At 64.4% G+C, this 45,835-nt stretch carries 46 protein-coding genes; 25 read left to right on the top strand and 21 right to left on the bottom strand.

The window, feature by feature from the left end; translation table 11 throughout:
- Positions 1–96 precede the first annotated feature (96 nt).
- Positions 97–2,478, bottom strand: a complete 2,382-nt coding sequence (locus R4P47_RS23300; protein ID WP_317785908.1) for an HNH endonuclease — start codon at positions 2,476–2,478, stop codon at positions 97–99.
- Positions 2,479–2,639: 161 nt separating this feature from the next.
- On the opposite strand from R4P47_RS23300, the gene R4P47_RS23295 reads away from it, so the two are divergent.
- Entirely contained in the window at positions 2,640–2,909 is a 270-nt protein-coding gene (locus R4P47_RS23295; protein ID WP_317785907.1) for a hypothetical protein, read from the top strand.
- On the opposite strand, the gene R4P47_RS23290 is transcribed toward R4P47_RS23295, so the two are convergent.
- Positions 2,906–3,679 (bottom strand): IclR family transcriptional regulator, encoded by a 774-nt coding sequence (locus R4P47_RS23290; RefSeq protein WP_317785906.1) that lies wholly within the window; start codon positions 3,677–3,679, stop codon positions 2,906–2,908. The genes R4P47_RS23295 and R4P47_RS23290 overlap by 4 nt on opposite strands.
- Positions 3,680–3,822: 143 nt before the next feature.
- On the opposite strand from R4P47_RS23290, the gene R4P47_RS23285 reads away from it, so the two are divergent.
- Together R4P47_RS23285 and R4P47_RS23280 are read left to right on the top strand one after the other, a co-directional pair.
- Positions 3,823–4,584, top strand: a complete 762-nt coding sequence (locus R4P47_RS23285; RefSeq protein WP_317549748.1) for a CoA transferase subunit A — start codon at positions 3,823–3,825, stop codon at positions 4,582–4,584.
- Complete coding sequence (locus R4P47_RS23280; RefSeq protein WP_317785905.1) at positions 4,581–5,219, top strand: 3-oxoacid CoA-transferase subunit B; 639 nt, start codon at positions 4,581–4,583, stop codon at positions 5,217–5,219. Before R4P47_RS23285 ends, R4P47_RS23280 begins: the two co-directional genes overlap by 4 nt.
- Positions 5,220–5,275: 56 nt before the next feature.
- Here the strand turns inward: R4P47_RS23280 and R4P47_RS23275 are convergent, their stop codons facing one another.
- The gene (locus R4P47_RS23275; RefSeq protein ID WP_068054275.1) at positions 5,276–6,124 is read right to left on the bottom strand and encodes an aldo/keto reductase; all 849 of its coding nucleotides are present in this window, start codon (positions 6,122–6,124) and stop codon (positions 5,276–5,278) included.
- 54 nt (positions 6,125–6,178) lie between these two features.
- On the opposite strand from R4P47_RS23275, the gene R4P47_RS23270 reads away from it, so the two are divergent.
- From R4P47_RS23270 to R4P47_RS23250, 5 genes are all read left to right on the top strand, one after another.
- Positions 6,179–7,852, top strand: coding sequence for a phospholipase D family protein (locus R4P47_RS23270; protein WP_149406415.1), 1,674 nt, complete (start codon positions 6,179–6,181; stop codon positions 7,850–7,852).
- Positions 7,853–7,907: 55 nt separating this feature from the next.
- A complete protein-coding gene (locus R4P47_RS23265) occupies positions 7,908–8,861 on the top strand; it encodes a 1-phosphofructokinase family hexose kinase (RefSeq protein WP_094687668.1) in 954 nt (317 codons plus the stop codon).
- Entirely contained in the window at positions 8,858–9,607 is a 750-nt protein-coding gene (gene surE / locus R4P47_RS23260) for a 5'/3'-nucleotidase SurE (protein WP_317785904.1), read from the top strand. Before R4P47_RS23265 ends, surE begins: the two co-directional genes overlap by 4 nt.
- 87 nt (positions 9,608–9,694) lie before the next feature.
- Entirely contained in the window at positions 9,695–10,783 is a 1,089-nt protein-coding gene (locus R4P47_RS23255; protein ID WP_317785903.1) for a M4 family metallopeptidase, read from the top strand.
- Positions 10,784–10,793: 10 nt separating this feature from the next.
- The gene (locus R4P47_RS23250) at positions 10,794–11,075 is read left to right on the top strand and encodes a protealysin inhibitor emfourin (protein ID WP_082899002.1); all 282 of its coding nucleotides are present in this window, start codon (positions 10,794–10,796) and stop codon (positions 11,073–11,075) included.
- Positions 11,076–11,122: 47 nt separating this feature from the next.
- Here the strand turns inward: R4P47_RS23250 and R4P47_RS23245 are convergent, their stop codons facing one another.
- From R4P47_RS23245 to R4P47_RS23235, 3 genes are read right to left on the bottom strand one after another with little or no spacing between them, the layout of a single operon-like run.
- Positions 11,123–11,782: an NADPH-dependent F420 reductase gene (locus R4P47_RS23245; RefSeq protein ID WP_317549744.1), complete on the bottom strand. Its 660-nt coding sequence runs from the start codon at positions 11,780–11,782 to the stop codon at positions 11,123–11,125.
- 39 nt (positions 11,783–11,821) lie between these two features.
- A complete protein-coding gene (locus R4P47_RS23240) occupies positions 11,822–13,312 on the bottom strand; it encodes an NAD(P)/FAD-dependent oxidoreductase (protein WP_317549743.1) in 1,491 nt (496 codons plus the stop codon).
- Positions 13,313–13,338: 26 nt separating this feature from the next.
- Entirely contained in the window at positions 13,339–14,205 is an 867-nt protein-coding gene (locus R4P47_RS23235) for an SDR family oxidoreductase (protein WP_317785902.1), read from the bottom strand.
- A gap of 73 nt (positions 14,206–14,278) precedes the next feature.
- On the opposite strand from R4P47_RS23235, the gene R4P47_RS23230 reads away from it, so the two are divergent.
- A complete protein-coding gene (locus tag R4P47_RS23230) occupies positions 14,279–14,923 on the top strand; it encodes a TetR/AcrR family transcriptional regulator (RefSeq protein WP_317549742.1) in 645 nt (214 codons plus the stop codon).
- Positions 14,924–14,931: 8 nt separating this feature from the next.
- Here R4P47_RS23230 and R4P47_RS23225 read toward each other — a convergent pair whose 3' ends face one another.
- Entirely contained in the window at positions 14,932–15,933 is a 1,002-nt protein-coding gene (locus tag R4P47_RS23225) for an EamA family transporter (protein WP_149406407.1), read from the bottom strand.
- 39 nt (positions 15,934–15,972) lie between these two features.
- Between R4P47_RS23225 and R4P47_RS23220 the strand changes: the two genes are divergently transcribed.
- Entirely contained in the window at positions 15,973–16,506 is a 534-nt protein-coding gene (locus R4P47_RS23220; RefSeq protein ID WP_317785901.1) for a CGNR zinc finger domain-containing protein, read from the top strand.
- A gap of 83 nt (positions 16,507–16,589) precedes the next feature.
- Positions 16,590–16,901: a hypothetical protein gene (locus tag R4P47_RS23215; protein WP_068284000.1), complete on the top strand. Its 312-nt coding sequence runs from the start codon at positions 16,590–16,592 to the stop codon at positions 16,899–16,901.
- A 44-nt stretch (positions 16,902–16,945) separates the two neighbouring features.
- On the opposite strand, the gene R4P47_RS23210 is transcribed toward R4P47_RS23215, so the two are convergent.
- The 4 genes from R4P47_RS23210 to R4P47_RS23195 are packed head-to-tail and all read right to left on the bottom strand — an operon-like array spanning position 16,946 to position 22,428.
- Complete coding sequence (locus R4P47_RS23210; RefSeq protein ID WP_317785900.1) at positions 16,946–18,397, bottom strand: aldehyde dehydrogenase family protein; 1,452 nt, start codon at positions 18,395–18,397, stop codon at positions 16,946–16,948.
- A gap of 38 nt (positions 18,398–18,435) precedes the next feature.
- Positions 18,436–19,959, bottom strand: coding sequence for a carotenoid oxygenase family protein (locus R4P47_RS23205; RefSeq protein ID WP_317785899.1), 1,524 nt, complete (start codon positions 19,957–19,959; stop codon positions 18,436–18,438).
- A complete protein-coding gene (locus R4P47_RS23200) occupies positions 19,952–21,583 on the bottom strand; it encodes an FAD-dependent monooxygenase (protein WP_317785898.1) in 1,632 nt (543 codons plus the stop codon). The genes R4P47_RS23205 and R4P47_RS23200 overlap by 8 nt, the downstream gene beginning before the upstream one ends.
- Positions 21,584–21,642: 59 nt before the next feature.
- Entirely contained in the window at positions 21,643–22,428 is a 786-nt protein-coding gene (locus tag R4P47_RS23195) for an IclR family transcriptional regulator (RefSeq protein ID WP_094638652.1), read from the bottom strand.
- A 147-nt stretch (positions 22,429–22,575) separates the two neighbouring features.
- Between R4P47_RS23195 and R4P47_RS23190 the strand changes: the two genes are divergently transcribed.
- From R4P47_RS23190 to R4P47_RS23175, 4 genes are read left to right on the top strand one after another with little or no spacing between them, the layout of a single operon-like run.
- Positions 22,576–24,162 (top strand): MFS transporter, encoded by a 1,587-nt coding sequence (locus R4P47_RS23190; RefSeq protein WP_317785897.1) that lies wholly within the window; start codon positions 22,576–22,578, stop codon positions 24,160–24,162.
- 1 nt (position 24,163) lies between these two features.
- Positions 24,164–24,667, top strand: a complete 504-nt coding sequence (locus tag R4P47_RS23185) for a DUF3237 domain-containing protein (protein ID WP_317785896.1) — start codon at positions 24,164–24,166, stop codon at positions 24,665–24,667.
- Between the two features lies 1 nt (position 24,668).
- Positions 24,669–25,601, top strand: a complete 933-nt coding sequence (locus R4P47_RS23180; protein WP_317785895.1) for a VOC family protein — start codon at positions 24,669–24,671, stop codon at positions 25,599–25,601.
- Positions 25,602–25,604: 3 nt separating this feature from the next.
- Positions 25,605–26,432 carry a fumarylacetoacetate hydrolase family protein gene (locus R4P47_RS23175; RefSeq protein WP_317785894.1) on the top strand — a complete coding sequence of 276 codons (828 nt, stop codon included), beginning with the start codon at positions 25,605–25,607 and terminating at the stop codon, positions 26,430–26,432.
- Positions 26,433–26,453: 21 nt separating this feature from the next.
- On the opposite strand, the gene R4P47_RS23170 is transcribed toward R4P47_RS23175, so the two are convergent.
- The 3 genes from R4P47_RS23170 to R4P47_RS23160 form a co-directional block, all read right to left on the bottom strand.
- Positions 26,454–27,689 carry an AGE family epimerase/isomerase gene (locus tag R4P47_RS23170; protein ID WP_317785893.1) on the bottom strand — a complete coding sequence of 412 codons (1,236 nt, stop codon included), beginning with the start codon at positions 27,687–27,689 and terminating at the stop codon, positions 26,454–26,456.
- A 40-nt stretch (positions 27,690–27,729) separates the two neighbouring features.
- Positions 27,730–28,287, bottom strand: coding sequence for a dihydrofolate reductase family protein (locus tag R4P47_RS23165; protein ID WP_317785892.1), 558 nt, complete (start codon positions 28,285–28,287; stop codon positions 27,730–27,732).
- A 69-nt stretch (positions 28,288–28,356) separates the two neighbouring features.
- Positions 28,357–28,767, bottom strand: a complete 411-nt coding sequence (locus R4P47_RS23160) for a RidA family protein (protein WP_317785891.1) — start codon at positions 28,765–28,767, stop codon at positions 28,357–28,359.
- Between the two features lie 81 nt (positions 28,768–28,848).
- On the opposite strand from R4P47_RS23160, the gene R4P47_RS23155 reads away from it, so the two are divergent.
- The 3 genes from R4P47_RS23155 to R4P47_RS23145 all read left to right on the top strand — a co-directional run bounded on the left by R4P47_RS23155 (position 28,849) and on the right by R4P47_RS23145 (position 31,371).
- The gene (locus R4P47_RS23155) at positions 28,849–29,217 is read left to right on the top strand and encodes a winged helix-turn-helix transcriptional regulator (RefSeq protein WP_149406396.1); all 369 of its coding nucleotides are present in this window, start codon (positions 28,849–28,851) and stop codon (positions 29,215–29,217) included.
- Positions 29,218–29,278: 61 nt separating this feature from the next.
- Positions 29,279–30,310, top strand: coding sequence for a DUF2087 domain-containing protein (locus tag R4P47_RS23150; RefSeq protein ID WP_317785890.1), 1,032 nt, complete (start codon positions 29,279–29,281; stop codon positions 30,308–30,310).
- A 110-nt stretch (positions 30,311–30,420) separates the two neighbouring features.
- Positions 30,421–31,371, top strand: coding sequence for a manganese catalase family protein (locus tag R4P47_RS23145; RefSeq protein WP_149406394.1), 951 nt, complete (start codon positions 30,421–30,423; stop codon positions 31,369–31,371).
- Positions 31,372–31,423: 52 nt separating this feature from the next.
- On the opposite strand, the gene R4P47_RS23140 is transcribed toward R4P47_RS23145, so the two are convergent.
- Complete coding sequence (locus tag R4P47_RS23140; protein ID WP_317785889.1) at positions 31,424–32,515, bottom strand: spore photoproduct lyase family protein; 1,092 nt, start codon at positions 32,513–32,515, stop codon at positions 31,424–31,426.
- A 47-nt stretch (positions 32,516–32,562) separates the two neighbouring features.
- Positions 32,563–35,088 (bottom strand): putative bifunctional diguanylate cyclase/phosphodiesterase, encoded by a 2,526-nt coding sequence (locus R4P47_RS23135; RefSeq protein ID WP_317785888.1) that lies wholly within the window; start codon positions 35,086–35,088, stop codon positions 32,563–32,565.
- A 303-nt stretch (positions 35,089–35,391) separates the two neighbouring features.
- Between R4P47_RS23135 and R4P47_RS23130 the strand changes: the two genes are divergently transcribed.
- The 4 genes from R4P47_RS23130 to R4P47_RS23115 are packed head-to-tail and all read left to right on the top strand — an operon-like array spanning position 35,392 to position 39,407.
- Positions 35,392–36,489 carry a DNA alkylation repair protein gene (locus R4P47_RS23130; protein ID WP_317549725.1) on the top strand — a complete coding sequence of 366 codons (1,098 nt, stop codon included), beginning with the start codon at positions 35,392–35,394 and terminating at the stop codon, positions 36,487–36,489.
- Between the two features lie 22 nt (positions 36,490–36,511).
- Positions 36,512–37,639: a hypothetical protein gene (locus R4P47_RS23125; protein WP_317785887.1), complete on the top strand. Its 1,128-nt coding sequence runs from the start codon at positions 36,512–36,514 to the stop codon at positions 37,637–37,639.
- Positions 37,636–38,598, top strand: a complete 963-nt coding sequence (locus tag R4P47_RS23120; protein ID WP_317785886.1) for an ABC transporter ATP-binding protein — start codon at positions 37,636–37,638, stop codon at positions 38,596–38,598. The genes R4P47_RS23125 and R4P47_RS23120 overlap by 4 nt, the downstream gene beginning before the upstream one ends.
- Entirely contained in the window at positions 38,595–39,407 is an 813-nt protein-coding gene (locus R4P47_RS23115) for an ABC transporter permease (protein WP_317785885.1), read from the top strand. The genes R4P47_RS23120 and R4P47_RS23115 overlap by 4 nt, the downstream gene beginning before the upstream one ends.
- On the opposite strand, the gene R4P47_RS23110 is transcribed toward R4P47_RS23115, so the two are convergent.
- The 4 genes from R4P47_RS23110 to R4P47_RS23095 all read right to left on the bottom strand — a co-directional run bounded on the left by R4P47_RS23110 (position 39,397) and on the right by R4P47_RS23095 (position 41,872).
- Positions 39,397–40,206, bottom strand: a complete 810-nt coding sequence (locus R4P47_RS23110; RefSeq protein ID WP_317785884.1) for a lipase family alpha/beta hydrolase — start codon at positions 40,204–40,206, stop codon at positions 39,397–39,399. The genes R4P47_RS23115 and R4P47_RS23110 overlap by 11 nt on opposite strands.
- Positions 40,207–40,227: 21 nt before the next feature.
- Positions 40,228–41,271, bottom strand: coding sequence for a zinc-binding dehydrogenase (locus tag R4P47_RS23105; RefSeq protein WP_317785883.1), 1,044 nt, complete (start codon positions 41,269–41,271; stop codon positions 40,228–40,230).
- An 89-nt stretch (positions 41,272–41,360) separates the two neighbouring features.
- Positions 41,361–41,627 (bottom strand): Txe/YoeB family addiction module toxin, encoded by a 267-nt coding sequence (locus R4P47_RS23100; RefSeq protein ID WP_300519553.1) that lies wholly within the window; start codon positions 41,625–41,627, stop codon positions 41,361–41,363.
- On the bottom strand, positions 41,624–41,872 hold the full coding sequence (locus R4P47_RS23095) for a type II toxin-antitoxin system prevent-host-death family antitoxin (RefSeq protein WP_317785882.1): 249 nt from the start codon (positions 41,870–41,872) through the stop codon (positions 41,624–41,626). The genes R4P47_RS23100 and R4P47_RS23095 overlap by 4 nt, the downstream gene beginning before the upstream one ends.
- Positions 41,873–42,599: 727 nt before the next feature.
- On the opposite strand from R4P47_RS23095, the gene R4P47_RS23090 reads away from it, so the two are divergent.
- The 3 genes from R4P47_RS23090 (at position 42,600) to R4P47_RS23080 (ending at position 44,806) form a co-directional block, all read left to right on the top strand.
- Entirely contained in the window at positions 42,600–42,830 is a 231-nt protein-coding gene (locus R4P47_RS23090) for a hypothetical protein (protein WP_317785881.1), read from the top strand.
- A gap of 20 nt (positions 42,831–42,850) precedes the next feature.
- On the top strand, positions 42,851–43,126 hold the full coding sequence (locus R4P47_RS23085; protein WP_317785880.1) for a hypothetical protein: 276 nt from the start codon (positions 42,851–42,853) through the stop codon (positions 43,124–43,126).
- Positions 43,127–43,225: 99 nt separating this feature from the next.
- Positions 43,226–44,806 carry a DUF262 domain-containing protein gene (locus R4P47_RS23080; RefSeq protein WP_317785879.1) on the top strand — a complete coding sequence of 527 codons (1,581 nt, stop codon included), beginning with the start codon at positions 43,226–43,228 and terminating at the stop codon, positions 44,804–44,806.
- Positions 44,807–44,901: 95 nt separating this feature from the next.
- Here the strand turns inward: R4P47_RS23080 and R4P47_RS23075 are convergent, their stop codons facing one another.
- Positions 44,902–45,549: a hypothetical protein gene (locus tag R4P47_RS23075; RefSeq protein WP_317785878.1), complete on the bottom strand. Its 648-nt coding sequence runs from the start codon at positions 45,547–45,549 to the stop codon at positions 44,902–44,904.
- Between the last annotated feature and the right edge of the window lie 286 nt (positions 45,550–45,835).

Below are 45,835 nucleotides of genomic sequence, written 5' to 3'. Positions count from 1 at the left end.
CATCGTCGATCCTTCCCACCAAGCTGAGCTCGGCGTGTCGAACCAAGGACCGGATCAACCGTTATTCAGACAGTCCCCCGTGGAGAAATATCGAGGCTAGAACGGCGGTGCTGCCGTTTCGTCTGTCTCGGGCGGTTGATTGTCGGGTGGGTTGGGGTAGGCGATGTGGCCGGATCGTTTCGGTGTGGTGGGGATGTGTGGTCTGAGGTCGTTGCCGAGGATGGGTACGGCTGTTGCGTTGGTGGGCAGGGTGATTCGGGTGGTTTTCGATGTCGATGTCCAGAGGATCGCTCCACCGGGGAGCATGACGGCCTTCCAGTAGCCGGCGGTTTTGACGGAGTGGTGGTAGTCGCAGAGGCATTGAAGGTTGTTGACGGTGGTCCAGCCACCGCTGCGAGGGTTGGCGTGATCGAAGGCCACGACGTGGTCGAGTTGGCAGCGTGCTGCGGGTCGGTGGCAGCCGGGGAAGCGGCAGTGTTTGTCTCGCAGGCGGACGGCTGCTGTGGTGAGGGCATCGGGTCGGTAGATCAGGGCGCGGTCGGTGAGTGGATCGCGGGGTACCGATTTGCCGAGGGTGGGGTCGGCGGCGATGGCGGCTTCGAGCGCTGCGGCGAGGGAGGCGTTGCCGAGGTAGAGGCCTGAGGGTGTGCGGTTTGCGGGTGTGTGGCCTGCAGTGGGGGTCGGTCGGTTGTCCATCCGGATTGCCGAGCGTAGGTCGAGTGCTCTCATGTTGCGGGCGGGATGTCTGATGTCGTCCAGGTCGAGGGCAGAGCTGTGCCGTGTGCCCCGGCCGACGGGGGTGTGGGTGCAGAACAGGGCTGCAGCGGACGTCAACGATCCCAGGCGACGCTGGCGTGGATTGTCGCCGGCGGCAGCGGCAGTGGCAGCGGCAGCGGCAGCGGCAGTCGAGCCTGTTCCTGGTTCCGGGCCTTGGGCTGATGTCGCCCCGGATGTTGTGGATCCGGATGCCGTTGTGGAAGAACCTGATTCGGATTGTTTCGGAGCAGGATCAGGTGCCGGCGATATCGGGTCCGCAGGTGACTGCAACGCCGGTGCCGGGTCCGATGCAGGTCTCTCGGGGCCGGTTGCCGAGGTCGGCTGTGTTGGAGGGGCGTTCGCTGGTGCCGGGGCACTGGTTGCTGCGTGCTTGCGGACTGGGTCGGCGGTAGCTGCTGACGGGTCGGTCGCAGGTGCGGGTGTGGACTCGTTGTTCTCCTCGGCATCGCCGGTCTCGCCGGTCTCGCCGGTCTCCTCGGCATCGGCGACCTCAGCTGCGAGTGACTCAGGTGCCGCTGGTGCCGGTGCTGCGGGCTCCCGTGCCGGTGTCGAGGTATTTCGAGGTACAGGTACAGGTGCAGGTGCACGCGCGGCTGCCGGTGAACTGGCCGGGGTCGGTTCGGTCGAGGAATCTGTCGCCGACCTCGAGTCTGCGCCCGACTTGATTCCCGCATCAGCATCAGCATCAGCATCAGGGTCCGCGTCCGAGCGCGTGTCGTTGTCTTCGTCCTTCTCTGTTTCCGTTTCGGGTTCTGTTGCAGCCCCTGTCTTCTCGCTATCCGGGCGTCGTTCCCATTCCCCGGTCTCTGGGTTCTGCACTGCGAGTCCGAGTTTCTCGGCGAGGGTCACTGCTTCGGTGAGCAGGATCTGCCACTGACTGTTGCGTGCCAACTCTCGCGCGAGATCCGGGTCGATGGAACCGTGCCCGGCGAGGTAGGCGGGGTTGGCCAACAACCCGATGAGGGTGGCGATGTCGACGGTGATCATCGTGAGCGGAACCCGCCGATCCGGCAGCACTGCCTCGGTTTTGGGGCAGTCGGTGCGTTGGCACAGGCATGCCAGTCGGGGTTCGCCGTGCATGCGGGCCATGAATGCATCGCACAGGCGTTCTTTCTTCCCGCGCGGATCTTTCGGGCAGAGAGTATCGGCCATCTCTTCGAGGAGTTGCCATGCGGCGGCGGCTTCGGGGGCGGTCAGCTCGGCTCGGATGCGGGCGAGTTCGCCGGCGGGGCTGTAGGTGACGGTGCGGAATTTCTTCGCGAACTCCCGCAACGCTGCCGCTTCCTCGGGTGCGACGCGCAGCAGGATGTCCCAGATCGCCTGTTCGAGCGGGCCCGGGGACGACCTTCGCGCCGCTTCGACGATCTCGGCTTCGACGCGGGTGACGATGTCGTCGGAAAGGTTGTCGAGGATCCGGCATACCGTCCGCACGCGGGGAAGGTCTATCTCGCCTGCCTCGAAGGCTGCCCGCAGCAGCGGCATCCGCGTGTGCAGGGCAACGCCGACCGAGACATACGCTTCGGCGACGGTCGCCGAGCAGCCCAATGCCACGGCCATTTCGGTGCGCCCGTATCGGCTGTAGTGCTTGTGTTTGGTGTCGCGGGTGATCCAGTCGCAGTGCACGCGATAGCAGGCGGTGATCTTGCGGGCCGCCTGCCGATTCTCCTCACGCGCGGCAGCGGTCAACGCCTCCAATGACACGGTCGGTACTGCACCCAATTTTTTCACCCCCCGGTGAGCCGAAACAAGAACGCCTGTTCGAACAAGATGAACAATAACCCGACCCACCGACAAGAACGCTCGAGCCGAAAAAGCACCGGCTGACCTGCCGTTACCCGCGGAATCGTTCTACACTGCACTCCATGAGCGAGCCCGGTTCAAAGTCGGAACCAATCGAATTACGCCGGCGTGCGGCCGGCGGCGATCAAGATGCCATCGACCAATTGGTCGAACTCGCAGGCGAGCGCAACGACCTCGACGAACTCCGCTCTCTCGCCGGCACAGGTAGCAGCGATGCCGTCGACATCCTCGTCGAGCTCGCCGGTGAACGTGGCGACCGCGCCGAGCTGCAAAGATTGGCCGCCGCAGGCAGCCAAGACGCCGCGGACATTCTGGAGGAACTAGATAGCTAAGCGGGCCGCGCCCCCAGTTGCACGGTGAGGCGGTGTGCCGCGTCGAGCAGCATCTTGCCCAATTCCCGGCGTCGGTCGTCACGGAATCGCGTCTCGACGCCCGTCAGGCTCAGTGCCCACGCAGGACCTCCGGCGCGGTCGAACACAGCAGCACCGAGACCCCAGCTGCCTTCCACGAGCAACCCTGGATTGACGGCGAAACCTGTTGTCCGAGTGTGGCCTACGCGGTGCCGAATCGCTGTGGCGGAATGAGTCTCGCCCCACTCCGGCACCAGGTCGACGTCGCCGAGGTACTCGTCGACCTCCCGATCGGGCAGGTGCGCAAGAATGGCCAAACCGGCGGACGCCACCCCGAGCGGTAGCCGAATGCCCTCGTACAACACGTGCGAGCGCAACGGAAAGCTCCCTTCCACCCGAAGCAGGCACACGGTCTCCGCCCCGCGCCGGGCCGAGAGGAACGCGCTCTCTCCACTCTCGGTGGCCAACGCCTGCACTATCTTTCGAGCCTGGTCGGTGATGTCGTACCGCAATGCCGCCATCGATCCGAGCAGATAGATCTCCGGGCCCAGTGACCAGTTGCCGGTCGCGTCGCGGTCGACGAATCCTTGGTCGGCCAGCGACGCCAGTAGGCGATGTGCGGTCGGTCGCGCGATACCGGTCGCCCGCGCGAGCGCGGTGGTCGAGGCACCCGACGGCTCCTCGCTCCCCGCTGCGCGCAGCAACGAACAGATCTTGTCGATCACACTTGCGTTGGCATCCGGTGTCGTCACCCGGCCATCGTACGTCCACTCACCGGACGCCCAGTCCACATCCGTTCACCGAACGAGCAGATACCAGCATTCGCCTCACCGAAATACACAGCTCAGGTTGACTGACTACAACGTTTGCTCAACGAACACATCAGGAGCTGCAAGTGACTGGAAAGACCTACGCGTCCGCCGCCGACGCGGTTGCGGACATCGGCCGAGGAGCGACCCTCGCGGTCGGTGGCTTCGGACTGTGCGGCATCCCCGACGCACTCATCGAGGCCATCGCCAACACCGACGCCACCGAGCTCGAAGTATTCTCCAACAACTGCGGCGTCGACGGCTACGGACTCGGAATCCTGCTGGCCGCCGGACGAATCCGCCGCGTCACCGCCTCCTACGTCGGCGAGAACAAAGAGTTCGCCCGGCAGTACCTCGCCGGCGAACTCGAAGTGGAACTGACCCCGCAGGGAACACTCGCCGAGCGACTCCGCGCCGGAGGCACCGGAATTCCCGCATTCTTCACCCCCGCAGGAGTCGGCAGCCCCATCGCCGACGGCGGAATGCCCTGGCGCTACGACCCCGACGGCTCCATCTCGATCGCCTCCCCACCCAAAGAGACCCGAGTGTTCGGCGACAAACGGTACGTACTCGAAGAGTCGATCAACGCCGACTTCGCACTCGTGCACGCCGAAATCGGCGACACCGCAGGCAATCTCGTGTTCGACAAAACTGCGATGAACTTCAACCCACTCGCCGCGATGGCAGGAAAGATCACCATCGCCCAGGTCGAGAACCTCGTGGAGCCGGGCGAAATCGACCCGGCCCACGTACATCTGCCCGGCGTGTTCGTCCAACGCGTCGTACACACCGGCCCACAGGACAGGCGCATCGAAAAGCGCACCGTCAGTTCAGGAGTTCGAGCATGAACACAGGATGGACCCGCGATCAGATTGCCGAACGCGCCGCAGCGGAGATGGTCGACGGCGAATACGTCAACCTCGGCATCGGACTACCGACCTTGATCCCGGGATACCTGACCGACGCGGTCAAGGTCACCCTGCACTCGGAGAACGGCATCCTCGGCACCGGGCCCTACCCCACCGAGGACAACGTCGACGCCAACCTCATCAACGCAGGCAAGGAAACCGTCACCGTCAACCCCGGTGCCGCATACTTCGATTCGGCACTGAGCTTCGGCATGATCCGCGGCGGCCACATCGACACAGCCGTACTCGGCGGCATGCAGGTCTCACGCACCGGCGACCTCGCCAACTGGATGGTGCCCGGCAAGATGGTCAAAGGCATGGGCGGCGCGATGGACCTCGTGCACGGTGCCCGGCGCGTCATCGTCGTCATGGAACACACCGACCGCGACGGTAACCCGAAAATCCTCGACGCCTGCACCCTTCCACTGACCGGCCAAGGCGTCGTGAATCGCATCATCACCAACCTCGCCGTCATCGACGTCGTCGGCGACGGCACCCTCGAACTGGTCGAACTCGCACCGGGCGTGACCACCGAGCAGGTCACCGCGGCAACAGGATCGGCCCTGAAGCACTGATCGAACGACTGTGGGCTCGAACATCCGAAGATGTTCGAGCCCACAGGGTTACGTGATCAGTCGGGGATCATGTCGAAGGTGTCCGGATTCGGTCCGGTACGACCCTGCTCACCCTTGTCCAGAGCCGTGATGGCGTCCACATCGGCCGAGCTGAGCTCGAAGTCGAAGATGTCGAAGTTGGCCTTCACCCGCTCCGGCGTGACCGACTTCGGGAAGATGATGTTTCCGCGCTGGATGTGCCAGCGGAGCACCACCTGTGCGACGGATTTGCCTGCCGCGTCGGCGATTCGCTTCAATTCCGCGTCGTCGAGAACATTGCCCTGGGCGATCGGAGACCACGCCTCGGTGGGGATCGCATGCTCGCGGCCGTAGGCCCAGACGTCGTTGTTGACGAAGTACGGGTGCACCTCGATCTGGTTCACCGCGGGGACCGTCTCGGTCTCCTCCGCCAGGCGATCGAGGTGGGCGGGCTGAAAGTTGGAGACGCCGATGCTGCGTGCACGGCCGTCTGCGGCGAACTCCTCCAGCGTCTTCCAGGTGGAGACGAAGTCGCCGTCGTAGCGGGTGGGCAGCGGCCAGTGGATGAGGAAGAGATCCACGTGGTCGGTGCCGAGGTCACTGAGCGTCTTGTCGAACGCCTTGCGCGCGTCGTCGGGCTTGTGGAAGCCGTTGTTGAGTTTGCTGGTGACGAACACCGAGTCGCGGTCGATACCCGAGTTCCGAATACCTTCGCCGACCTGCTTCTCGTTGCCGTACATCTCGGCGGTGTCGATGTGGCGGTAGCCGATCTCGAGTGCCGTCTCGACGGCCTGCGCTGTCTTCTCGGGATCGATCTGGAACACGCCGAAGCCGAGCTGCGGGATCTGCTTGCCGTTTCTGAGCGTGACGTTGGGTACCTGAGTCATATCGCTCGGGTGCCCGCCCTCCCCGCGCTTCAAACCGGATGAAATGATGCCACCGTGATAGTGCAGCGCATCCGGCGCGTCGTCGACGGTGTCGCCGAGAGCCTCGGCAGATCCACCTCCGCCCTCATCGCACCGGAGCGACACTTCGATCCGGCGCACCCGTGGTTCCTCACTGCCGTCGAGCGCGGCAACGACGACACCCGGATCACCGACTGGACCGAGGGCAACCGCGTCGAGAACCTGGTGCACGGCAAGACCTATTTCGCGGCGCTGGCCCGAGCCCTCGACCGCACCGAGCGCGACGACCTGGTGCTGTTCACCGATTGGCGCGGAGATCCGGAACAGCTGCTCACAGACGACGGCGTGACCGTCGAGGACGCGCTCACGGGCGTCGCGCACCGCGGTGGCGTCGTGAAGGGCATGGTGTGGCGCTCGCACATGGAGACGCTCGGATTCACCGGCCCGAAGAATCGCAAGCTCGCCATGAAGCTCGAAGAGGCAGGCGGCGAGGTGATCCTCGACCAGCGCGTGCTGGTGACCGGAAGCCACCACCAGAAGTTCGTGGTCGTGCGGTACGGGAGGAAAGATCTGCCCGACATCGCGTTCGTGGGCGGCATCGACCTGGCCCGTGCTCGACGCGACGACGCCGATCATTTCGGCGATCCGGTCTCCCGACCCTTCCCTCCCGAGTACGGCGAGATCCCGGCCTGGCACGACGTGCAGGTCCAGTTGGAGGGACCCGCGGTGCGAGACGTCGAGGACGTCTTCCGCGAGCGCTGGGAGGATCCCGCAGCCCTGTCCCGCCTCCCCTGGCACGCCATCCCCGACATGCTGCGCGGAGTGACTCGGGAGCCGTCGGAACTGCCGCCTGCAGCTGCGCCGCCGGAACCGCAGGGCACGTGCTCGGTGCAGTTGTTGCGCACCTACCCGCGTCGACGCCCCGCCTACCCGTTCGCCACCAAGGGCGAGCGCAGCGCGGCACGGGCGTACGCCAAGGCACTCAACCGGGCAACCGAGCTGATCTACATCGAAGACCAGTACCTGTGGTCGGTGGATGTCGCACGCGTCTTCGCCGCGGCACTGCGCCGTAAGCCGAACCTGCGGTTGGTGGTGGTGGTTCCCAAGCACCTCGACGACGACAGTGCACTCACCATTCCCTCTGCGCTGCTGGGACACTCGGCTGCGTTGGAGGTCATCCGCGCGGCCGGAGGTGATCGCGTGTTGGTTCTCGACATCGAAAACGACCGCGGCATACCGGTATACGTGCATTCGAAGGTCTGCATCATCGACGACGTGTGGACCGCGGTGGGCTCGGACAACTTCAATCGTCGGTCCTGGACTCACGATTCGGAGCTGACGGCGGCGATCGTCGACGAAGAACGCGACGACCGCGAACCTCTCGACCCCGCCGGGTTGGGCGACGGTGCCCGAACCCACGCCCGCAACCTGCGCCTGGAACTGATCCGCGAACACCTCGGCCGCGCCGACGGCGACGACGCCGATCTGGTGGATCCGCAGCAGTTCTTCGACGCCATCTCGGCGAGTGCGACCGCGCTCGACGAGTGGCACCACAACCCGTCCTCGGGCCCGCGCCCTGCCGGCAGGCTTCGCCGACACGAGATTTCCGTGCCACCGGTGTGGCAACAGCGACTCGCCGCATTCGCCTATCGCCTGTTCGTCGATCCCGACGGCCGCCCGATCGGAATGCGTCTGCGTCGTCGCTTCTGAGGCTATCGCCGAGCACCAGCCGTTTCGGTCCTGACATATCGGGCATTCGCAGTCGATGCCTCCCTCCTCTGAATCCCTCAGTGCTCTCGTCTTCGCTCCGTCTCCGCTGTTGACGGTGACCCTCGACAAAGCTCCCAACGGCAACACCGAACTGCACGTGCACGCGGGTGGTCAGGGCCACTGGATCGCCCGGATGGCCACGGTGCTCGGTCTCGACGTCACACTGACGGGAGTGTTCGGCGGCGAGATCGGGGGCATTCTGCGCGACATCGTCGAGCGGGAGGGCATCTCCGTGGTCTCGGTCGACATCGGCCAGGAGAGCGGCTCGTACGTGCATGATCGCCGTAGCGGTGAGCGTGAAATCCTTGCCACGGTCGACCCGCCGCCCCTGGCCAGGCATGCGCTCGACGACCTGTTCAGCGCGGCACTCGCAGCCGGTGCCCGCAGCGACGTCGCCATCCTCGGCGGACCGCACGAAGACGACATCGTTCCACCCGAGGTGTACGAGCGGCTGTGCGCGGACCTCACCGCCCTGGGCAAGACGGTGGTGGCCGACCTGTCCGGGCCGACCATGATCGCTGCGCTCGCCGGCGGCCTCACGGTGCTCAAGGTCAGCCACGAGGACCTCATCGCCGACGGCCGGGCCGAGTCCGAGGACCCGGCGCACCTCATCGACTCGATGCGGAAGATGCACGACGACGGCGCGGAGATCGTCGTGATCTCGCGGGCCGGAGATCCGGCCCTGGCATTGGTGGACGGCGACGTGCTCGAAATTGTCACGCCGGGTCTACGCATGGTCGATCACCACGGAGCAGGCGATTCGATGAGTGCAGGCATCGCTGCAGGGCTCGCTCAGGGATTGTCGGTCCCGGAGGCGTTGCGACTCGGCGGCGGCGCGGGCACGGCGAACGTCACCCGACGCGGCCTCGGCAGCGGGCGACGCGACCTGGTTCTCGGCCTCACCGAATCGGTGGAGGTTCGTCCGTACAAGAAGGCAGGCAAGAAATGAGAGCCCTGATCACCAACGACGACGGCGTGCACAGCGCGGGCATCGCCCTGCTCGCGCGCGTGGCTGTCGCTGCCGGTCTCGATGTCGTCGTCGCCGCGCCCCACGAGGAGCGCAGCGGGGCCAGCGCATCGTTGACCGGCATGGGCGTCGACGATCATCTGGGCGTCGCAGCGGTGGAGATCGACGGTCTGCCCGATGTCCCGGCGTACGCGGTGCAGGCGTCGCCCGCTCTGATCGCGTTCGTCGCCACCCGAGGAGCCTTCGGCGACGTGCCGGACCTGGTGCTCTCGGGCATCAACCACGGCCCCAATACCGGTGCAGCCGTTCTGCATTCGGGCACCGTAGGGGCCGCATTGACTGCGCTGACCCATGGAGTTCCCGCCATGGCCCTGTCGTCGATCGCCACCGAGCCTGCTCACTGGGACACCGCCGAGCACGTCGCACACCTCGCGGTGACGTGGATGGTGTCGCACGGACCGTCCGACGCCGTCGTCAACGTCAACATCCCGGACGTTCCGCTCGCGGATCTGGCGGGGATCGTGCAGGCATCGCTCGCCCGCTACGGCGCGGTACAGGCCGAAATAGGCGATCGCGGGGAGGATTTCGTCACCGTTCGCTTCGACGAGATCCGAGCCGAGGACGACGATTCCGACGCCTCCCTGCTGGCCCGACACTGGGCGACCGTCACTGCGCTTCGTCCGCCGAGCGAGGTGGACGGCGTCGACCTGTCCACGATGGGCGCGTGATCTCACCGACGAGACCGACTGTGTCGGTGCCCTCGGGCACACTGAAACCATCACCGCACATGCCACGGACCTAGGGGGTCACCGAGTATGACGTCAGTTCTCGATTCCGGATCATCACGCAGCCAGCACTTCCAAGGGGTAGTTCCGCCGTTCCTGCTCGAAAGGCTCCAGGGTGCGGGCGCTCGCGCCACACTGCTCGCCGATCGTGAAATGCGTGCGGGACGCGAGGTGGTGCAGGCGCGCACCGCCATCGCTCCGCGCACCGGCGGCACGCTCGAACGCACCATCTCCGACGCGAAGTCCACGCGGGATCTCCCCGGCCAGCAGGTGCGTGCCGAGGGCGAGGAAGCCACCGGAGACGCCGCGACAGACGAGGCGTACGACGGACTCGGGGCCACCTACGCATTCTTCGACGAGGTCTACGGCTATTCGAGTCTCGACGGCAGCGGCCTGCCCCTGGACGCGACGGTGCACTACGGGCAGGACTACGACAACGCGTTCTGGGACGGCTCGCGCATGGTGTTCGGCGACGGTGACGGCGAGGTGTTCGCTCGATTCACCGTCTCGCTGGGCGTCATCGCACACGAACTCGCGCACGGGTTCACGCAGTACACCACCCCGCTCGAATACAAGGACCAGGCCGGCGCGCTGAACGAATCGATCTCCGACGTTTTCGGCGCACTGGTCGAGCAGTACACCGCCGGGCAGAACGCCGAGGACGCGTCGTGGCTGATCGGCGAAGGGCTGTTCCTTCCGGCCGTTCAGGGGAAAGCGTTGCGCTCTCTGCTCGAGCCCGGCACCGCGTACGACGACGACGTGCTGGGTAAGGATCCGCAGCCGGCCAGCATGGACGACTTCGTCGTCACCACCGAGGACGAGGGCGGTGTGCACATCAATTCGGGTATCCCCAATCGTGCGTTCGCCGTCGCCGCCACCACTCTGGGCGGTCCGGCCTGGGATCGCGTCGGGCAGGTGTGGTTCGACACGATGACGGTCGGCGGACTGTCTCCTACGGTCGATTTCGCCGGCTTCGCGGCCGCCACACTCGCTGCAGCGAACGAGCGGTACGGAGCCGGTTCCGACGTTGCCGAGGCTGTGGCGACCGGTTGGTCTACCGTGGGAGTTCGGACAACGGGGAACGAGTCCATACCGAAGCCGAGCGACGATCGGGTGTGATCGAGGGCAGATGAGCCTGCGCATCGAGGTACTGCGAACCGGCGGTGTCGCCGGTATGTCCAAGCGCGGAGTCGTCGAGACCGACGAGCCGGAATGGCAGTCGTTGGTCGAGGCTGCGCAGCCGTACATCGCCGATCAGCAGGCCACCGACTCGGCCGACTCGAATGCCCGCGACACGTTCGTCTGGAACGTGTCGGTGGGTGAGCACTCGTGCCGCGTCGGCGACTCGAACCTGACCGGGCCGCTACGCGACCTCGCGGAGCGCACGCTCCGCGAGGGCCGCGTCAAGTAGCTGCCGCGTCAGGTAGCTGTCGCGTCAGGTAGCAAGAGGAATCGAGCTCAGGCCTTCCACTCCGCACTGCGTTCGTTCGTTGCCTGCCCCAGCGCCTCGACGAGCGCGTCGACTCCGAAGTCCTTGCCGTACGAGGGCGTTCCCGGCTGCTGACGCCACGACTGGGCGAGGGTGCCGCCGTCGACGGGGTCGAATCCGAGCTCGTCGATCACCGAGAACACGAGCTTCTTGGAATCCTCGTCGTCGCCTGCGATCGGCAGTGCGATACGACCGCTGGCCCCGCTGGGCACCCCCTTTTCCAACAGGTGCTTCCAGTAGATTCCGTTGAACGCCTTGATCACCGGCTCGCCGAGTTGCTGAGACACCCACACACTTTCGGGTGTCCCACCCTCGATCTCCTCGATCAACCCATCCCGCTGCTGCGGGTAGTAGTTGTTGGTCTCGATGATCGGCGCCCCGGGCTTACGGGCACCGGCAATTCCCGGTGCCAGATCCGGCACGTTCTTCTGCGGAATGCTCAGAATCACCAGGTCTGCGTCCTGAGCCGCGTCGGCGGCCCACACTGCCGTCGCCCCGGTGTCCGCCGCCAGGTCTGCCAGGGTCTCCGGGTCACGAGAGTTCGAGAACCGAACCTCGTGACCGAGTGCCGTCAGGCGACGGACGAGAGTACCGCCGATGAATCCGCTTCCGATGATTCCAATTTTCATACTCGGAACCAACGCACGCCCGACCCCGAACAATTCCCGTCAGGATCCGACGGAGACCTTCGACCGGGGACGACGGAACTTCATGGCCTTGTCCACCACCTTGCCGTAGCGCAGCACCGGCAGGTCGCGGAAGTAGTTCATGCGCAGCTTCCACGGGGTCTCGCTGCCCTGTCTCGGGAAGTTGTCCACCGCCCGCAGCACGTATCCCGCCGCGAAGTCGAGGAACGGTTCCTCGTCGATCGACGGGTCGCGTTCGAGCTCGACTGTGCTGTAGCCCTTCTCGTCCATGTGCGCGAGCAGTCGCATCACGTAGTTCGAGACCATGTCGGCCTTGAGCGTCCACGAGGCGTTGGTGTAACCGACGACGAAGGCGAAGTTGGGGATACCGGTGAGCATCATGCCCTTGTAGGCCATCGTGCTGGGCAGGTCGACGTCCTCGCCGTCGACCCGGAACTGCGCACCGCCGAGAGCGGAGAGGTTCAATCCCGTTGCGGTGACGACGATATCGGCGTCGAGGTGCTGGCCCGACTTCAGCTTCAGACCGGTCTCGGTGAAGGTGTCGATGTGATCGGTGACGATCGAGACTTCGTCCTTGCGAATCGAACGGAACAGATCGTTGTCGGGCACCAGGCACAGGCGCTGATCCCACGGGTTGTAGGACGGGGTGAAGTGGGTGTCGAGGTCGTATCCCTTCGGCAACCACCCCTCCTGCATCGTCCGGATCCGCTTCTTCATGAACTCCGGGTACTTCTGGCTCAGCGTGTAGATCAACATGGCCATCGACACGTTCTTGAGCCGAGTGACGCTGTACGCCAACTTCTTCGGCAGGCGCTTGCGTAGCGTCTGCGCAATCGGGTCCTGTGACGGAAGCGAGAGGACGTAGCTGGGCGAGCGCTGCAGCAGCGTGACGTGCTCGGCGTCGCGAGCCAGGTTGGGAGCCAACGTGATTGCCGTTGCACCGCTACCGATCACGACGATCTTCTTGCCGGAGTAGTCCAGATCCTCGGGCCAGTGCTGCGGGTGGATCACCTGGCCGCCAAAATTCTCCTGTCCGGCGAACTCGGGGGTGAACCCCTTGTCGTAGTTGTAGTAACCGCTGCAGGAGAACACGAACGACGCCGTGATTGTCACCGTCTCGTCCGTGTCGCTACGGTGCGCGGTCACCGTCCAGAACTGCTGTTCGGACGACCACTCGAGCGCGACGACCTTGTGATGGAACCGAATATGCTTGTCGACGCCCGCTTCCTGCGCGGTTTCGACGATGTAGTTGCGGATGTCGGTGCCGTCGGCGATGGATTTCTCCCCCATCCACGGCTTGAAGCTGTATCCGAGGGTGTACATGTCGGAGTCGGAACGAATCCCGGGGTAGCGGAACAGATCCCACGTTCCCCCGATCGCGCCGCGACTTTCGAGGATGGCGTAGGTCTTACCGGGCAGATCGTGCCCGAGGTGGCGCGCGGCCCCGATCCCGGACAGGCCGGCACCGATGATGAGAACGTCGACCTCGGGAGAGGGCAATACGGCAGTCATGTCAGCGATTCCTTCGATGTCCGGTGTCAGCTGGTCTTGTTGCGAGCGCTCTCGGACCTGCCGAGGCGGGCTACTTCTTCGTCCATCTTCGGCAGGATCGTCGGCACGTGCTCGAGCATGCTGCGATCACCGACCCGCGAGGTGATGACGGCCTTGAACCACGACGCTGCGCCCACCCACCGCGGCACGTAGACGCGCCGCTTGCGCTTGGCCAGACCGTCGACGAACGCGTCGACGCACTGCTCGACGGTCATCGTCTTACCCAGCGGGCCGGGCAGCACCGCGAGCAGATCCTGGAATGCGGTGAGATCGGACTTGGCGTCCTGCACCATCGGGGTGTCGATCCATGCCATGTGCGCAGAGCCGACATCGACACCTCGATAGTTGACCTCGAGCCGGAGGGCATTCGCAAAGTGTTCTGCCGCAGCCTTACTGGCGTTGTACGCGGCCAGGCCGGGGCACGGGGTGAACGCCGCGAGCGAGGAGACGACGAGGACGTAGCCGTTGTGCTCGATGAGCGATGGCAAAGCCGCGCGGACGGTGTTGAACACGCCCATCACGTTGATGTCCATGACGCGTTGGAACGTGGCCGGATCGACCTGCATGATCGATCCGTAGCTGGCGATGCCTGCGTTCGCCAGCACCAGATCGATGCCGCCGTACGCCTCTATTCCCCCGTCGACGGCGCGCTGCATATCGTCGAGATTCCGCACGTCGGCAACGAATGCCGCTGCTTTCAGCTGGGTCGCGAGTTCCAGGAGGGGTGCCTCGTCGACGTCGACGAGAACCAGCTGGGCACCTCGGCCCGCCAGCGCACGTGCCGTTGCGGCACCGATCCCCCGCGCCGCTCCGGTGATCAGAACGACCTTGTTCCGCAGCGTCGACGCCGCCATCTGCTCCCCCTCGATCGGAATGCCTGTCTGCGAACACTTTGCATCTGATACCGAGCGGTGTCAAGATCTGTCTGTGACTACCCATCACAGCGAACCCGGCCGTACCTACCGAGGTGCCGACCCGCAGCAACGGCAGCAGGAGCGTCGAATTCGTCTGCTCGACGCCGCCGTGAAGGTCTTCGGCACCACCGGCTACCGGACGGCAACCGTGGAGAAGGTGTGCAGCGAGGCCGGCCTGACCAAGCGCTACTTCTACGAGTCCTTCTCCAACAGCGAGGACTTGCTCATGGCCGCCTACGGCCGAGCGACCGACGCCATGCGCGAGAACATCCTGGCCGGTGCGCAGGCCGAGGCCGACTCCACCGAGCAGGTTCTCCGTGGCGCTCTCACCGGCTTCTTCACGTTCGTCGCCGAGAATCCTGGATCCGCGCGCATCGCCTTCGTCGAGATTCTCGGAGTCTCGCCCACCGTCGACGCGCTCTACCGCAAGACGACGACCTCGTTCTCCGAGACGGTGCTGCAGGTGGCCGAGGCCGCCGGATCCAGCCGCGGACTCGCCGGGCCCAACCGTCGAACACTGGCCATGGGCCTGGTGGGCGCGGTCCTCACCATCGCCCAACAATGGCTGCTCTCTCCCGAACGCGAACCGCTGGACTCGGTGATCGCCAGCGCCCACACCATTCTCGCCGCCGTGGTGTTCGGACGCGTCGACAGCTGAGCGTCAGGTCAGGGCCTGCTCTGCAACGGCTCCACCGGCTCGTGAGCCGTGGCGCGTTCTCCTGATTTGACGACGACCACGCCGAGCAGAACCAGTGCGCCACCGGCCAATTGGACCGGTGCCGGTGCCTGCCCGAGCAGCAGCCACGCGAACACCAGTGCCGCAACGACCTCCATCAGACCCATGAACGATGCCAACCGCGACCCGAGACGTCGGCCCGCCGCGATCCCGAGAACGTAGGCCAGCGCGGCGGTCACGACGCCGAGGCCGATGATCGGAACCCACCACGGAACGACCGCATCGACGAAGGTGACGTCGGTGAGCGGAGCAGCGAACGGGACGATCCCGATGAGCCCGGCGACCAGCAGGATGAGCCCGCCCGTCAACAGACCGGCTCCGGCGAGCACGATCGGCGGGAGGCCGTTGCTCTCGTCCGCCGACAGCACCCAGTACACGGCCGCACCGACCATCGAGCCCAGCGCCCACAGCACGCCGACCGAGTCCACGTCGGCACCGGAGATCAGATCGAGCACGAGCACCAGCCCCATCGCGGCCAGCAGTGCGCCCACCACGGTCAGGCGACCGGGACGCTGCTGGTGCCGGAACCACATCCACCCGATGACGGCCACGGGCGAGGTGAACTCGATCAGCAGCGCGACACCCACCTCCATGCGTCCGACAGCGTTGAAAAAGGCGAGCTGGCACCCAGCCACCGCGAAGGCACCGTAGGCGAGGAGTAGCTTCCAGTTCTTCGCCAGCAGATTCCACCGTCCGCGCAACGCGAGGATCGACGGAATCAGCAGGACGGCTGCGGCGAGCAGAATTCGCGCGGTCACCGCGGCCCCGGCAGTCCAGCCTGCGTCGAGCAGGCCCGTGGCGAGTGAGCCGGAAAGCCCGAAGGACGCCGCGGAGAGCAGCGCGAAACCGAGTCCCGAGAGTCGACGCGACCGCGCGGCAGCATCGTGGGTGGCCGCGAGATCCGCATTCGCGTCATGAGTGTAAGCCGTCATGGCATGTGACAGTAGGGACCGACTTGGTAAGGTGTCAACATGCTTTTTGCTCATGACGCGGAACTGTCACTGTTGGCGTCCGTGGCGTTGATCAATTCCGCCGAGGAGCCGGACACGCTGACCACCCGCGAGCAGCTCGCCGAGTTCTTCACCGAACAGGGCTACTCAGGCCGCTTCGACGGCGACGACGCCGAGCTCGAGGCCGTGAGAGCACTGCGCCCTACCCTGCGCGCGCTGCTGACCAGCAGCCGAGACGACGCCGTGGTCGAGGTGAACCGTCTGCTCGCCGAATCCTCGGCCCTGCCCCGACTGGTTCGTCACGGAGATCTCGACTGGCACATCCATGCCGTCGCCGACGACAGTCCGCTCGCGACCCGCATCGTCGTCGAGACCGCGATGTCCATGATCGACGTCATCCGAGCGGACGAGCTCTCGCGCTTCGACGTCTGCGCGGATCCGGACTGCAACGGCCTGGTCCTCGACCTCTCGCGCAACCGATCCCGCCGGTTCTGCAGCACTACCTGCGGGAACCGAGCGGCCGTTGCCGCGTACCGCGCGCGCAAGGCTCAGTGACGACGGCCACTGGGCAGTGCGGGGCTTAATCGGTCGGCTTTCGGGTATCCCCCGCTCCGAGCTGATCGAAAGGAATTGCCCCTATGGTCGAGAAAAGGCCTACCAAAACGAGCTGGGCCAGAGCTGTCGAGAACATGCTGGCCGTCATCCTGATCTTCGCCGGTATCGCCGCCGCAGGCGGTCTGATCGCCGCATTGGCGGGCGGCTTCGAAGGTTGGGCGATCGTCGCCGGAATCGCCGTGATCGTGTTGTTCGGTGCCGGATTCCTCGCGATTCGCGACGGCGCTCGACGACGAGCCCTCGAAACGAACACCGTCGTCTACGCCCCGGACAACACCGACCAGCTGTTCGACGTCGACCCGAACACCGGTGAGCGAACCCCGCACCGCGAGTAGCGCACTCGATGCGGGGCCGCTGCAGGTTCAGAAGGGCTGTGACTTCAGAAGGGATACTTCTGAATGTCCGACTGCATCGTGACCCACTGCAGATCGCAGAACGTATCGAGGTTGACGGTGGTGCCGAAGTGTCCACCGGAACCCGATGCCTTGACGCCACCGAACGGCGCGACGGCCTCGTCGTCGATCGTCTGGTCGTTGATGTGCACGGCACCGGAACGAATTCGGTCCGCCAGCTCGTAGGCCTTGAACGGGTTCGAGGTCAGAACAGCAACGGACAGGCCGTATTCCGAGGAATTGACGATGTCGATTGCCTCGTCGACGGTGCGGTACGTGGTGATGGGTGCGACCGGGCCGAATATCTCCTCGGTGAACGCGGGTGAATCCTTAGGCACGTTACCGAGCACGGTCGGTCGGTAGTAGAGCCCGTTGAAAGTTCCGCCTGCAGCCAGTTCGGCACCGGCCGTCACCGTGGCTTGCACGATGCTGTCGACTCGCTTCAACTGGTTCTCGTCGATGATGGGCCCCAACGCATTCGACGGGTCGGTCGGATCTCCGACGGTGATGCGCGCGGCGATCTTCGCGAGTTCCGCCGTGTACTGCTCGGCGAGATGCTCGGAAACGAGGTGCCGACCCGACGCCATACAGATCTGCCCCTGGTGCAGGAACGATCCCCACGCGCCCGCCGATGCAGCGGCCTCGATGTCTGCATCGGGCAGCACGAGGAACGCGTTGTTTCCGCCGAGCTCGAGGTGGACCTTCTTGAGCAACGGCGCAGCGGCTTCCGCGATTCGGCGGCCGGCCGCGGTGGATCCGGTGAAGGAGATGCACGGCACGTCGGGGTGCGAGACGAGCGCCGCTCCCACGTCGGCACCCGAGGGCAGTACGTGCAACAGACCGTCCGGCAGGCCGGCCTCGGCGAGAATCTCGGCGAGGATCAGTCCACCCGAAATCGGCGTTCGCGGATCGGGTTTGAGCACAACGGCATTGCCGACGGCCAGAGCAGGCGCGACCGACCGCATAGACAGTACCGCTGGGAAGTTGAACGGACTGATCACGCCGATGACGCCCATCGGAACATATCGCCCTACCGAGAACCGAGACTTCGCGCTGCGCAGGACCTGCCCGTAGGGCTGGGACGCCAACGTGGCCGCCTCGGTCAGTTCGGCAAGAACCAAGCCCACCTCGGCCCCTGCCTTGCCGTGACTGGATCCCGATTCGGGAATCAGCCACCGCGTCAGACGCTCGGGGTTCTGTTCTAGAATCGCCGCAGCCTTCATCATGACCGATGCTCGCTCCGGGTAGGGCTTGGCGGCCCATTCTTGCTGCGCACGTGCAGCTTTCGCGACAGCTCGATCGAGGTCCGCGACGTCCGCAGCACCGACGGTGGCCACGAGGGCCCCGTCGGCAGGAGCCGTCACGTCGAGGGTTCCACCGCCGCCGTCCAGCCATCCGCCGTCGAATATCTTCGCCGTCCACGCCAGTGTGTTCGCCATGTCAGTCCTGCTCTTTCATTCTCGGTGTTCTTTCTTCGTTACCGCTGGGCTGCGATCGCTGCGTCGAGCACTTCGGCCTCGGCCCAGGATCCGTGGAACGCGAACGGAACTCGGACGGGAAGCTTCACCCGCGCGAGAGGTTCGCGGGTGAACGCGTCGGCCTCGTGCACCAGTAACTCGGAGAGTCCGGTCGCCGGATTCCACCACAGGGTCAGCAGATATCCGTCGTTCTCGCCGCTCGCTCCTCGACGCTGGACGAAGACCGGTTCGCTGGGGCTGGTCAATCCGTCGGGCCCTTCGAGCACGACCGTCTGGCCGGTGGAGAAGTCATGGCGCGCAAGCCCATCCGTCAGAGTCAGCGGAGACAGATCTCGGGTGGTGGCGAAGTAGCCGAAGCGATTCTCCTTGCCCAGCCACGCGTCGTTGATCTTCGGGAATTCACCCGCGATCCCGGTGTGCATGTGCTGGGTGGTTGTCCCAGTCGCAGTATCGAGCACGAACCGCCAGGCCATCGCGGGTGGAAACCAGGAGTGCGAGTCGATCGGCTCGTCCGAGTCGTCGGCCGGATTGCCCAGACGCGCGATGACGTGCAGATCCACCACGATTCCTGTGGCGGTTTCGTGCGCGTTGAAGAAGTGCGTCGGGGCCAGCATCAGGCCGGTGTCGTACCAGCTCACCTCATGGGTGCGACGGTCGAGCACGGCGAACCTGCTGCCGTTCGGCGTCGCCGATTCGTCCCAGAGCACTCCGGGTCGCCCCTCCATGATGCGGTCGAGGCGGAACTGGTTGGGCGAGATGAGGAAGATCGCGAGGTGTTCGCTCACGATGTAATCGTGAACCATTGCCGGGCACCCCATGTCGAAACCGAAGGAATCGACGACGGTGCCGCTGGTATCGGCCTCGTACCACGTCAGTCTCGGCCCGATGGCAGAGTAGAACAGCATGTTTCCGGTCGACGGTTCGATCTTGTAGTGCGCCGTGCACAGGATGTCGAGTGCACCACCGAAGTTGTACGTGCCCTGCGTATCGAGAGTTTCGGGGTGCATCGAATGCGGTAGTCCGCCTTCGTAGTACACCAGCAGATGGTCGGCGAACAGCCCGACGTTGGTATTGGCGACGCTCTTGGACGGCGGCGCGCCCGCCGGCAGATCCCGCTTGGTCTTGCCGGAGCCGTTGACGAAACCGCTGTACAGCGCTTCCCCGGCCTCCACCTCGATCTTCATGGTGTCGGTGTGCACCCACTTCATCCGGAACGACGCCTTACCGTCGCGGATGTAGGTGCCCGCGACGCCGCCGTCGCCCTCCCACCAGTGGTAGCGGTCGGTGTCGAGTGGCTCGAAGCGTGGATTGTCGGCCACTCGGAACAGCGCGCCGGCGAGATCGTCGGGGAGTTTCCCGATGACCTCGAGGTCGAACGCCTCGGTCTCCTCGTGCCACGGCGCGAACGGCCCGTTCAGAAACTTGTTGGACGTGTTCCAGTCGACGTCCGCCTCGTGCCGCGGAGTCGGGGGCGCGGTGCGGCGGACCACAGTCGTCGGCAGCGGGGTAGGAAGTTCACGCATAGCTGATGCCTTTCGTCTCGATGTAGGACAGTTCGGAAGGGCTCACCGAAGTTCCGATCCACGACGCCACCGCGGCTCTCACTTCGGCTCGAACGTCGTCACCGTCGTGCGGATGCCACGCGGCCGCAACGAAGCGGTCGGGTCGGATGAGCACGAATCTTCCGGTGTACGTATGCATCTCGTCGTCCAGCCGGCCGTCGACGTCGAGTAGAACGTTGATGCCGTCGATTCTCGGCACCGTGCGATCGGTGGGCACAGCGACTTCGACTGCGTGTAGGCCGCGACCGATATCGTGCGCGTGCGCCCAGTCCGCCGTGTCGTGTACGTCGACTCCCACCAGCGCCCAACCGGTTCCGAGGATCTCGTCGAGCGGGCGGATGGTTCGGGTCGCCGAGTCGAAGGCCCGAGGTTGCCCGATCATGCTCCCGGTGTCGTCGCCGGGGAGTACGAGCCCGTCGGAGAATCGGTACGGCGGGCGATAGGCCATGGTCTCGAACCAGCGTCGCCCGTTCTCGGTGGCCAATGCGGCCCGGACCAACTCGTCGCGCCTGGCCGCGATGCGAGGGTTGGTGGTCATCACCACGCGGCCCAACCGCTCGGATGCGCGAACAACCGCGGCGGCGTGCGGGCAGCGCTCGGATTGGTATGTGGCCAAGACACTGTCGTTCAGGCAACCGTCGAGCACGCCGGTCAACTTCCACGCCAGATTTGCGGCGTCGCGAATGCCGGAGTTCAGACCCTGACCGGCGAACGGCGGCATCATGTGTGCGGCGTCGCCGAGCAGGAAGCAGCGCCCCAGCTGCCATCGATCGGCCACGAGGCCGTGGAAGCGATAGTTGACGGCTCGTTCGACCTGAGCGGGTGTGATCCGCCGGTAGCGCGAGACGAGCCTTTCGATGAGCTCGAACGGTGGCGCGTCGGTGGCCGTACCCTCCCCCTCGAAGAGGCGGAATTCGTATCGACAGCGGCCGCCGAGACCCGGCACCACCACGTGCGGCCTGCTCGGATCGGCGTGGTGCATGCCGTAGCGCTCGATGTGGGGGTCGCCGAGCGTGTCGACCACCAACCACAATTCCGGGTGGCTGCGTCCGATCATCCCGATACCGAGCAGGTTTCGGACGGTCGATCGTCCGCCGTCGCAACCGAGGAGGTAGCGGGCTCGCACCGTGCGTCCGCCCGCTTCGATGGCCACGGCGTCCGCGTCCTGCACGATCGACGTGACCTCGGTGTCGAACCGAACGGTGACATTGCGCGCCGTGTGCAGCGCTTCGGCCAGCACACGCTCGAGGTCCGGTTGCGCGAACGGGTTCTTGAAGGAGTAGCCCAACCGGTAGGCGCTCTCCGCGCCGCCGTGGAACAGCGGTTCGTCGTCGAGTCCGTAGTAGCGGGTTCCGGTGCCGGGCACGACGATCGGCAGGATTCTGTCGATCACGCCTGCCTGCTGATAGGTGCGCAGTGCCTCGTCGTCGATGCTGATCGCTTTGGGTTCGTCGCTCGTCGTCGAGCGCCGCTCGAGAACGACGACGCGGAGCCCTCGTGCAGCGAGCAGCAGGCCCGCGGTCATCCCGACCGGACCGGCACCGCAGATCGCTACGTCGTAGAGGGTGTCGAATCTCGTATCCACACCACCAACGTAGCGCGCATCACGTTTAATAGGAATGCTGTCCCATAAAATAGGACACGCTACGAACTGACGACGGCCAATCTCGTCGACAGCGTCTGCGCCGCGGCCCGCACTGCGGTGACGAGCACGTCGGTCCGGTCCTCCGGGACTCGACGCCTGATCGCGACGATGCTCAATGCCGCTGCCACCGAACCGGACTCGTCGAAGATCGGTGCGGCGATTCCCATCGCATCCGGGTCCACCTCGGCGACGGTCAGGCCGTAGCCGGTGGTGCGGATCCGCTCGAGGCGATCGACGAGGCGATCGACGTCGGTCAACGTTCGATCGGTGAAGCGTTGCAGCTCGTGCCGACCCAGAATCGAGCGGATTTCCTTCTCCGGCAACCAGGCCAACAGCGTCAGCGCCGACGCGCCGGCGTTGATGGGCAGCCGACTCCCCCGCTCGTAGCTCAGGCGCACCAGTTGCTTGGCTCCCTCACACCGCTCGATGCACACTGCCGTGTCGTCGACGAGCCTGGTGAGCAACACCGTTTCGCCCACCTCGTCGGCGAGTTCACGCATCACCGGTTGGGCGATCGTCGTCAATCCGTAACCGCGCCGGGCCAATCGAGCAAGTTCGAGTACCGCGACACCCAACCGAAAGCCGCCATTGGGGGCTTCCTCGAGAAACGATGCGCCGACCAACGTCTGCAGATATCGATATGCCGTGGAGCGGGCACTGCCGAGAGCCTCGGCGACATCGTTCGCGCTGATCTGCAGGCGATCCTCGGTGAACATGCCCAGGATGATCAGCGCGCGGTCGGCTGTGCTGTTGCGTTCTCTGTATCCACTCGTTTCCGATGCCATGTCGCCATCATAGTTCTGACTGTCAGGACTGCAGTGTCATCAAACGAACCAACACTCTTGACAGCTGTGATCCAGGCCATGAACACTGTCCTGTATTAGACAACAGCAGTCCTGCTTTACAGGACACGGCCTCCGGACGAGGAACTCATGAAACCCACCCAACACAAGCTGGATCGCGGCACGCTCATCGCCTGCTGCCTCGCGATCGGCGTCGCCCAGATGGGCGTCTCACTCGCGGCGCCCATTCTCGGCGTGATCCAACGCGACCTCGGAGCGAGCGCTGCGGCGCTGGCCTGGATCCCGGCCGCGTTCATCCTTCCCACCGCCATCCTCGAGCTCAACTTCGGCGTGCTGGGCGACATGTTCGGCCGCAAGAGGCTGCTCGTCTGGGGCGGCGTGCTCGTCTTCCTCGGAGACGTCGTCGCCGGAACGTCGGGAACTCTGACGCAGCTGATCGCCGGGCAGGCCATCGCCGGACTCGGCGCTGCCGCAATCTTTCCCACGTCACTGGCCATGCTGGTCTCGGCAACCCCGGAACGTCAGGAACGAGCCCGGGCCCTGTCTCTCTGGGCGGTCAGCCTGGCGTTCGGTGCCATGATCGCCCCGCTGATCAGCGGCTTCGCGGCCGAACACTTCAGCTGGGGCTGGTCGTTCGCCATTCCCGCCGTGCTGGGTCTCGTCACCGCAGCCGTCAGCGCCGCGGTGATCGTCGACTCGCGTCATCCCGCCGGACGCGGACTGGACTGGCCCGGCCAGATCACCATCGCCGTCGCGTTGCTCGCGCTGCTGTACGCGGTGATCCAGGGCTCCGTGGACGGCTACTCGAGCCCCGTCATCGTGGGCACTTTCGTGCTCGCAGTAGCGTCGTTCGTCGCGTTCGTCATCAGCGAGCAGCGAGCCCGCACCCCGATGCTGAACCTCGCGCTGTTCCGTACCCCGGCCTTCGCAGCGGCCGCCCTGATCGGTTTGCTCGCGATGTTCGGCTTCATCGGCACCGCCTACGCGCTCAGCGTGAAACTCGAAGCGATCCTGCACGTCAGCCCGCTGCAGGCCGCACTACCGTTCGCCCTCATCCAAGCCGTACCACTGCTCCTCACTCCGTTGCTCCCGCGCCTGTTGATGCGCGTCGCGGCCCGCACCCTGCTGGTCACCGGACTGTCGGCACTGGCCATCGGTCAGATATGGATGGCTCAGCTACCGGGCGACTCCACCTCACTGCTCGCGATGACCGGCCCGATCCTGCTGCTCGGCACCGGCTTCATCACCATGTTCACCGCACTGACGGCCGTCGCCGTCGGAGCCGTCGCCATCGACTACGCCGGAATGGCAAGCGCGGTCACCAGTCTCGTTCGCGAAACCGGCCAGAGCCTCGGCCCCGCGATCGTCAGCGCCGTGGCCTTCGGAGTTGCCGGAGCCACCCTCACCTCCAACCTGTCCGACGGTTCCCTCCCTCCCGAGGCGGTGGGCGTGGCCTCCGGCGTCGCCGAGCAGGGCGGGCCACTGGCGGTGGCCAACGCCGACCTCGGCCCGATCTCGGATCTCGTTGCACCCCTTGCTCGGACGGCTCTCGAAACCGGACTCGACATGGGCATCTATGTCTGTGCCGGGGCCACCGTCCTGGCTGCGCTCATCGCACTCGTCATCCCCGGTGGATCCCCGAAGGGCCTCGACGCGGCCCCGATCGACGCGGCAGCGTCACCTGCCGCCGGCCGACTGCTACCGGCAGGTGAGTGAGATGTCCACGCCCACAATGAATCACGTCTTCACCCTCGATGTCGAGCTGGCTCCTCCGGTGGTCATCGGGCCGACCCCGCACGGTATGCGTCGGGTCATCCCGATCACCGGCGGCCGATTCCACGGACCGGCCGGATCAGGAACGATCCTGCCCGGCGGTGCGGACTGGAACCTCGTGCGCGCCGACGGCGTCACCCATCTGTGGGCCCGCTACACGATCGTCACCGACGACAACGTGCCCATGATGGTCACCAACGAGGGCTGGGGCACCCAGGACGACGCAACGATGGAGCGCATCTTCACCGGCGGCGGTGCCGACGTCGACCGCTGGTACTGCTCGACCAACCCTCGATTCGAAGTGGCCGACCCAGAGTGGAACTGGTTGAACCACAGCGTGTTCCTCGGCCACCTCTTGCCACCGAACCGCGGCGACCGGGTTCGGATCACCGTCTACACCGACGCCCCCGTCCCCACCCCATCGACGCCCCGAAAGGCGGATCACTGACATGACCACTCCCACCCGAAACAGACTGCAGGAAGGTGGTGCCGTGGGCACGCTGCGGCAGACCGCTGTCTCGCACATCGGTTTCACCGTTCCCGACGTCGCCGCCACCGCCGACTTCTACGGCCGCACCGTCGGTCTGACGGTGCAGGAAAAACTCGCGGGCGGCGGCCTGCGCCTCGGCTGGGGCCTCGGACACCATGTTCTCGACCTGACCGAAGGTCCGAAAGAACTGTCTCACTACGGCTTCGAGGTCCGTGACTCCGACGGTATCGCCGGAATCACCGCGCGACTGAAGGACGCAGGCCACGATGTCGCGGATCTGGATCCGTCCGTCATCGACCATGCCGTCGGCGTACCGTCGGGCATCTCGGTGGCCGACCCCGACGGCACCACGGTGCATTTCCACGGGCAGGTCGCGCGCCAGGGTGAGAACGCTGCCGATCCGGGACGACGCCCGATCAAGTTCCAGCACACCACTCTCGGCACGGACAACGTGGCGCAGATGGTCTCGTTCTTCGTCGACACCGTCGGGTTCCGCATCTCCGATCAGCTCGAGGACGGCAAGTTCGCGTGGCTACGCAGCGACCGCGATCACCACACCCTGGCCGTCGTCGAGAACGGCAACCCCGGCGATCTCGACCACTACTCCTACGATCTCGCCGAGTGGGAGGACTTCAAGTCCTGGTGCGATCGCCTCACCGAGATCGGCGTCGACGTCGTCTGGGGCCCAGGCCGTCACGGCCCCGGCAACAACCTGTTCGTCTTCTTCGACGATCCCGCCGGCAACCACATCGAGCTCTCGGCCGAGATGGAGAAGTTCCACGACGACCGAGCCACGTACGTGACGCGGCAGTGGCGTCCGGTACCCGCGTCGGTGAATCTGTGGGGCGGACAACTGGCGAGCTGGCGCAAGACGAGTGAGAGCGAGATCTGACCGATGGCCTACATCAGCTACGAGCACAACGATATTCGCGGAGTCGGCGAGGTCGACGGCGACACTCTGATTCCGCTGCAGGGCATCGACGCGATCGGACGGACCAGTTCGCTCGAGGCACTTGCCGGCGCGGATCGGCTGACCCAGGCGCGCCTGTCGATCTCGGACGTGCGGGTGCTCCCGGCGGTCACCGACCCGGCCCGAGTGATCTGTGTGGGCCTGAACTACCGCGACCACATCGCCGAAACCGGACGCGAGTTCCCCACGTACCCGGTGATGTTCCCCAAGTACGCCTCCAGCCTCATCGGTGCCTACGACGACATCGCCGTACCGCCGGAGAGCTCCGAGGTGGACTACGAGGGCGAGATGGCCGTCGTCATCGGACGCACCGGTCGGCGCATCACCGAGGAGAGCGCGCTCGATCACGTTCTGGGCTACACCGTCGCCAACGACATCACGATGCGCGACTTCCAGTACAGGACGCACCAGTGGATGCAGGGAAAGGCATGGGACGCGAGCACTCCTCTCGGCCCCCGCATAGTCTGCCCAGGCGAGGTGGACCTCGCGAGCTGCGGCATCCGCACCGTCGTCAACGGCGAGAAGGTCCAGGAGTCGGATCTGTCGCAATTGCTGTTCACGGTGCCGAACTTGATCGCGACCATCTCCACGTTCACCACCCTCGAGCCCGGTGACGTCATCCTCACCGGCACCCCGGGCGGCGTCGGATATCGCCGGAAGCCGCAGCTGTTGTTGAAGCCGGGCGATCACGTGAGCGTGGAGATCGACGGTGTCGGTTCGGTCAGCAACAGACTGGTGGCGGAAGTGCTGTGAGGCCTGTTGCCCGGCCGTCTTTTATGGACGTGAGCGCGAATTGTGCTGCAGCACAGCCACCATGCTCGAGCCCGGTTCGTATCGGCTGATCCACGTCGCCTGGACGGCGTGATAGAGATCGGGCTTGCCGCTCCACACCGTCGCGGCCGGAACGTTGCTGCCGTCGAGTTCGTGATGCCAGGAGCCGTCGACGCGGTCGAGGAAGTACTCGGCAGCGACGTCCCACCAGGTGCGGTAGTCCTGCTCGTAGCGGTCTTCTCCGGTGCGGCGCGCGAGTGTCGCCGCCGCACCGATCGCCTCGCACAGCACCCAGTGCAGACGTTCGGTCACGACCGGCTCCCCCGACCAGTCCGTGGTGTAGACGAATCCGGGAGTGGGCCCGGGTTGCCAGCCGTCGACCGCTGCGCGGTGGTAGAGCGCACGGGCGGCGGCGATACGGTCGTGCCCGCTCGCATCGAGGCTTGCCTGCACGAGAAGTCGGGCCCACTCGAATCCATGACCCACTGTGGCTCCGTAGGGCTTGAACTGGTTGGCGGTGTCGTCGCTGTTGTACTCCAGCTGCGGGATCCACTCGGCGGTGAAATGCTCCGGAACACGCCAGTCGTTCGCTTCGGCCCAGCGACATACGTTGTCGCAGATGCGCAGTGCCCGCTCGCGCCAGATCCGCGGTGCGCCGGCATCTGCAGCGGCCAGCAGTGCCTCGACCATGTGCATGTTGGCGTTGATCCCGCGGTAGTCGTCGAGCACGGACCAGTCCGCAGTCCATGTGTCCGAACACATCCCGTGATGATCGTCCCAGAAACGACGTTCGACGGTATCGAGTACCTCGTCGAGAAGCTCTCGGCCCCGGAGGTGCCCCACTGCGGTGGCAGCCGACGCGGCAAGTACCACGAAGGCATGCGTGTAGGCCGATTTCACGGCATCGGGCGAGGTCGCGTCGGCACTGGACTCGAACCAACCACCGTTCGTGCTGTCTCGCAACGTCGTCAGCAATCCCTCGAACACCCGATCGGCTTTCCTCCGAGACCCCGGCCGTCCCAGCATCGAGGCGAGAAAGTGCACATGCGCCATCCGCGCGGTGATGTACGTATGGGCCGGATGATCGAGGTCGGGGTTCCCTCGGCCGTCCAACCACGCCGCACCACCGGCCGGGTGGTCGAGTGTGGTTCCGAAATCGAGAAGCCTCGATGATTCGGTGTCGAGCCACAACTGATGTGAGGGCAGCGTCAGCCAGCTGCGACCATCTCCGGTGTCCATGTGTTCATTGTGCGCCCGACGAGAAAGCACCCGACGCCGGTCAGCGAGAGACGCTGTAGCGCAGGTACATCCATCCTGGCACCGGGAAGAGCTTCTGTTCGGCGAGAACGAGGTCGAGGTGATGTCCCACCGGAAAGTAGGGCTTGCCACTGCCCAGGATCGTCGGCAGAAGGATGACCTCGAACTGATCGATCAGGTCGACCAGCGAGGCTGCCAAGGCTGCTCCTCCCACAGCCAGCGTTCCCTCGGTCTCCCGCTTGAGCCGCTCCACCTCGGCGATCGCGTCTGCGCTGCGCACCAGACGGCAGCCGTCGGCAACGGAGTCGAGAGTGTCGGAGAAGACGATCCGGGGAGTGGCCTTGTACAGCTCGGCGAACTCCGCCTCTACTTCGTCGCCGTCGAGGCGTTCCGGATCTGTCCAGAAGTCTTCCATGGCCTCGTACAGTCGGCGTCCGAACAGAAACGCAGCGGTCGCTTCGGTCTGCCGATTGGAGAATCGATGTGACTCCGCGTCGGGCACCGAGAAGTCGAGACTGCCCGCCGAGTCTTCGATGTAGCCGTCGAGGGAAACATGCATGTTGTAGGTCAGTATGGCCATGTCGCTCCTGGGGTCGGGTGGATTCGAAAGTATGACTTCGACGGTCCCCGGAATTCACCGGTAAGCAGGTCAGTCCAGGATCGCAGTGGCCTCCACCTCGACGAGAACGTCGGGCTCGAACAGGTAGCCCACACCGATCAACGACGCAGGTGGCATCGGAGTAGGTAGTCCGATCTCCTCGGCGACGCGGGTGACGCCGTCCATGAACTCGCCGATCCGCTCCGGAGCCCAGTGCGTGACGTAGAACGTCAGCCGCAGGACGTCCTCGAATGTTGCTCCTGCACCGGCCAATCCGATCGCGGTGTTGCGCAGCGCCTGCGCCACCTGCCCGGCGAGGTCGTTCTCGGCGATCGCCGACCCGTCCTCGTTGCGCGCGATCTGACCGCTGACATGGATATGTCGAGACCCCTGGCCCACGGCTATGTGGTGATACGGAGTGGGTTGCATCATGCCGGACGGGGTGAATCGAGTGACGCTCATGGAGTTCCTTTCGTCGTGACCATTACCAGGTATAACCTTGATACTTGGTACACAAAGGACACTTCAAGGGAACCTGGTTTCATGACCGATACCGCCGATGCCGCGACAGAACTGACGATCAGTGCCCCTCACCGTGAGCTGTTGGATCAGGTGCTGGACAAATGGTCGCTTCAGGTGCTCAACGAACTGTGCGAGCGCCCTTGCCGATTCAACGATCTGCGCCGTGCAATTCCGGCGGTGACTCAGAAATCGCTCACGGCAACGCTGCGAAAACTCGAACGCAACGGCATCATCGAACGGACGGTTCTCAGCACTCGCCCGGTAGCGGTGGAGTATCGAATGACGCAACTGGGCAAAACTCTTCGGGCACCCGTCGACGTGCTGTTGGCCTGGGCGGCCGCTCACATGCACGAAATCGACAGCGCACGAGATCGATTCGACGCTCTCTGATCCGCTCACCGCAGCAGCGTGCTGCCCTAATGTTCCGATATCTCGGAGAAGAGGTACACCCATGGCGAGCAATTCACAGCACTCCACCGCACGCGCTGACGCGTTGCTGTCCGCCCTGGTTGCAATGCTGCAACCGAAAAAGTTGGTCAGCGTGGGTGCCAGCAGTGCCGGAATCGCATTGTCGAGGGCTCTCGAATCAGCGGCACCCGAAGTCTCGCCCCAACTCTGGAACTTTGCCACCGATCCGATCGAGTCGGTCACCGAGTCCTTGTTCGACTTGCCCCCTCGGGATCTGCACGACATCGGCCCATTCGACCTCGTCTGGATCGACGATGAATCCCTGGTGTCGAACGCACGGACCCTCCGTACTCTGTGGCCACACGTGGCGGAGGGAGGGGTTCTGGCCGTGCAGAACTCGTTCTCTCCGGCTGGGTCGAATCCTCTGTGGAATGCCATTCTGCGTTTCGGTGCCGACGACATCGAGACCCTGACGCTTCCGGGAATCGGCCTTCTGAGGAAGCGATCGGAGCCCGTTCGCGAGGTCGAGTTCACCGACGAGATGGTGTCCGCCACCGGGGTTCCGTTGCGGTTCGAGTCCATCGGCATGCACGACGATGCGCCGCTGCTGGACCACGCGACCGGCGTGCTTCGTGCTCTCGCGGATTCGGATCTTCGGGCGGTCCTCTTCGCGATCGGCAGTGGAGTCTCGACAGTGGCTGCGCTGCAATCCCACACGTCACTGTCGGTCCGTGCGACACACAAAGCGATCGCACGCCTGCTGACTCTGTCGGTGGTGACCCGAGTGGACGATCGACTCGTTGTGGAAGAGAACACGCTGAAGAGTTTTCGGAATCTCCCGCGCACGACGCCCCCACCGACCGACATGCCTCGGCACAGCCGGGACCGACCCGAATTTCTGAGGGCGATCGCCCGCCAGTTGAGTACGACGGGATGGTCCTCGGAGCGTCAGGTCAACGAATTGTGCAGCTTCTTCGACGACGACTACGCGACATTGCGACGCGAGCTCGTCGACACCGGATTCCTCGAGCGAAACAGCTCAGGTTCGATGTACCGGGCGCAGAGCATCGAATAGACCGCCTGGTCGACGTCCATACGGAGGGGGCCCAGGATTCGGACGACGGCGTTGCGGGCAACCACTGGGTGAGGGCAGCAAACTTTGCTGGTCGCCATTCGGAGGTTTCCATGTACCTGCACGTTCAGTCACTCATTCACGACATTGCCACCGACGAGCCCGATCCGGCCGCCGCGAACGCCCTCCAGGAGGGCCTCGGTGGACAGTTCGGCGAGATGCGCACGATGATGCAGTATCTGTTCCAGGCCATGAACTTTCGCGGAGCTGCGGCCAAGCCGTACCGCGATCTGATCCAGGGAATCGGCACCGAGGAGATCAGTCACGTCGAGCTCATCGGCACCACCATCTCACGGTTGCTGGACGGCTCGCCGCAGTACCAGGGCAAGCTGGAAGACCCGCTGGACACGCCCGGTGCGGGCGGGGCGACCCCATTGAATCTTGCTCTGTCACAGGGCAATATCCACCACTACCTGGTCGGAGCACAGGGTGCACTGCCGGTCGACTCCGTCGGCAACCCGTGGAGTGGTAGCTACGTTTACAACTCCGGCAATCTGGTCCTCGACCTGATGTACAACCTGATGCTCGAGTCGACCGGCCGCCTGCAGAAGTGCCGGATGTACGAGATGACCGCCAACAAGGCTGCGCGCTCGACCATTTCGTACCTCATCGTGCGCGATCAGGCCCACGAAAACGGCTACGCAAAAGCCCTCGAAACCCTCGGCGTCGATTGGAAGAAGACGCTGCCGATCCCGAAGACCAACGCGGAGAAGTTCCCGGAGGTCCAGAAATTGGTCGAACTCGGCCTGCAGAGCAAGCAGTACAGCTTCGACCTCACCGGCGCGTCCGAGGCCGGACGCATCTACCAGGGCATGTCGCCGTCCAAGGACGGCACCGACCTCGATGCCAGTGAGCAGGCCCCCGCCGGCGCTCCGATGGAGATCTCACCCGAGCGACTCGAGGAGTTCGCGCCCGGACTGGACACCGACCTCATGGAGCTCATTCAGCAGACGGCCGAGATGGAGATGGCCGATATCGACGCCACGTTCGGAAAGATGAAGTAACTCCGACGCTTTCGTAGCCCGACCTCCATCGCACGACGGAGGTCGGGCTGCGTCAGGTCCAGTACAGAAGCTGCGCTTCGGGTAGGACGGATTCGAGTTCTTCCACGAACCACGTCCGCATTTCCGACATCGTGTCCTTCGGGTAGACGTACTTCACGCCACCGAACTTGTTTCTCTTTGCTGTGCGGGCACTTTCGTCCATCTCGAGCTTCGTCCCCGGGTACCAGCTCAACAGCACGTCCTTGCTCGACGGTGTGAATCGGTGGGAGATGATCTCGGCGGTCAGGTCCAGATCGGGAACGTCACTCAACGCCTCGGCGACATTCGACAGAAGTCGGCCGTACTGCTCCTGCCACCCCGGAATGGGCATGATCGGAGCGATGGTGAGCCCCACTCGATATCCGGCCAGCGCAAGCTGCCGTAGCGCCTCGATTCGAGCAGGCATCCGCGCAGTTCCGCCCTCGAACCGATGCGCGATGTCATCGGCATTGACCGACAAACGAACTCGGGTACGGCGTCGGTGGTCCAACGTCACCAACTCGGTGACGTCGTCGAATTTGGTTGTGAAGCGCAACGACACGTCATCGCCGTAATCCCCCGCGCCCACTCGACGAACGGCCTCGGCGAGGGATCCGGTCACATGCTCGATACCCAACGGATCCGTATAGCAGGACAACTCGAAAGTGGTTCCCTCGTGCCCACGTTCCTCGGTGCCGGAGGTGATCGTGCCGCGGCCTGCGTGGGTACCGATGCCGGACAGCACGTCGTCGATGTTGGCGAACACCCTGGTGATCGGCGGGCCGGACAACGACCCCGCCAGATAACAGTACTGACAGTGGGCCGGGCATCCCTTCGCCAGATCGATACGCCAGTCGGCGCTCGGCGGAATCGGTTGTGGTTTCAGCACACTCGGTGGTGCGACCACCACGGCCATCGTCGTCTTCGCTCGCGCGTAGGTCTCTCGCTCGGTCTCGCCCCGTAGACCCGTCAGGCGGTCACCGGGCAGCACGTCGATCTCGGTCACACCGGCCGCTTCGCACCGTCGAACTATCTCCGCAGTGTGGGGAAGCTCCGATGCAGACCGCGTGATCAGGACGCGCGACGGCGTCCAGAGTCGAGTGGGTGCAGAGAGGGTGTCGTCCATTACCTGGAGTCAACGCCCGCACACGGTGGATCCTTCCCGTTTCGGGGTTACGAGACCCAGGTGTTCGACGGTACCTCGGCGGGCCTACCCAACAGATAGCCCTGTCCTTGAACGAAACTCGGCAAGGCGTCGAGCTGGTCGGGGGTTTCGATGCCTTCGACAACGCACCCCAGATGCAGATCTCGGGCGAGATTGATGATCGCCCGAACGATACTGCTGCTCGTCTCGTCGCTGGTCATCGTGGCGGTGAACGACCGGTCGATCTTCACTGCACTCACCGGCAGTGTGGCCAGATACCGCAAACTCGCGAATCCGGTGCCGAAGTCGTCGATGGCGATGCCGACACCCAGCTCACGCAGTTCACCGAGCTGACGCAGCATCGAGGAGCCGGACTCGAGCAGCACCGACTCGGTGAGTTCGAGAATCAGGTCCGCCGGAGCCATTCGGTGCCGTCCCAGAGCCGCGCTCACCACAGCAGCCATATCCACGTGTTGAGCCTGCCGGGCACTGAGATTGACGGCGATCGTGACGGGGACACCCGAGTCCGAATCGAGCGGGTTCGCCGCGCGCCATCGAACCAGAGTGCCCAGTGCGTCCTCCAGCACGCGCTCGCCGAGCTCGGAGATCAGACCCGTGTCCTCGGCCACCGGAATGAATCGGTCCGGCGTAATTCCTGCGCCGTCGTCGTCACGTAAGCGCGCGAGTGCCTCGAAGCTCGTGAGCGCTCTGCTGTTCAGGTCGTAGACCGGCTGATAGACGACGTTCAGCCTCGCAGCTCCGCGGTGTTCGGGATCGAGAGCACCCCGCAAGGTCCGCTCGATGTAAGCACGCTCGAGGGCGTTCGCGCGCAGCGCGTCGTCGAACAATTCGATCCGGTCCTTACCGAGTTGCTTGGCCCGGTACATCGCGGAATCCGCGTCCCGCAGTACCTCCTGCGCGCTGGCACCCTTGCGAACCAAAACCATGCCCACGCTGGCCGACACCACGTACTGGCTGCCCTGATACACGATCGGCGCGGCGAGAACCGCTCGGATGCGCTCTGCGACGCGCTCCGCCAACCCCGCACCGGCACGCTTGTCGGTTCCACGTTCGGCCGGCAACGCATCGACGACGAGGACGAACTCGTCACCGCCGACACGGGCGATCGAATCGTTGGCTCGCAGCACCGACCGCAACCGTCGCGCAACCTCGACGAGAACCGCATCACCGGCAGCATGCCCGCCGGTGTCGTTCACTCGTTTGAATCCGTCGAGATCGCAGAACAGCACCGCAGCAGCGGCTCCCGTGCTCTCACCGCGTGCGATCGCCGAGCCGATACGGTCGAGCAGCAGCATCCGATTGGGCAGCCCGGTCAGCGGATCCTGCAGGGCCGCTCGCTCGAGCGCGAGTTCTGCCTCGACGACGTCGGTCACTTCCCGCACCACCGAGAGGACCTCCGACACCTCACCCGACGGCCCACGTCGAAAGGGCGTGGTGCGTCGGGACAACCACCGCAGCGAGCCGTCGGCCGCGAGTACCCGATACCGGATACTGACGCTCTCGCCCTCCGGAAGCGACGCCGCGGTTCGGTCCGCCGCTCGGACGACCTCGACATCTTGTTCCACCACCCCGTCCAATCGATCCTCGCCGTCAGTGGAGTCGTCGGACCGACCGAGTCCGAGCCACGGCACCCGACCGTCTTCGACCGCTCCATCCGAAGGTGGACCGGTCAGCAACGACCGCAGGCTGCGAGAAGCCCACGTCACCCGGCCGGTATCGACGGCGGTGACGGTCGTGATGTCCGGTGAAGCAGTCAACACCGCGTCACGAAAGGCCCGGGCCTGCTCGAGTTCGGCTCGTGCCGCCCGCTCGGCGGAGACGTCCTCGGAGAGCACCATGGCACCGACTATCCGGCCCGAATCATCGCGCAACGGCCTCGCTTCGACCTGAAAGATCGCTCCCGTTCGAGGACTGACGGAATCGAACGAAATCTCCTCACCCGCCACGGCCGCCAGGTAATGCGGCTCGAGCAACGCGAAGGCTTCCGGCGACACCGTGTCTCGGAGCAGCTGCCCCTCCATCCGTCGTGGGTCGTAGCCCTCGGCCACCAGACCGGCACCTTCGACGAGGACGAATCGTAGATCGCAGTCCACGACCAGAACGGACGTGTGCGGCAGGTTGGCTGCCAACTGCCGGTATCGAGCCTCGCTCGCATCGTCGAACATCGAAGGCGAGCGGAGCAACGGACCGTAGAAACGACGCATCCCCAGGTAGATCACACCGGCAAGTGCCGTCGATGCCGTCACCGCGACGTCGAGGGTGCCGCCCATCGACTCCCGCATCGCGTCGAGCATCCCCCCGCCTGAACCTGCAGCGAGATGCGAGGCGTGGCCGTCGAATCCTGTCCACAGGTGCACCGCGTGCACCAGGTGATGCGCGGCGCAGGTCAGGAAGATCGCTGCTGTGGCCACCGCCAACCTGTTGTTGCGCAGCTGTCCGGTCCGCATCAGCCCACGGACGATGAACAGCACGATCCCCAGATACGCGGCAGCGGTGATCCCGTTGAGGACCACCACCCACACCCAGCCGCTCACAGTGCGTGCTCACCGAATCGAGTCCGACAACAGGCGCGCTGGATCCACTCGACACAGACGACGGGCATGACGCGACCCCCAGGGTTGTAGCCCACCGCGCAGAAAGACCGGTCCGGCCGGAGAAACCGAGTCGACCAGCCGCTCAGCACTTTGATATTCGACGAAGGTTATCCCACTCCGATTCCCACAGCCGCCATTGGCGCAGCCCGAGAAATAGGTGTCGGCCTGGTGATTTCACCCTCCCGCGCAGCCCTCGACACCCCGTCGAACCCGTGGAGCAGAGTCGTCGGGTAAGAAGCTCTCATGCCCTTCGCCGACGAACTCCTCGGCCCGGATGCGGCCGGCACGCTGTTTCGGACCATGCGCACCGCTGCTCCGAAGGCTGACCTGTCGGTACTCGAAGGATCGATCGATCGTCTGGGTCCACTCGCGCTTCGAGCCCGCGCAGATCTGTTGCGTGACGGCCTGCTCTCGGCACTGCCCGGCACCTACACGGAGTTCGCCCGCATCATCCGACGTGCCGCCACCGATCCCGACTTCCGGGGCTGGGCGATCTGGCCGGTCACGAGCGCTGTCGCATCGAAGGCCGTCGAGGAGAACACCTCGAACGCATTCGACGACGGAATGGCCTTGCTTGCCGAACTCACCGGCCGACTCAGCTCGGAATTCGCCATCCGCTCGTTTCTTCGAGCCGACCTGGATCGGTCGCTCGCAATCGCGTCGGACTGGACGACATCCTCGGACGAGCATGTGCGGCGTCTGGCGTCGGAGGGCACCCGCCCGTATCTTCCGTGGTCGGTGCGCGTCCCCGAAATACTCGAGCGCCCGGGCGTCACGGTGCCGATCCTGGACCGGCTCTACCGAGACGACAGTGATTACGTTCGACGGTCTGTCGCGAACCATCTCAACGATGTCAGCCGAGACGTCCCGGACTTGGTCGTCAGGACCACCACTCGGTGGCTCGACAGCCCGGACGCACACACCGAAAAGCTTGTGCGACATGCCCTTCGGACGGTGATCAAGAAGGGAAACCGGGACGCACTCGAGCTGCTCGGGTTCGCTCCGGCCGACCTCGAGGTGGACGGCCCCACCCTCGACGTCACGGAGCTGCCCATGGGCGGAGAAGTGGAGTTCACGGCCTCGATCCGCAACGTCGGCACCGAACCGGCCAAGGTTGCGATCGACTACATCGTGCATCACACCAAAGCCAACGGTGGGGTGACGGGGAAGACGTTCAAGCTGACGACGAGAACGATCACGCCCGGCGACAGCATCGATGTGCGACGGCAACATTCGTTCAAGCCGCTGACCACACGGAAGTACTACCCCGGCCCACACTCCATCGAGCTCCAGATCAACGGTGTGAGTTACGGTCACGCGGAGTTCACGCTCAGGGGCTAGCGGCGAGCGTCGTGCAGCTCACATGCAGCACCTCGGGTACGTCCGTACGGTCGAAGAGGTGCGCAAGAAGTGGCGGTGGCTGGCAGTGGTGCTCGGCATCGCCGTGCTCGTCGCAACCCCCTCGGTGATCGCGCGCTTACCCGTCGACCCGTCCGACATCGGCGCAGCCGAACTGCTCGAACAGGTCAAGTCCTCCACCGAGACGCCGTACTCGGGCTACGCCCAGGCGGTCGGCGGTGTCATCATTCCGGTGACCGAGGGGCTCGGCGGCCTGCCGGATCTGCTCGGCGACACCACCTCTCTGCGTGCCTGGTATCGCGCCGCGGACAGCTGGCGCGTCGACACCGTGCGTCTGGCCGGTGAGCGCGGTCTCTACCGGAGCCCGACGCGGCTGTGGAGATGGGACTACGAGCAGAACACGGCCGTGGTGACCCCGGTCCCCGAACCGAGCCTGCGCCTGCCACGCGAGGCCGACTTGCTACCCCCGGAGCTGGGGCAGCGGTTGCTGAGCGAGGCGACCGCGGATGAGGTCACCCGGCTTCCGGCACGCCGGATCGCCGGCCGGGACGCCCCTGGCCTGAGGCTCGTCCCCAGCCAGCCGCAGAGCACCGTCACCGGAGTCGACGTCTGGGTCGACCCCGGCAGCGGGCTCCCGCTGCAGGTCGACGTGCTGGGAGCCGGGGCCACCCGTCCGGTCGTCAGCACCGCGTTCCTCGACTTCTCCTCCGAGACCCCCGATGCCGACACCGTCCGTTTCGTTCCCCCGCCTGGTACCGACGTGCAGCAGCAGGACGGTGGCGACATCGCCTCGTTCGCCGACCGGCTCGACACCGCAGGCCTGCCGTCGACCCTGTCCGGCCTCGATCTGCGCCCCCGCGAGGGCCAGGGGTCGGTGGGAATCTACGGCCGCGGTGTGACCGAACTGTTCGCCGTTCCCCTGCCACGACGCGCCGCGGGCGGACTCGTCGAACAGTTGCAGTCCGCCCCCGGGGCAATCGTCACCGACGACAGCGTCGCGGTGTCGATCGGTCCACTCAACGTCCTCGTCACCGGACCCACCGACGACCGGCGTCGCTATCTGCTGTCCGGCACCGTCACCGCGGAGACCCTGACGACCGCCGCCCAACAGCTCGGAGGAGCAGCCACATGATCCGCACGACCGGCCTGACCAAGAGCTACGGATCGGTGCGGGCAGTCGACGGTGTCGACCTCGACGTACGCGCCGGCGACATCTACGGTTTCGTGGGCGCGAACGGCTCCGGCAAGACGACGACCGTGCGCATGCTGCTCGGCCTGGTACTGGCGACCTCCGGGCAGATACAGGTGCTCGGCGAAGAGATGCCCCGGCGACGCAGAAGCGTGCTGCCACGCGTGGGGGCGCTGATCGAGAACCCCGCCGCCTACCCCAACCTGTCCGGACGCAGAAACCTCACGCTGCTCGACGCGGCCGGTCCGGGTGGGTCCCGGCGGACCCGGAAAACCAGGGTCGGTGAAGCCCTCGAGCAGGTGGGCCTCGCCGGGGTGGGACGCAGACCGGTCAAGCAGTACTCGCTCGGCATGCGGCAGCGTCTCGGGCTGGCGGCGGCGCTGATGCGTACCCCCGAACTGCTGATCCTCGACGAGCCGACCAACGGACTCGACCCACAGGGAATCCTCGAGATTCGAGAGTTGCTGCTGGGCTTGCACTCTCAGGGCACCACGGTGTTTCTCTCCAGCCATCTGCTGGCCGAGGTGGAGCAACTGTGCGACCGAGTGGGAGTGCTCGATCGAGGTCGACTCGTCCTACAGGACCAGCTGTCCTCGATGCAGCGGTCCACCGGCCGGGTGTCGGTGCGCACGGCGGACCCTGCCCACGCCGTCTCCCTGCTCTCCGGCGTCGAGGGGGCCACGGTGCTCGAACGTGTGGGTCAGCAACTGATCGTCGAGCACCCGGACCCAGCCGAGCTGAACCGGCTCCTCGTGGAGGGCGGAGTCCGGGTGAGCGAGCTGAGCGAGCAACGGATGAGCCTCGAACAGTCCGTGCTGGCGGTCACCGGGGCCAGTTCCGACAGAGTCGACGCCCCCGGCGCACTTCGAGACAACGCCACCCGGACCGAGGTGACCGCATGATCGGCGTCGAACTGCGCGCAATGCTGAGCCGACCCCGCACCTGGGTCGTCATCCTTCTGCTCAATCTGCTGCCGAGCATCGTCGCGGGCCTCCTCGCCCTCACCGACGTCGGTCCGCGTCCCGGCGAAGGCCCCGCCTTCCTCTCTGCGGTGACCACCAACGGCCAGCTGTTTCCGCTCGCCGCGCTCGCCATCGTGCTCCCGCTGTTCCTGCCCGTCGCCGTGTCGGTGATCGCAGGCGATGCCGTCGCCGGGGAGGCGCAGGCCGGCACGCTGCGCTACCTGCTCGCCCGCCCGGTGGGACGAACCAAACTGCTGGTGGCGAAGCTGATCTCGGTTGCCGCCTTCGTGCTGCTGGCCGTCGTCGTCGTGGCCGTCATCGCATACTTCGTCGGCACGACGCTGTTCGACGTCACGACCCTGGGGGGCGTCTCCAGCGTGTCCGGCACGGTGCTGACCGACGAACAGGTCGCCACACGCACCGTCATCGCCGTGCTCTACGTGACCATGTCCATGCTCGGAGTCGCCGCCATGGGCCTGTTCCTGTCGACTCTGACCGACTCCCCGCTCGCCGCGACATTGGGTGCGTTGGCGTTCCTCATCGCGAGCTCGCTGCTGCTGACGCTGGACGCCGCCGACGCCATCGCGCCGTACCTACCGACGCGATACTGGTTGGCTTTCGTCGACCTGTTCCGCGACCCGGTGCCGACGCGGGACCTGATGCGCGGCGTCGGTGTGCAGGGCGTCTACGTCGTCGTTCTTCTCGGCGCGGCGTGGGCGAACTTCACCACCAAGGACATCACGAGCTGAGACGGCTGCAATCAGCTGCGCCGAGCTGGGTGGTGGAGTCGCCGTCCAACTGGGCAGAGACCATCGCGCCGACCAGAGGATCGCGGGGCAGGTTCCCGTGATCGACGGTCGAGTCCGCACACACGCTCTGGACAGGGATGTTGACGGCCCCGTCGAGTTCGGCCGACGTCGGCGGGGTCACCACCTGATCCAACTCGGTCCAGATCGACACCCACTGCGGACCCTCCGGGGTCTCGTCCCCGGAGTTCAGGGCGGCGAACACGGAACTGTCCGGGGCGAGCTGCTGACAGGCGGTCGCGCACTGGTCGGGCACGAACTGGGCCGCCAGAGCCGCCACCTGAGTGCCGTGGTGCGGGGAGCCGAGAGTGACAATGCGTCTGGCCTGCTCGGCGCCGCCCAGATCCGTGGCCCAGAGCCGGGCCACCACCCCACCGGCGGAATACCCGACGACGTCGACCGAGCTCGCTCCCGTCCGAGTCAGAGCCGCGTCGACGGCGTCGCGCAGGGTCTGCGCCTGCACGGTCAGATCGCCGACGCCACCGTCGGGCAGAGCTACGACGGTGGCGTCGCGACCGTCCTCCCGTAGTTCGGCCCCGAGCACCTCCAGCGAGTCGGTGGATCCGCCGAACCCGGGGATCAGCAGCACCGGGCCGGGTACGGATTGGTCGACGCTCGCGACGGGGTCGCTTGCGGGACGTGATGCGACGAAGGCCGCCACAGCCGCGACGACCGCGACCAATACGAGGGCCAATAAGACGAACACGAGACGGCGGCGAGCCGGGGCGAGGGAGGCGAACACTCTGTCCAGTGTGCCTGGAGATCACGCCTGATCGCGGACCACCGGAGGAACGAGCACGAACTTCCCCACGTGGTCCCTCTCCAAGAAGCGCTGCTGCGCGGCCGCGATCTGCTCGAGCGGAAACGACTCGGCCAACAAGGGACGAATCTCACCGGCTTCGATGTACGACACGAGGTTCGGAAACACGTCCTCGTCCCACGCCGTGCAGCCGAGGAGCGTCAGGTCGTTCAGGTACATCGTCCGTAGATCCAACGCGACGATGGGTCCTGCGATCGCGCCGGAGGACACGTACGTTCCCCCACGAACGAGGACGTCGAGGAGAGGACCGAAACCGTCGCCGGCGACATTGTCGATCACCACATCGACGCTGCGCGTGCCGAGGGCGTCCACCACGTCGACATCGCGCCCGTACACCTCGTGGACGCCGAGTTCGCGGAGCTGGTCGTGCTTGGCGCGGCTCGCGACGCCGATCACGCGGGCACCGCGACGAGCGGCGAGTTGCACTGCGGCAGAACCGACTCCGCCCGACGCGCCGGTGATGAGTACCGTCGACCCTCGATGCACTCCCGCGCGGGCGATCATGTTCTCCGCCGTGCCGTAGGCACACGGAATGGTCGCCAGCTCGGCGTCGGTCCAATCACAATCGACCACGAAGATCTCGCTCGCCGGAACGACGACGAACTGGGCGAACGCGCCGTCCATGTCCGAACCCAACCAACGCGTCTCCTGCGACGAGAATCCGTCGACACGCATGCACGATCGAACCAGGACACGGCTGCCGACGATGGATTCGACCGTCCCGGGACTCCCACACACGAGACCGCAGCAGTCGGTGCCCTGAATCAGCGGAAATGGCGTCGCGTCGTTCCACCCGCCGTCCGCGTACCAGCCCACGCGTGTGTTGATCTCGGTGTTGTTCATCCCCGCGGCCAACACGCGAACGAGCACCTCACCCGGACCCGGCACGGGTATCGGCACCTCGGACACGACGAGTTTGTCGTATCCACCGATGCCGGTGGTGACGATGGCTGTCATCAGGCCACCACTGGCTCTTCCGGTTCGCATGAAGTCATCTTGCAGGACCGACCGGGCGAAGAGGTCGATGGAGCGCTGGCGCTTCGATCAGAGGATCAATGCCCGGGTGCCGAGGTATGTCAGTAGTGGTATCTCGCCGACACGATGACGAGGTCTGAATTGTCGTCGCTGGGAGGCAGGTAGACGAGTCGGTGTTCGGTGTCGATTCGTCGTGACCATGCCCCGGCCAGAGCATATTTCAAGGGCTCGGGCTTGCCGATCCCGGCGTATGGGTCGCGCAAAGCCGCGTCGATCAGTTTGTTGATGCGGGCGAGCATCTTCCTGTCGACGACGGTCCAGGACGTATAGCTGTCCCATCCTTCTTCGGTGAATCGGACTTCGGTCATTCGGCCAGCTTTCTGGGTTTCACCTCCCCGCGGCGGGCCTGCTCCATGCTTTTCAGTAGGTGCGTTGCGTTGGCGGGACTGCGCAAGAGATACGCGGTCTCGATCATCGCGTCGTAGTCGGCCTTCGACATGAGAATCGCATTGCCTCCCTTGGAAACGATCTCTATGGGGGTGTGATCCTCTACGACCTGTTCGACAAGCGGGAACAGACTCTTGCGGGCTTCGGTGCGAGTGATGGCTGACATTTCGATCGGCTCCTTAGGTCCGTGGCGTTGGCGGTCGCCGTCGGACGTGTGCGGCCCGCCTTGCGCGGGCAAATTCCTTCTGTTCGGCCGCGCGTTGCGCGGGAAGTCGCCTTCACTGCGAAAGGTACCACTTTCGGTACAGGTACCACAAGTGGTACCTGTGAGAGTCGCAGCAACCACACAACGACCTGGAGACCGTCAGCGCTTACCTCACGGGCCGGCTGGCCGACGCGAAACAGTCAGCCGAGAAGCCCGCTCGCGAGCACGGCGCGACCACATCAGCCGGCCTGACGCTTACCGGAGCAGAACACGAAAAAGCCCCTCACCGAGTCCTACTGGTGAGGGGCTTCTTGCCTCTGAGCCGCCTAAGAGAATCGAACTCTTGACCTTTTCATTACGAGTCGGAACATCAGAGTACTTCACCGTATTCACCAGTGCGCGCTAGTTGCACATCTACACAGGTCAGACCATGTTTTGCGCCTACCGTGGCTGAGCGCCGTATGCGCCCGTACTCGAACGTGTGTGATCACAACGTGCACATAATCGTCGATCTGACAGGTGCGTCCGTGCGCACGTCTGAGCGCGGTCGTGAACGCCTAACGGATGCGTCACGTGTTCGCGTATGACGTTGCGCCACAGAAGGTCTCTGTGCTGACGTGCGGGCCTTTGGACTCGCGCTCGAAGTCTCTTACGTTGCTTTCGCACACCACCCGACCAGGAGGACACGATGGCAACACCCAAAAAGATCGAAACATTGACCACACGCGAGGTAGCCGAGGCACTGTCCACCACACCTCGCGAGCTGCGCATGTTCCTCCGCGCAAGCAAGGACTACGAGGCGTGTGGGGCAGGTTCGCGCTACGTCTTCGTTGCATCCGACCTCACGCAGATGAAGACTCGCTTCATGACGTGGGCCAAAGAACGCGCAGCCAAGGCCGCCGAGGCTGATGCCAAATGATGCCCGACTATCCACTCTCGATGCGTTGGCTGCCCAACAACGGGTCCGAGCTGACCGACGAACTCGTAGCGGCATACCAGCTTGAGGGCTACGACACCACACCCTCTAACCTAGGCCGCTCGTTCCTGTTCGAGGAGGCCGGGTTGATCTGGACCGACGACGACAATGCACTCGGCATGTACCTCACCCCGGGCGCTGACCCGACCTCGTACACGCGGACATACCTGATGACGCGCATCCTCAAGCGCACTGGCTACACCGCTACGCAGACGTTCGACCGCTTGACCAACGCTTGAACTAGGCCGCCCCGCAGCCCACTGCCACGTGGCGCGATTTGGTGGCAAGAGGCATCGCCGCTCGGTAGGGTCAAGGCACCTCGACTCGCAAGGAGCAAAATGGCCGACCTGCCGATCCGTCGCATACTGACCGACATCGCCGCGGGTTCGATCCGCATTCCGGCCTTCCAGCGGGGGTTTGTGTGGGACGCCGAGCATGTCGCTTACCTTATGGACTCGATTTACAAGAATTACCCATTTGGCGCAGTCATCTTATGGAGGACTAAAGAGAAGCTGAACTCCGAGCGCAATCTTGGACCTTTCACACTGCCCGAAGCGCGGGAGGATTACCCAGTTCATTACGTTCTAGATGGACAACAGCGTCTGACTTCGATCTTCGGAGTTTTCCAGACAGAACTCGTACCGGACGGAGAACATGCATGGACAAACATTTTTTTTGACATGGAAGCCAAGGACGACGTGCAAGAGAGTCAATTTTTCGCTCTCGATGCGGACAGCTACGATCCAAAGCGATACTTCCCCATTTCGAGCTTCTTCGATGTTACAGAATTCCGTAATGCTACGAAAGAACTGAACGACGATCAGGTTCGCCTTATCGACTCGGTACAATCCGTCTTCAAAGAGGCTGCGATACCAACGCAGGAAATTGCCACCGACGATCGATCCAAGGTCGCGATTGTATTTGAACGGGTCAATCGCCTCGGGGTGGAGCTTGACGTCTTTCAACTGCTCACCGCTTGGACCTGGAGCGAAGACTTCGACTTGCAAGAGAAATTTGCCTCGCTATCAGAAGAGCTACGGCCGTTTGGCTTCGCCGATGTAGGCGAAGACAACAACTTACTATTACGTTGCTGCTCAGCCATTGTCGCAGGCGATGCATCGCCAAACGCATTCGTAAATCTTCGAGGCGTCGATGTTCGGGACAAGTTTGACGACATCGCACACGGCATCAAGGGTGCAATAGACTTCCTAAGAACAGAATTTTCGATCGAGACTCTAGCAAATCTTCCCTACCCTGCGAGCCTAGTGCCCTTGGCTGTATTCTTCGCCAAGGACACCAGAAAAATCAGCAACGATGAACGCCACACCTTGACCCTTTGGTTTTGGCGATCCGCATTCACGCGGAGATACTCAGCCGGTGTTGTTCGCAATCTGAACCGCGACATTCTTGAGGCGGCCGCCCTAAGGGAGAAGAAGCGCCAAACCACCCTTGCAACCGGTGTATCTGCGTCGATCGAAAGGGATTTCTTCACCAAGCCTTTCAACGTGTCTACCGTAAATACTAAGACATTTTTGGCAATGCTCGTTCAAGCTGAACCCAAAAGCTTTGTCTCGGGACAGAAAGTAAGCTTGGCTAAAGTACTGCAGCAGTACAACCGCAATGAGTTTCATCACCTAATGCCTCGGGCATACGCGAAAACAATGGGTATCGAGAACGACCGGGTTAATGGATTGGCAAACTTCGCTATCATTTCAGCTGCTGACAATAAGGTGTTAGGCGGTGTGGCCCCAAGCAAGTACAAGGAAAAGATGCCAGCAAAAGAGACTGACGCTATCTTGACCCATGCCCTGTGCCCACAGTCCTTGTTCCTGGACGATTTCGACACCTTCATAGGTGAACGAATCGACAAACTTAATGCCGCCGCATTCGACTTGATGAACACGGGAAAGATCGAGTAGGCACTGACACCGCGGCTTTACACGGCCCCATCACACCAGGTCCGATATGCGCGATTATAAAAGAATCTGGTGCACGATCAGCGCGAGCACCTCACCTAGGTTTCGCGATTTGGGGATTCAGTCGCCTTCTTGAGAACGACGTCACCCGGACCAGGGGGGTCAGGTATTGCCCGCTTACGGCGGTACTCCTCAAGAGTCATTGGCTGGCCCCCAGCCTGTTTGATCATGGCGGCAGCGACATGGAACGCCTCTATCTCTCCTCGATGTTCACGCCAGTAGACATGCCGCTGACGATGCATCTCCATCTCGGTCAAGATCGCCAACACCACCGCCGACAACCTTACAATCTCGTCGGGGTCGAAGGGGAGTTCGCCATCGTTGTGGACCTCGGCCTGTGCGACCTTAGAAGCGAGAGCTGTCTGGGATTCGGACAACCCTGCCTCAAGACGCTCCACGTCCGCCAAGGTCGGCTCGCCCTCAAGATCATGTGCGAGCCTATTCCTCAATGAGTTCAGGACACGCAGTGACGCGGCATCGGTTGGGGACAACAGATTGAGGGCCTCACCCAAATTGACCTTGGATGCAAAGTTCATCCGCTCAAGCCGGAGAGGGGATGGGTTTGGTACTTCTGCTTCGAGCAGCTCGATTAGAAATTTCTCGATCCAAAGGTGCCCTCGAAGAAATACTTCGACAATCCCGCGCCCACGAGTATGAGAGAGGTAGAGACTGAGGTCGATGGGCACGTCGGTAGCTTACGCCGATACGGGCAACGCCTAGCGATACTGAGGAATCCGAGCGCCTTGCTGTGCGAAGCTACAGTAATGGTCAACTGGGTAAGCCTCGCCGCAGGCGCAGTACCGACAACCTTGACGATTCTGTTCAAGATATTGAATGACAGATCCGATGACGGGACCTATCGGCGCATTGAGAAACACATAGAGCTGCTGGCTAACCTCGATATTTCTCCACGGTGATGTGCCGGCCTGAGCCGGTCGAGATTGCGCTTCGAACCCCGTTGGCGCACGATGG

The sequence above is a fragment of the Rhodococcus sp. IEGM 1370 genome, assembly GCF_033142325.1.
Lineage (GTDB): Bacteria > Actinomycetota > Actinomycetes > Mycobacteriales > Mycobacteriaceae > Rhodococcoides.
Note: the sequence above shows the minus strand (reverse complement) of the source record. Positions and strands in the feature narration are given on the sequence as shown.

Coding starts and splice junctions, on each gene's coding strand:
- R4P47_RS23295 (WP_317785907.1), top strand. CDS start 2,640: ATGAGCGAGCCCGGTTCAAAGTCGGAACCAATCGAATTACGCCGGCGT.
- R4P47_RS23280 (WP_317785905.1), top strand. CDS start 4,581: ATGAACACAGGATGGACCCGCGATCAGATTGCCGAACGCGCCGCAGCG.
- R4P47_RS23275 (WP_068054275.1), bottom strand. CDS start 6,124: ATGACTCAGGTACCCAACGTCACGCTCAGAAACGGCAAGCAGATCCCG.
- R4P47_RS23265 (WP_094687668.1), top strand. CDS start 7,908: ATGCCTCCCTCCTCTGAATCCCTCAGTGCTCTCGTCTTCGCTCCGTCT.
- surE (WP_317785904.1), top strand. CDS start 8,858: ATGAGAGCCCTGATCACCAACGACGACGGCGTGCACAGCGCGGGCATC.
- R4P47_RS23255 (WP_317785903.1), top strand. CDS start 9,695: ATGACGTCAGTTCTCGATTCCGGATCATCACGCAGCCAGCACTTCCAA.
- R4P47_RS23250 (WP_082899002.1), top strand. CDS start 10,794: ATGAGCCTGCGCATCGAGGTACTGCGAACCGGCGGTGTCGCCGGTATG.
- R4P47_RS23245 (WP_317549744.1), bottom strand. CDS start 11,782: ATGAAAATTGGAATCATCGGAAGCGGATTCATCGGCGGTACTCTCGTC.
- R4P47_RS23240 (WP_317549743.1), bottom strand. CDS start 13,312: ATGACTGCCGTATTGCCCTCTCCCGAGGTCGACGTTCTCATCATCGGT.
- R4P47_RS23235 (WP_317785902.1), bottom strand. CDS start 14,205: ATGGCGGCGTCGACGCTGCGGAACAAGGTCGTTCTGATCACCGGAGCG.
- R4P47_RS23225 (WP_149406407.1), bottom strand. CDS start 15,933: ATGACGGCTTACACTCATGACGCGAATGCGGATCTCGCGGCCACCCAC.
- R4P47_RS23220 (WP_317785901.1), top strand. CDS start 15,973: ATGCTTTTTGCTCATGACGCGGAACTGTCACTGTTGGCGTCCGTGGCG.
- R4P47_RS23215 (WP_068284000.1), top strand. CDS start 16,590: ATGGTCGAGAAAAGGCCTACCAAAACGAGCTGGGCCAGAGCTGTCGAG.
- R4P47_RS23210 (WP_317785900.1), bottom strand. CDS start 18,397: ATGGCGAACACACTGGCGTGGACGGCGAAGATATTCGACGGCGGATGG.
- R4P47_RS23205 (WP_317785899.1), bottom strand. CDS start 19,959: ATGCGTGAACTTCCTACCCCGCTGCCGACGACTGTGGTCCGCCGCACC.
- R4P47_RS23195 (WP_094638652.1), bottom strand. CDS start 22,428: ATGGCATCGGAAACGAGTGGATACAGAGAACGCAACAGCACAGCCGAC.
- R4P47_RS23190 (WP_317785897.1), top strand. CDS start 22,576: ATGAAACCCACCCAACACAAGCTGGATCGCGGCACGCTCATCGCCTGC.
- R4P47_RS23185 (WP_317785896.1), top strand. CDS start 24,164: ATGTCCACGCCCACAATGAATCACGTCTTCACCCTCGATGTCGAGCTG.
- R4P47_RS23180 (WP_317785895.1), top strand. CDS start 24,669: ATGACCACTCCCACCCGAAACAGACTGCAGGAAGGTGGTGCCGTGGGC.
- R4P47_RS23175 (WP_317785894.1), top strand. CDS start 25,605: ATGGCCTACATCAGCTACGAGCACAACGATATTCGCGGAGTCGGCGAG.
- R4P47_RS23170 (WP_317785893.1), bottom strand. CDS start 27,689: ATGGACACCGGAGATGGTCGCAGCTGGCTGACGCTGCCCTCACATCAG.
- R4P47_RS23165 (WP_317785892.1), bottom strand. CDS start 28,287: ATGGCCATACTGACCTACAACATGCATGTTTCCCTCGACGGCTACATC.
- R4P47_RS23160 (WP_317785891.1), bottom strand. CDS start 28,767: ATGAGCGTCACTCGATTCACCCCGTCCGGCATGATGCAACCCACTCCG.
- R4P47_RS23155 (WP_149406396.1), top strand. CDS start 28,849: ATGACCGATACCGCCGATGCCGCGACAGAACTGACGATCAGTGCCCCT.
- R4P47_RS23150 (WP_317785890.1), top strand. CDS start 29,279: ATGGCGAGCAATTCACAGCACTCCACCGCACGCGCTGACGCGTTGCTG.
- R4P47_RS23145 (WP_149406394.1), top strand. CDS start 30,421: ATGTACCTGCACGTTCAGTCACTCATTCACGACATTGCCACCGACGAG.
- R4P47_RS23140 (WP_317785889.1), bottom strand. CDS start 32,515: ATGGACGACACCCTCTCTGCACCCACTCGACTCTGGACGCCGTCGCGC.
- R4P47_RS23130 (WP_317549725.1), top strand. CDS start 35,392: ATGCCCTTCGCCGACGAACTCCTCGGCCCGGATGCGGCCGGCACGCTG.
- R4P47_RS23125 (WP_317785887.1), top strand. CDS start 36,512: ATGCAGCACCTCGGGTACGTCCGTACGGTCGAAGAGGTGCGCAAGAAG.
- R4P47_RS23120 (WP_317785886.1), top strand. CDS start 37,636: ATGATCCGCACGACCGGCCTGACCAAGAGCTACGGATCGGTGCGGGCA.
- R4P47_RS23115 (WP_317785885.1), top strand. CDS start 38,595: ATGATCGGCGTCGAACTGCGCGCAATGCTGAGCCGACCCCGCACCTGG.
- R4P47_RS23105 (WP_317785883.1), bottom strand. CDS start 41,271: ATGCGAACCGGAAGAGCCAGTGGTGGCCTGATGACAGCCATCGTCACC.
- R4P47_RS23100 (WP_300519553.1), bottom strand. CDS start 41,627: ATGACCGAAGTCCGATTCACCGAAGAAGGATGGGACAGCTATACGTCC.
- R4P47_RS23095 (WP_317785882.1), bottom strand. CDS start 41,872: ATGTCAGCCATCACTCGCACCGAAGCCCGCAAGAGTCTGTTCCCGCTT.
- R4P47_RS23090 (WP_317785881.1), top strand. CDS start 42,600: ATGGCAACACCCAAAAAGATCGAAACATTGACCACACGCGAGGTAGCC.
- R4P47_RS23085 (WP_317785880.1), top strand. CDS start 42,851: ATGCGTTGGCTGCCCAACAACGGGTCCGAGCTGACCGACGAACTCGTA.
- R4P47_RS23080 (WP_317785879.1), top strand. CDS start 43,226: ATGGCCGACCTGCCGATCCGTCGCATACTGACCGACATCGCCGCGGGT.